Origin of the sequence: Achromobacter sp. JUb104 (genome assembly GCF_024806975.1) — a bacterium.
In the GTDB taxonomy this organism is placed as follows: domain Bacteria; phylum Pseudomonadota; class Gammaproteobacteria; order Burkholderiales; family Burkholderiaceae_B; genus Achromobacter; species Achromobacter spanius.
In genome coordinates, this window is the sequence record NZ_JANUEY010000001.1 from 113281 (window position 1) to 170951 (window position 57671).

Annotated in this window: 42 protein-coding genes and 1 pseudogene (2 of these 43 only partly in view); 21 read left to right on the forward strand and 22 right to left on the reverse strand. The window is 63.8% G+C overall.

The genetic code is table 11. The annotated features are described in order from the left end of the window. From M2361_RS00500 to M2361_RS00515, 4 genes are all read right to left on the reverse strand, one after another. On the reverse strand, positions 1-441 hold the 5' portion of the coding sequence (locus M2361_RS00500; protein ID WP_259245728.1) for a TRAP transporter large permease. Its footprint begins 819 nt before the window's first position; only the first 441 of its 1260 coding nucleotides appear in the window; it begins with the start codon at positions 439-441; its stop codon lies beyond the left edge, outside the window. A 30-nt stretch (positions 442-471) separates the two neighbouring features. Next, on the reverse strand, positions 472-987 hold the full coding sequence (locus M2361_RS00505; protein WP_259245729.1) for a TRAP transporter small permease: 516 nt from the start codon (positions 985-987) through the stop codon (positions 472-474). Between the two features lie 86 nt (positions 988-1073). Further along, positions 1074-2060: a TRAP transporter substrate-binding protein gene (locus M2361_RS00510; protein ID WP_259245730.1), complete on the reverse strand. Its 987-nt coding sequence runs from the start codon at positions 2058-2060 to the stop codon at positions 1074-1076. 46 nt (positions 2061-2106) lie between these two features. After that, entirely contained in the window at positions 2107-2856 is a 750-nt protein-coding gene (locus M2361_RS00515; RefSeq protein ID WP_259245731.1) for an SDR family NAD(P)-dependent oxidoreductase, read from the reverse strand. 180 nt (positions 2857-3036) lie between these two features. Here M2361_RS00515 and M2361_RS00520 point away from each other — a divergent pair, with 180 nt between their 5' ends. Together M2361_RS00520 and M2361_RS00525 are read left to right on the forward strand one after the other, a co-directional pair. Further along, positions 3037-3972 (forward strand): LysR substrate-binding domain-containing protein, encoded by a 936-nt coding sequence (locus tag M2361_RS00520; RefSeq protein WP_259245732.1) that lies wholly within the window; start codon positions 3037-3039, stop codon positions 3970-3972. Between the two features lie 486 nt (positions 3973-4458). Further along, positions 4459-5844, forward strand: a complete 1386-nt coding sequence (locus tag M2361_RS00525) for an amidohydrolase family protein (protein ID WP_259245733.1) — start codon at positions 4459-4461, stop codon at positions 5842-5844. Positions 5845-5939: 95 nt separating this feature from the next. Here the strand turns inward: M2361_RS00525 and M2361_RS00530 are convergent, their stop codons facing one another. The 7 genes from M2361_RS00530 to M2361_RS00560 form a co-directional block, all read right to left on the reverse strand. Beyond that, entirely contained in the window at positions 5940-6710 is a 771-nt protein-coding gene (locus M2361_RS00530) for an enoyl-CoA hydratase/isomerase family protein (RefSeq protein WP_259245734.1), read from the reverse strand. 10 nt (positions 6711-6720) lie between these two features. After that, entirely contained in the window at positions 6721-7869 is a 1149-nt protein-coding gene (locus tag M2361_RS00535; protein ID WP_259245735.1) for a hypothetical protein, read from the reverse strand. After that, the gene (locus M2361_RS00540) at positions 7866-9062 is read right to left on the reverse strand and encodes a CaiB/BaiF CoA-transferase family protein (RefSeq protein ID WP_259245736.1); all 1197 of its coding nucleotides are present in this window, start codon (positions 9060-9062) and stop codon (positions 7866-7868) included. The genes M2361_RS00535 and M2361_RS00540 overlap by 4 nt, the downstream gene beginning before the upstream one ends. Before the next feature lie 29 nt (positions 9063-9091). Next, entirely contained in the window at positions 9092-9853 is a 762-nt protein-coding gene (locus tag M2361_RS00545; RefSeq protein ID WP_259245737.1) for an SDR family NAD(P)-dependent oxidoreductase, read from the reverse strand. After that, complete coding sequence (locus M2361_RS00550) at positions 9850-11028, reverse strand: aldose 1-epimerase family protein (RefSeq protein ID WP_259245738.1); 1179 nt, start codon at positions 11026-11028, stop codon at positions 9850-9852. The genes M2361_RS00545 and M2361_RS00550 overlap by 4 nt, the downstream gene beginning before the upstream one ends. A gap of 124 nt (positions 11029-11152) precedes the next feature. Beyond that, positions 11153-12067 carry a sugar phosphate isomerase/epimerase gene (locus M2361_RS00555; RefSeq protein WP_105556026.1) on the reverse strand — a complete coding sequence of 305 codons (915 nt, stop codon included), beginning with the start codon at positions 12065-12067 and terminating at the stop codon, positions 11153-11155. Positions 12068-12097: 30 nt separating this feature from the next. Beyond that, positions 12098-13189, reverse strand: coding sequence for a Gfo/Idh/MocA family protein (locus M2361_RS00560; protein WP_259245739.1), 1092 nt, complete (start codon positions 13187-13189; stop codon positions 12098-12100). 226 nt (positions 13190-13415) lie between these two features. Between M2361_RS00560 and M2361_RS00565 the strand changes: the two genes are divergently transcribed. Next, positions 13416-14513 carry a LacI family DNA-binding transcriptional regulator gene (locus tag M2361_RS00565; protein WP_259245740.1) on the forward strand — a complete coding sequence of 366 codons (1098 nt, stop codon included), beginning with the start codon at positions 13416-13418 and terminating at the stop codon, positions 14511-14513. 39 nt (positions 14514-14552) lie between these two features. On the opposite strand, the gene M2361_RS00570 is transcribed toward M2361_RS00565, so the two are convergent. From M2361_RS00570 to M2361_RS00585, 4 genes are all read right to left on the reverse strand, one after another. Further along, the gene (locus M2361_RS00570; protein ID WP_259245741.1) at positions 14553-15866 is read right to left on the reverse strand and encodes a 3-hydroxyacyl-CoA dehydrogenase; all 1314 of its coding nucleotides are present in this window, start codon (positions 15864-15866) and stop codon (positions 14553-14555) included. A gap of 23 nt (positions 15867-15889) precedes the next feature. Then, on the reverse strand, positions 15890-17041 hold the full coding sequence (locus tag M2361_RS00575) for an acetyl-CoA acetyltransferase (RefSeq protein WP_259245742.1): 1152 nt from the start codon (positions 17039-17041) through the stop codon (positions 15890-15892). A 60-nt stretch (positions 17042-17101) separates the two neighbouring features. After that, positions 17102-17509, reverse strand: a complete 408-nt coding sequence (locus M2361_RS00580) for a Zn-ribbon domain-containing OB-fold protein (protein WP_259245743.1) — start codon at positions 17507-17509, stop codon at positions 17102-17104. Between the two features lie 220 nt (positions 17510-17729). Next, entirely contained in the window at positions 17730-18659 is a 930-nt protein-coding gene (locus M2361_RS00585) for a LysR family transcriptional regulator (protein ID WP_127185348.1), read from the reverse strand. Positions 18660-18931: 272 nt separating this feature from the next. Between M2361_RS00585 and M2361_RS00590 the strand changes: the two genes are divergently transcribed. Genes M2361_RS00590 through M2361_RS00600 form a run of 3 tightly spaced genes read left to right on the forward strand, consistent with a single transcriptional unit; the run spans position 18932 to position 25793 of the window. Then, positions 18932-22249, forward strand: a complete 3318-nt coding sequence (locus M2361_RS00590) for a carboxyl transferase domain-containing protein (RefSeq protein WP_259245744.1) — start codon at positions 18932-18934, stop codon at positions 22247-22249. Positions 22250-22282: 33 nt separating this feature from the next. After that, positions 22283-24730 (forward strand): CoA transferase, encoded by a 2448-nt coding sequence (locus M2361_RS00595; protein ID WP_259245745.1) that lies wholly within the window; start codon positions 22283-22285, stop codon positions 24728-24730. A 55-nt stretch (positions 24731-24785) separates the two neighbouring features. Beyond that, a complete protein-coding gene (locus M2361_RS00600) occupies positions 24786-25793 on the forward strand; it encodes a tripartite tricarboxylate transporter substrate binding protein (protein ID WP_259245746.1) in 1008 nt (335 codons plus the stop codon). 94 nt (positions 25794-25887) lie between these two features. On the opposite strand, the gene M2361_RS00605 is transcribed toward M2361_RS00600, so the two are convergent. Beyond that, positions 25888-27549: an arylsulfatase gene (locus M2361_RS00605; RefSeq protein WP_259245747.1), complete on the reverse strand. Its 1662-nt coding sequence runs from the start codon at positions 27547-27549 to the stop codon at positions 25888-25890. Between the two features lie 509 nt (positions 27550-28058). On the opposite strand from M2361_RS00605, the gene M2361_RS00610 reads away from it, so the two are divergent. Further along, complete coding sequence (locus M2361_RS00610) at positions 28059-28835, forward strand: outer membrane protein (RefSeq protein ID WP_259245748.1); 777 nt, start codon at positions 28059-28061, stop codon at positions 28833-28835. Between the two features lie 106 nt (positions 28836-28941). Continuing rightward, entirely contained in the window at positions 28942-30363 is a 1422-nt protein-coding gene (locus M2361_RS00615) for a DUF1254 domain-containing protein (protein ID WP_259245749.1), read from the forward strand. A gap of 28 nt (positions 30364-30391) precedes the next feature. Here the strand turns inward: M2361_RS00615 and M2361_RS00620 are convergent, their stop codons facing one another. The 3 genes from M2361_RS00620 to M2361_RS00630 all read right to left on the reverse strand — a co-directional run bounded on the left by M2361_RS00620 (position 30392) and on the right by M2361_RS00630 (position 33674). Then, complete coding sequence (locus M2361_RS00620; RefSeq protein WP_259245750.1) at positions 30392-31273, reverse strand: YihY/virulence factor BrkB family protein; 882 nt, start codon at positions 31271-31273, stop codon at positions 30392-30394. A gap of 395 nt (positions 31274-31668) precedes the next feature. Continuing rightward, a complete protein-coding gene (locus M2361_RS00625) occupies positions 31669-32640 on the reverse strand; it encodes a tripartite tricarboxylate transporter substrate binding protein (RefSeq protein ID WP_259245751.1) in 972 nt (323 codons plus the stop codon). An 89-nt stretch (positions 32641-32729) separates the two neighbouring features. Next, on the reverse strand, positions 32730-33674 hold the full coding sequence (locus tag M2361_RS00630) for an esterase (protein WP_259245752.1): 945 nt from the start codon (positions 33672-33674) through the stop codon (positions 32730-32732). An 86-nt stretch (positions 33675-33760) separates the two neighbouring features. Here M2361_RS00630 and M2361_RS00635 point away from each other — a divergent pair, with 86 nt between their 5' ends. Beyond that, positions 33761-34651 carry a LysR family transcriptional regulator gene (locus tag M2361_RS00635; protein WP_259245753.1) on the forward strand — a complete coding sequence of 297 codons (891 nt, stop codon included), beginning with the start codon at positions 33761-33763 and terminating at the stop codon, positions 34649-34651. Between the two features lie 51 nt (positions 34652-34702). On the opposite strand, the pseudogene M2361_RS00640 reads toward M2361_RS00635, so the two are convergent. Beyond that, a pseudogene (locus M2361_RS00640) lies at positions 34703-34866 on the reverse strand (IS3 family transposase); the annotation flags it as partial. Positions 34867-35126: 260 nt separating this feature from the next. On the opposite strand from M2361_RS00640, the gene M2361_RS00645 reads away from it, so the two are divergent. The 4 genes from M2361_RS00645 to M2361_RS00660 all read left to right on the forward strand — a co-directional run bounded on the left by M2361_RS00645 (position 35127) and on the right by M2361_RS00660 (position 38892). Next, positions 35127-35795, forward strand: coding sequence for a GntR family transcriptional regulator (locus tag M2361_RS00645; protein ID WP_259245754.1), 669 nt, complete (start codon positions 35127-35129; stop codon positions 35793-35795). 66 nt (positions 35796-35861) lie between these two features. Next, positions 35862-37238 (forward strand): aspartate aminotransferase family protein, encoded by a 1377-nt coding sequence (locus M2361_RS00650; protein WP_259245755.1) that lies wholly within the window; start codon positions 35862-35864, stop codon positions 37236-37238. A 109-nt stretch (positions 37239-37347) separates the two neighbouring features. Further along, positions 37348-38337, forward strand: coding sequence for a tripartite tricarboxylate transporter substrate binding protein (locus M2361_RS00655; RefSeq protein ID WP_259245756.1), 990 nt, complete (start codon positions 37348-37350; stop codon positions 38335-38337). 75 nt (positions 38338-38412) lie between these two features. Beyond that, complete coding sequence (locus M2361_RS00660; protein ID WP_259245757.1) at positions 38413-38892, forward strand: hypothetical protein; 480 nt, start codon at positions 38413-38415, stop codon at positions 38890-38892. Between the two features lie 223 nt (positions 38893-39115). Here M2361_RS00660 and M2361_RS00665 read toward each other — a convergent pair whose 3' ends face one another. After that, positions 39116-39526 (reverse strand): hypothetical protein, encoded by a 411-nt coding sequence (locus M2361_RS00665; protein ID WP_259245758.1) that lies wholly within the window; start codon positions 39524-39526, stop codon positions 39116-39118. 339 nt (positions 39527-39865) lie between these two features. Here M2361_RS00665 and M2361_RS00670 point away from each other — a divergent pair, with 339 nt between their 5' ends. The 4 genes from M2361_RS00670 (at position 39866) to M2361_RS00685 (ending at position 42818) form a co-directional block, all read left to right on the forward strand. Further along, positions 39866-40828, forward strand: coding sequence for a tripartite tricarboxylate transporter substrate binding protein (locus M2361_RS00670; RefSeq protein WP_259245759.1), 963 nt, complete (start codon positions 39866-39868; stop codon positions 40826-40828). A 126-nt stretch (positions 40829-40954) separates the two neighbouring features. Continuing rightward, positions 40955-41737 carry an aldolase gene (locus M2361_RS00675; protein ID WP_259245760.1) on the forward strand — a complete coding sequence of 261 codons (783 nt, stop codon included), beginning with the start codon at positions 40955-40957 and terminating at the stop codon, positions 41735-41737. Between the two features lie 146 nt (positions 41738-41883). After that, the gene (locus M2361_RS00680; RefSeq protein WP_100856886.1) at positions 41884-42438 is read left to right on the forward strand and encodes a helix-turn-helix domain-containing protein; all 555 of its coding nucleotides are present in this window, start codon (positions 41884-41886) and stop codon (positions 42436-42438) included. 14 nt (positions 42439-42452) lie between these two features. Then, entirely contained in the window at positions 42453-42818 is a 366-nt protein-coding gene (locus tag M2361_RS00685) for a cupin domain-containing protein (RefSeq protein ID WP_259245761.1), read from the forward strand. Positions 42819-42837: 19 nt separating this feature from the next. Here M2361_RS00685 and M2361_RS00690 read toward each other — a convergent pair whose 3' ends face one another. Continuing rightward, positions 42838-43206, reverse strand: a complete 369-nt coding sequence (locus M2361_RS00690; protein WP_259245762.1) for a hypothetical protein — start codon at positions 43204-43206, stop codon at positions 42838-42840. 228 nt (positions 43207-43434) lie between these two features. On the opposite strand from M2361_RS00690, the gene M2361_RS00695 reads away from it, so the two are divergent. The 4 genes from M2361_RS00695 to M2361_RS00710 all read left to right on the forward strand — a co-directional run. Further along, on the forward strand, positions 43435-44106 hold the full coding sequence (locus M2361_RS00695; protein ID WP_259245763.1) for an STN domain-containing protein: 672 nt from the start codon (positions 43435-43437) through the stop codon (positions 44104-44106). Then, positions 44096-44671 carry an RNA polymerase sigma factor gene (locus M2361_RS00700; RefSeq protein WP_259245764.1) on the forward strand — a complete coding sequence of 192 codons (576 nt, stop codon included), beginning with the start codon at positions 44096-44098 and terminating at the stop codon, positions 44669-44671. The genes M2361_RS00695 and M2361_RS00700 overlap by 11 nt, the downstream gene beginning before the upstream one ends. An 8-nt stretch (positions 44672-44679) precedes the next feature. Continuing rightward, complete coding sequence (locus tag M2361_RS00705; RefSeq protein ID WP_259245765.1) at positions 44680-45633, forward strand: DUF4880 domain-containing protein; 954 nt, start codon at positions 44680-44682, stop codon at positions 45631-45633. 158 nt (positions 45634-45791) lie between these two features. Next, positions 45792-57671: the 5' portion of a filamentous haemagglutinin family protein gene (locus M2361_RS00710; RefSeq protein ID WP_259245766.1), read on the forward strand. Its footprint extends 789 nt past the window's final position; only the first 11880 of its 12669 coding nucleotides appear in the window; the start codon lies at positions 45792-45794; its stop codon lies beyond the right edge, outside the window.

Genomic DNA, 57671 nt, shown 5'->3' on the forward strand with positions numbered 1-57671 from the left:
AATGTCGATCGTCGCCGCCGCGGCCAAGGTGGCGGCGGAGAACGCGGGTGGGTAGCCCAGGCGCTTGTGCCAGGGAATCAGCAACGAGCCGATGGCTGATGCATCGGCCACCGCGGAACCCGAGACGCCGCCGAATAGCGTGGATGAAAGCACGCCCACTTGCGCCGGGCCGCCATGGTAGCGGCCGATCAGGGTCGACAGCACCCCGACCAACGCGACGCCCAAGCGCCCGCCCATCATCAGCGATCCGGTGAGCATGAAGAAGGGAATGGCGATCAACGGGAAGCTCTGAACTTGAGACACCATCTGCTGAACAAGCAGATCAAGCGGGACGCGGTCAGAGGTGGCGGCCGCCGCCATGGCTGCCATCAGCAGCGCGTGAGCAATGGGCATTGCCAGTACGGCCGACCCAATAAATACGAGAAAGAGAAGTCCACTCATGGTTGGTTCCTTTGCGCTATTTTTGTGGGTCTACCAGTGCGCTTCAGGCACGGCGGCCTCTTCGTTTGGAGCGCGCTCTACCGGCTGGGACTGCCAGGCGTTCCAAGCTGACTTAAGGGCAAGTAGCGACAGCATCAGCATTCCACCCATGACGCAGCCATAGGTCACTGAGCCGGGAACTTGAAGAATGGGTGATTTTTCATCATGCACGATCCCCAACATCTGGTAAGTCGCCCAAGCAAGCGTGCCGTAAAGCGCGGCGACGGCCAGCCAGGTGCCAATCGCGGTCCATCGCCGTAGCGTTGCCGGTACGGCATCCATCAGGAAACTGGTGGTGATATGGGCGCCGTGCGCCGCGGCCAACACAACGCCAGACATCACCAGCCAAGGGAACAACAGCTCGGGCACTTCATTGGCCCATTGAAGGCTGCTACCCGTCGCGTAGCGCAAAACAGTGTTGATCACCAAGATGAAGAAGATGACGACCGTACTGAGCCACAGCATCAGACGGCACAGGCCGACGACGGCCCGTTCGATGAAAATCATTGCAAACTCCTTAGGCTGCGTGGGCCTTCAAGTCGGAAGGACCCACGCGGCGGCTGGGGGGAAGAAAGGCGAGCTCGCGTCAACAATCAGCGGGTCGCGGCAATCACCTTCTTCAGATACGGGCCGATGGGCGTGGCGAGCCATTTTTCGTCAACCGCAGCCGTGGCCGAGGCGAACTCGGCCTTGTTCACGGTGGTCACCTGCACACCCTTTGCCTTCAGCTCGTCGAGCAACTTGGCATCGGCGTCGGCCGAGAGTTTGCGTTGAAGCTGGGTTGCCTCGGCGGCGGCTTCTTGCAGCACCTTGCGGTCTGCCTCGGGCAGCCGGTCCCAACTGCGCTTGCTCATCAGGAAGGGCGTCATCTGGAACATGTGGCTCGTCAACGCCAAGTGCTTCTGCACCTCGTACAGTTTGCTGGCGTGGAAATTCACGAGGGGGTTCTCCTGCCCATCCACAACACCCTGCTGCAGCGCGACGTACAGTTCGGCGAATTTGATCTGCTGCGCTTGTGCGCCGAGCGCCTGCATGATGTCCACCAGGACCGCATCGGGCGGGGTGCGCATCTTCAGGCCTTTCATGTCCTCGACCTTCGCGATCGGGTGCTTGCTGTTGGTCATGTGGCGGATGCCGTTGTCCCAATAGCCAAGCACCACCATGCCCTTTTCGGCCGTCTTCTTCGCCAGTTCCTGGCCAAGCGGGCCGTCCAGAAGTTTGAAGGCCTGGTCCGGAGTCGAGAACATGAACGGCATGCCGAAAGCCGCGTATTCGGGAACCGCAACCGACACAGCCCCCTGCGAATTGGCGGTCATGTCCAGCGCGCCCGTACGGACCGCGGTCACCATTGCCGCGTCGTCGCCCAACTGGGCCGAGGGAGCAACCTGAACTTCGATCCGGCCGGCCGATTTGGCCTTTACGACCTCTGCGAATTTGACCGCCGCTTGATGACGGGGGTTGTCAGGCGCGGCGCCGTGCCCCAGGGTTAGCTTGGTGACCTGCGCCTGTGCGCTAAGCGGCACGGCAGCCGACAGGGCAAAGGCGATGAACAGGGCACGAGTCAGGCTCTTGGTTTGCATGGTTTTGTCTCCGATAGTGATAGTTATTGGTGTGGCATTAAAACGGTCAGTGGATCAACATTCCTCCGTTGACATCAAGGGTGATGCCGGTGCAGTAGGCGGAGAGCGGGCTGGCCAGGAATACGCAGGCACCGGCGATATCCTCGGCGCGGCCCAGACGGGCAAGCGGAATGGTCTCGGCGATCTCTGCCTTCTTCTCTTCGGTGAGCTTGCCTTTGATGATGTCGGTGCCAATCAGCCCAGGCGTGATGCAGTTGACGCGGATGTTCTCCGACCCGAATTCGCGTGCCATGGCGCGTGCAAGGCCAAGTACGCCTGCTTTGGCCGCGGAGTAGTGGGGGCCACCCAGGATGCCGCCGCCGCGCTGGGCCGACACCGACGAGATGCAGACGATGGATCCACTCTGTTGTTCGCGCATGGTGGGAAGCACCGCCTGCGACATATACAGCGTGCCGCGAAGGCTGACGTCCAGAATGCGGTCGTAATCCGCCCCGGTGATTTCCAACGTCTTGACGGGTTGAGTAATGCCGGCGTTGTTGACCAGCGTATCGATCCGGCCAAAAGTCTTGACCACGGTGGCCGCGGCGGCGTCGCATGAGGCTTTGTCCGTCACGTCAGCAACAAGGCCAAGGTGACGTTCACCCAACTGCGCGGCGGCGTGCGCTGGGTCCGCGCGTTCAAGATCCAGGATGACGACCGTGGCGCCCTGGGCTGCCATGAGGCGAGCGGTGGCGAAGCCTAGGCCATTGACGCCGGCGCCGCCGGTGATGATGGCGACTTGATCCTTGAGCAACATCTGGTTTGTCTCCTATGGGTTAACCAACGCAGGAGACGGATACGGCGAGTCTATATAGGCTTCTATGTAGCCTTTGTCTCCTGTTATAGGAGCGGATTCTAAGAGTCGGTCAAGATGATGACAAACGATAAAACATCAGCGTAAGATGAAGAATCGTCACTTTAAAACAGGGTTGTCCCCATGCCGGCCTTGCCGCCCATTGCGAACTTGCAAGCGTTCGAAGCCGTCGCGCGCCGCCGAAGTTTTGCGCTGGCGGCGGCAGAGCTGCATCTGACGCCGTCCGCGATCAGCCATCAGATTTCCAAGCTGGAAGCACAGTTGGACATACGCCTGTTTGAACGTAGCGCGCACGGTGTGCGCCTTAGCCCTGCTGGCGAGCACTACCTGATGCACGTGGGGGCCGCACTGAATGCCATCGCCACCGCCACCGACGATTTGCAGCACGGCATCCGAAATAGTCTGTACGTGCACTCGGCCCCCAGCATTGCCAGCCTTTGGCTCATGCCGCGATTGCAGCACTTTGCCCAGGCCCATCCCGATATCTCACTGAACTTGTCGGCCGCTCATACCCCCAGTGATTTTGCGCTGGGTCAAGCGGACATCGATATCCGCTACGGCATCCCGCAGTGGGGTGATTTGATGGTGGAGCCGCTATTCGAAGAGTCCATCGTTCCGCTGGCAAGTCCTGCGTTCATGACGGCGCACAAGCTCAAGCGGGTGGAACAGTTGCTGGAGGTGCCGCTCATCCAGAGCAATGTCAGTGTTGTTCAGTGGTCTGACTGGTTCGTCCGCTTTACGAAGGTGAAGGCGCCGGACCGCTTTTCGCTGCGCTTCGACCGCGCTCAGATGTCGCTTGACGCCGCCACGCAAGGCTTGGGAGTGGCGTTGGAAAGTGCAATGAACGCGGGCGGGCATCTGGCGGATGGCAAGCTCAAGGCGCCGTTCGGCATGGAAAAATCGATTCGCATAAAAGCACACTTCGCGGTGTACCCGGAACGCCATGCCAGGCGGCCAGCCGTCGAGGCCTTTCTGTCCTGGTTGCATAGCGAAGCAGCCAAGACGCGAGCGCTGAGCCAGCAGAAGGAGATTCTGGCGTTTTGGAGCGCGAATCCTTAGGGGTCCTTGGAAGCGCGTTTTCTTCGGCGTGGCTTGGCGGGGTGGCGAAAGCACCGGGGCGCGGATTGGGAAGGTAATTCGGGGAGATGTTGATCGTGCGAGTAGGTCGCCTGTCGTGCGGCGCTAACCACGGTGCCACCAACGGGGAAACTGCTGCGTCGCGTCATCAAGCAGAACCGGCGTTTCCTGGGGCGGCGTCAGCAGGCGGTACGGCCGACCGTTGCTTGCCGGGGCGATCCGGTTCAGGGATTCGTCCCAGTCGTGCGCGGCGATGCTGAACCGGCCCACATGCCAAGCACATTAAAAAATTGTGCGCATTAAGAGGCTCATCTATGCTGACCGGTAAGCCGCTGCGTTCGACCAGGTCGTAACAGTGAGTCTCCGCGATCCAGTACGGTGGCGCAGCCATCTTGCCGTGTTGAAAGCTCAGCGTCACTCTCATTTCCGCGTTGTTTCCGTCAAGTTCGCTTCCTCGAAGGAGCTCTTATGGACGTTAAACCCGCAGTTTTGCTGTGCGCCGCGACGCTGTTTTTCGCGTCCCATCCTGTCGCGCTGTCCCACGAGAATGTAGCGGCGCCCCCCGCGGCACTGGCCTCGCCCCGTCAGAACGACCGCCCTGTTCTCATCGAAAACGTGCGCATCTTTGATGGCATATCGCCGGATCTGTCCGAACCCAGCAATGTGCTGCTGCGCGGCTCCGTCATTGCGCAGATATCACGCCAAAAAATCAACGTGGACGGTGCTCAGGTCATCGACGCCGGCGGACGGACATTGATGCCTGGGTTGATCGATGCACACTGGCACAGCATGTTCGTCGGTGTGCCGGTAGCGGTGGCACTGACGCAAGACACCGGTTACTTGAACCTGGTGGCGGGTGTTGAAGCTGAAAAGACGCTAATGCGTGGATTCACGACCGTGCGTGATTTAGGCGGCGCAGTGTTCGGGCTAAAAACCGCGATTGATCAAGGCGTCATTCCGGGGCCGCGTATCTACCCCTCAGGCGCGATGATCAGCGTAACCAGCGGCCATGGCGACTTTCGCAGTACGAACGATCTGCCGCGTACGTTGGGGGCGCCTGCGTCGCGTCATGACATCGTGGGCGACAGCTCTATTGCCGACAGTCCGGACGAAGTGCGCCTGCGCACGCGCGAACAACTGATGCGCGGCGCCACGCAAATCAAGCTGACCGGAGGGGGAGGGGTGTCGTCACCACACAGTCCGCTTGATGTGGTGACGTTCACGGAAGCCGAGTTGAGCGCGGCAGTTGCCGCTGCAACGGACTGGGGCACTTATGTATCGGTACACGCGTACACGCCGGCGGCGATACAGCGCGCGCTCAAAGCGGGCGTTCTCAGCATCGAGCATGGTAGTTTGCTGGACGACGAAACCGCTGCCATGCTCGCCCGCTCGGGCGCTTGGCTAAGCACGCAGCCGTTTCCCGATGCACTCGCCGAGGTGTTTCCTCCTGGTTCCGACGAGCGGGAAAAAGCACTGGAGGTATTCGCTGGTACGGACCGCACCTACAAGCTGGCGATCAAGCATCAGTTGAAGACCGCGTTTGGTACCGACATTCTGTTTTCAAGCCAGTTGGCTGAGCAACAGGGGAAAATACTGGCGAGCCTTGGGCGCTGGTACACGCCCGCACAGGTGCTCAAGATGGCTACTAGCGGCAATGCGCAACTGCTTAAATTGTCTGGTGCACGCAATCCGTATCGCGGCGACCTGGGCGAGGTTCGAGAAGGTGCACTGGCAGACCTGATTTTGGTCGACGGCAATCCGCTACAGGACTTATCGCTGGTCGGTGATGCCGAGCGTAAATTTCTGCTGATCGTCAAGGACGGCGTGTTGGTCAAGAACGCGCTGGTGAAGTAGGGTCGGGAGGCAGTCAAGGGTCTGCCTCCCAACTCGTCGCGCAATGGCTTCAACTGGCGTATCGAAAGCGGGTGGGGGCGGCTCCCCCCCACCCGTCAGCGCCGCTCGAACTTCGGTGCGCGCTTTTCTTCAAATGCCTTCCGGCCTTCCTTGGCATCGGCGGTGGCGAAGCAGATCGCCTGTAGGTCGCGCTCGTATTCCACGGCTTTCTCAAGCGGCATCGACAGCGCGGCGCGCAGATTGACGCGTGCCGTCTCGGCTGCGATCGGCGCGCGCGACGCAATGGTGGAGGCAAGCGCTTGTGCGCGCTCGCGCAACTGCTCCTGCGGCACCACCTCGCTTACCAGGCCCCAGGCCAGCGCCTGCTCGGCGCGGATAGGGTCGCCGGTCAGCACCATCAGTGCGGCGTTGCTGGGGCCGACCGCATGGACAAGCTGCGCCGTCATGCCGCCGCCGCCGATCCAGCCCAGCTTGATCTCGGGCGCGCCCAGGCGCGCGTTGTCGGAGGCGATGCGGATATCGCAGGCCAACGCCATCTCCAGGCCGCCGCCGAAGGTATAGCCATTGATCGCCGCCACCGTGGGCTTCTTCAACATGCGCACGCAGTCGCAGTAGTCAAGCCGATTGCGGAAATCCCAGGGCGTGGCGTAGCGGTCAAGCTCGGTAATGTCCGAGCCGGCGCAGAAGGCCTTGGGGCCCGCGCCGGTCAGGATCACCGCGCGCACCTGCGAGTCGGTGTTGCATTGCTGCACCGCCGCGATCAGCAGGTCGGCCATCTCGGGCGTCATCGCGTTCAGCTTCTCGGGACGATTGAGTTCGATGATGGCGACATGGCCATCGATACTGAGATTGACGAGTGCGCTCACGTCGACATCCTTAGGTTGCGGTGTGCTTGGGGGCGGCGGCCAGGCTGGCCTGGAAACGCTGGGTCAGGCCGCGCGCCAATGAGTGGGAGGATGCGCGGGCGGCGACGCCATCACGCAGGAACTGCGAGGCCTCGGTCTGGAAGGCGATGTAGCCATCGTGCCGTGGCCGGATCGAGGCGGCTTCGAGCGTGCGGGCCGTGTTGGCATAGAAGTTGCCGCTGGCCGCATTCACGTTCGCATCGGCCCAACTGCCGCGATGGCTGGGCTGGCCTTCGTGCTGCGGGATGAAGCGGCTTTGGGTATCGGCTGCGAGCAACCACAGTAGATGTGCCCGCAAGTCCGGCCCCACGATGCAGCGCCGTGATATCGCAATGCCGGTGCCGCCAAGGATCGAGCCGGGCTTGCCCGCGTCGGCCTCGGGCGCGTCGCGGAACGTAAGCGGTTTTGCCACCGCCGAGGTGGCGTAGTTCACATACCCATAGACCAGCGGGCAGAGCGCGATGTCATCGCGCGAGCTCATGTGGCCGAGCAGCGCGATCGGGTTGTAAGCCAGGGCGTGCGCGGGCGTGAGCCGCGCCAATTCGCTGAGCACATCGCACGCGTCGGCGAGCGTCGCCTCGTTGTGCCAGGCGCCGTGCGGGCGCAGGTCGGTATCGGGCGCAATGGCGGCCGCGATCGACAGCAGCGACAAGAACGGGTGCGGACCGCCCCAACTGAGCGCGACCGCGCCGCTGCGTTGCGACAGCGTCAGCACCTCGCGCCAGGTGCGCGGCACGGGGCCGTCAAGCCGATCGGCGCGCGTGGCCATGACCTGCGTGGCGGCGTCCAGCGGCAGCGCCCATTGGCGATTGGCCATGCGATAGCTGTCGTACGACAGCCCGATGCTATCCCGCGCGATCCGCGCCAGCTCGTCGGGCGCGAACACGGTGTCGAGCGCTTGCAGGCAATCGTGCGCCAGGGCCTCGCCCAGATGCGGGTGATCCAGCACCACCAGGTCATAGCGGGCGCACAGTTCGGCGATGGGCGCCGATTCGAAGCCTTCAAGCGACTGCTTGTCCCAGTGCACCAGCGGCGTGAGTGCGGTGGCGGCGTGCAGGGCATTGAAGCCGCGCGGGTGGTCCCAGGTCAGGCCACGGTAGGGCAGGGCGCGCTCGCTCATTCCGAGGTTCCACGCAGCACCGCGCCCGAGGCCGCATGCGCGGCGATCTCGTCGGCGCTGAAGCCAAAATCGCGCAGCACTTCGTCGGTGTGTTGGCCGGTAAGCGGTGCGCCGCGCAGCACCTGGCTTGGCGTCTTGGAAAAGCGGATCGGAAAACCCGGTGTTTTGATCTTGCCTTCGGTCGGATGTTCATACTCGACGAAGGTGCCGTTGTGCGCGATCTGCGGATCGTCGACCAGATCGGCGTATCCGTAGACGGGGCTGCACCAGATGCCGGCGGCATCAAGCTTGGCGAACCAGTCGGCGGTCGAGGCCTTTGCGAGGGTGTCGCGCACCAGCGCATAGATCTCGTCGCGCTTTTCCCAACCGTCGCGCTCGTCGGTGTACTCCGCCAGGCGCGGTTCTTCGGTCACGCGCGCCAGCACTTTCATGTCGGGCATGGCAAGCGCCAGATAGCCGTCGGTCGTCGCGAAGGTGCCATAGGGGGCGCGGATGTACACGTGGGCATGCGGCTCGGCGCTGCGCACTTGCGGCTTGTGCCCCACGGTGTAGACCGAGAGCTCCTGCATCTGGATCGTGGTGATTGCATCCAGCATGTTGACCTCGACCTTCTGGCCTTCGCCGGTACGCTCGCGGTGCAGCAGCGCGGCCAGCACGCCTTCGAAGGCGCAATACGCGGTGACGGCGTCGACCACATACTGGCCCGCCGCGCGTGGCGCTTCGCCCGCACGGCCCGACGACAGCATGGCGCCCGACATCGCCTGCAACAGCAGGTCCTGACCGGGGCGCGTGGCATAGGGGCCGTCTTCGCCGAAGCCCGACATCGATACATAGATCAGGCGCGGGTTCAGCGCCGACAGGGTCTCGTAGTCCACACCCAGACGGCCGGCGACACCCGGACGGTAGTTCTGGATAAACACATCGGCCTGCGCCGCGAGTTTGTGGATGATCTCTTTGCCGCCGGCACTCTTCAGATCGATCGCAAGCGAGCGCTTGTTGCGGTTCAGCGAAAGAAAGGACACGTTGATCTTGTTGCCCGTGATGCCGCCGGCGGGCGCGTGCCGCTGCCATTCGCCGGTGGGCGGCTCGATCTTGATCACGTCGGCGCCCAGGTCGCCCAGGCGCTGCGCCGCGAAAGGCCCCGCCATGGCGATGGAGCAGTCCAGAACCTTGTAGCCAGAAAGAATACTCATGCTTCTACCTTTGCGTGCGCCGATGCGCCTCAATGCATGACCCAGCCGCCGTCAACTGCCAGCGTCTGTCCGGAAATGAAACCCGCCTCGTCCGAGGCAAGGAAAACGATGGCCGCGGCGATGTCGCCTGCGTGCCCACGGCGCTTCACCGACTGGCGTTCAAGCACCATGCGGTTGTAGCCCTCGGGATCGGGATGGATCTTCTCGGCGTCGGTGGGAAACGCACCCGGCGAGATGGCGTTGACCGTGATGCCCCACTTGCCGAATTCGCGGGCGAAGGCGCGCGTGGCGCCCACCATCGCGCCCTTGGATTGCACGTAGGGCAGCAGGTTTTCCCAGCCGCCGGACAGCGTGATCGACGAGATGTTGATCACGCGGCCCCATTGCTGCTCGCGCATGCCGGGCAGCGCCGCGCGGATGATCTGAATCGCCGCCTCCACGTTCACGCGGTGCACGCGCGCCAGCTCTGCGTCGCTGTATTCCTCGAACGGGCGCGAGGGGTAGATTGCCGCGTTGTTGATGATCACATCAATCGGACCCTCGGCGGTCAGTTGCTGAAGATGCGACTGCAACGCGCTGGCGTCGGCAAGATCGGCCTGCAGGACGTGAAGCTGGTCGGAAAACCGCGCCGGCACGGTGCTGCGCAAGCGATCGATATGCCCGGCGTGGTTGTCCAGCGCGATCACGCGGGCGCCCGCTTCCAGCAGCGCAAGCGTGGTGTCCACACCGAAGCCGCCCGCCGCGCCCGTGTACAAAACGCGGCGGCCTTGCAAAGAGAAGCGCGCGCTCATGTGCGCCCCGCGATGGGCGCAAAGCGCCCCGACAACGGCGGATAGTCGGCCTCGGGCTGCACCGCGATCGCGCGGATGCGGGCTTCGCATGCCGCGATATCGGCGGCCGAGCCCAGCACGCTGAACGTGGTGTCGTAGCGGCGCTCTTCGCCATGCTCAAGCCAGATGAGCTCGTTGCGCTCACGCGCCGCGCCCTGGCCCAGCACATGGTTGGTCGACGGCTCTATGCCCATCGCATACTGGCCCGATTGCAGGTTCTGCCATTGATACTGGCAAGGGAATTGATGCTTGAAGGTGCTGACCTGCATGCCCAGGCCCAGCTTGTCGTTCACCAGGGCCACCGGGACGCTGCCATCGGCGGCGGCGGCCATCTCGTGCTGCCACACCTGCTCATGAAAGCCCAACTGCGGCGCCGGCATGCGGCGGTAGCCCACGCCCTGCTCGCGGTAGGTTTGCTCGTGCGCGGCCCACACCACATCGCGGATCGGCGCCAGATAGCGCGAGTCGGCGTCCAGCACCGGATAGCCCAGGTTGATGTGATAGCAGAGCATGTGCGGCGTGCGGTAGAAGCCGCGATTCACCACGCGATCCGACAGTTTGATGTCGTTGGTGCCCACCTCGATCTCGATGCGGCGGTGCAGCTCCAGGTGTTCGCCAAACACGGTGCCCTGGCTGACGACTCCCTCCGCCCACAGCACGCAGCGATCGCCGTCCCAGCGTTCGCCGTAGCCGCTCAGGCGCGCCGGAATGGTGCCCACGCGGCCATGGATGGACTGCTTGGCGGTCTTGCGCGGGCCATACACATAGTTGTCGGCCGGCGCGTCGTACATGAACAGAATGTGGTCCAGTCCGCAGGTGATCATGAGGCCCGAGAACGAGCGCATCCAGCCCAATCCGCCTTCGCCTTCATAGTCATGCAGGCCGGGATGGCGATAGCCCGACGGCGACTGCCATCCCATGGCCAAGCCACGGTATTCGCAATCGGCGATGTCCATCGCGCGATCCACCAGCACCGTAAAACGCAGGCCCGTGCCGCTGCGGAACTCCAGCATGCGGATGCCGCGCTCCAGCCCGTCGTCCAGCGTCATCAGGCGTACGCCGGCAAACTGCGCAAGCTGCCCGGTGCGCGCCTCCACGTCGCGGCGCGTCATCCAGGTTCCGTAAATGTCAGGCATGAGTTCTCCCTGGCAAAGGCGCGGGTGCGCGTTTGCCGGTGTCGGTGTTCAGAATCTTGTTCGCGGGCGCGCCGCGGGCCTTATGCAATGTGCCTCGCGGTGCGTCTGTGTTGCGGCGGGCGGCCTACAGGCCGTTCGCGCGCAGCCGCTCGTCCAGGAAGGTCTTGGCGCGCGGCACGTCGTCTTCGGTCAGGTGCTCGATGATGATGGGAATGTTTGGGTGCTTCTTCGCCAGGCGCTGCAAGTACAGGTCGTAATTCAGCGCGCCCAGGCCCGGCGCCGGCAGCTCGATCTCGCCCACGCCACGGAAGGTATGGCTCTCGGCCGCGCCGTCGTCACCAATGTCGCTGTGCTTTTCCGACTTGTCATCGCCCGAACGCTTCACGTCCTTGGCATGCGCGATGCAGATCTTGTCGGAGAGCGCGTCGAACACCTGATTCAGCGTGCGGTCCATCTGGTCGATGTTGTGCGCTTCGAAGTAGTTCGTGGGATCCATCAAGAGGCCAAGACCAGGGTGATCCACTTCGGCGAACATGCGCAGCGTTTCCTCGACGGATCCCACCACGTTGTTCACGTAGGTCTCAAGCAGGAACACCGCGCCATGATCATAGGCATGTTGCGACAGCTCGGCGATCACCGCGCGGCACTGGTCCCAGCCTTCCTCGGTCTTGTTCCTGGGGTGATGCACCCAGTCGCTGTCGGTGGCGAACGTGCCGGTTTCCGAGATCACGTAAGGCGAACCCAACTGGCGCGCGTGCGTCAGGATCTCTTTGAGATAGCCGTTGCGGCGTTGGCGCTCGGCGGGATCGGGGTGAACGATATTGGTATAGGCCGAGATGCAGGACACCGGCAGGTTGTAGTGGCGGAAGGTGTCGCGGATCTGCGTGCATTTCTGCGCGGTCAACTGCCCCGGGCCGAGTTCCATGTCCTTGAAATGCAGGTCCAGCTGCACGGTGTTGAAGCCGTGCGAGCGGATCACCTTGGCGGTGCGCTCCAGCTCATAGGGGAAGTAGCCCGAGAAGATTCCGGTCTGGATCATGATGCTTGTCTCCGTCTGTTTTTTGTCTGGTTATTCAACAGCCGGCAGCCGTACTGTGCGGCCTTCGGCGATGGACGTATACGCGGCCTCGACCAGCGCCATCGTGCGTACGTTGTCGGTCACGCTCAACGCAGGCTCGGTGCCGCTGGCCAGCGCGTACTGCAACTGCTCCATCACGCCGATGAAGGCATGCGGAAACCACATCGTGTCCCACGTGGGGGTTACCCAACGCCCGTCAGTATGGCCCTGGGCCGCGCGAGAGGCGTAGCTCAGGGTCGACGGCTCGCCGGTGGGCCAGCCGATGGTGCCGCGCGCGACGCCCTCGGTGCCTTCCACGCGCCAGCGGATGTGCTGGTCGTCGGGGTATCCCTCGGCCCGTGGGCCCGACCACACATCTTCGAGCGACAGCGCAAGCAGGCCGTTGCCAAAGCGCAGCGTGGTGCTCACCAGCCCATCCTGATGCGCGAACTCGGTGCGCGGATCGGGGCGGGTGATGCTGGTGATCTCGGTGGGCTCGCCAAACAGATAACGCAGGGCATCAAGGTGATGCACGCTCATGTTCGAGAGCGTCAGCCGGTCATAGCCGCGCAAAAAGTCTTGCCAGTGCGGGATCGCGTGCATGTCGATCTGCGCGAACACCGGCGTGCCCAGCACGCCCTGGTCCAGCAGCTGCTTGAGCGTGCGCATCGATTGGTCGTAGCGCATGTTCTGGTTGACCGACAGGATCTTGCCGGCGGCACGAGCCTCGTCGCGCAAGGCACGAGCTTCGTCCAACGAGAGGGCAAGCGGCTTTTGCGCCAGCACGCCGCGCACGTGCGGGGCGCGCAAGGCGGCGCGAATCAGCGCGGGCTGCTGGTCGGGCGGATACGCGATGTCCACGATCTCGATTTGCGGATCGGCGATCAGGGCCAGGGGATTCTCATGCACAACCGGGATGCCATAGCGTTCGGCGACCTTGGCCGCTTTGCTGTGCGTACGCGACGCGATCGCCGCCACCGTGAAGCCGGCCTGCTGATAGGCCGCCAGATGGCACTCGGCCATGATCATGCCGGCGCCGATGCAGCCGATGCGAAAGCGCCGTTCCCGAATGGGCGGGTCGGGCACCAGGGTAGGGTGCGACATGTGCTCCTCCTGCCGGCTTGGTATGCACTGTCGACTGCCTGGCATCCTGCCGTGCGGTATTTGATGTTGTTGAGCCGCGATAATCACATCAAAACAATCAGGGGTAAAGATGGATGGCGCTCATAGGGCAGCAACGTTACCTTTTTGATCCAGAATGATTGCAAATGATGGGTTATGATCGCCTCGCTGCCATCGTCCTGATGGTGTCTTGAGAGCCTGGTACCGCATGCGCCCCACCATTTCCCTCATTGCCCGTGAAGCCGGCATGTCCACCGCCACCGTGGACCGGGTGCTGAACGACCGCGACGGCGTGCGCGGCAAGACGCGCGACCGCGTGCTGGCAATCGCCAATCGCCTCGGCTACTTCGTCCAGGGCGCCGATGCCGCCAGCCAGGATGTGCGGGTCGATTTCGTTTTGCCCGCCGGCACCAACAGCTTCATGACCGCGTTGGGCCGGCACCTACTGGAAGAAGCCGCCACCCGCCCCGATGTGCGGGCCCGCCTGCATCTGATCGAGGGATTCGACGCCAACAAGCTCGCGCAAAAGCTCTACGAGCTGCGCGAGCAGACGCAGGCCGTTGGCCTGGTCGGGCTGGACCATCCCCAAGTGCGTGATGCCATCATGGCGCTGCGCGACAGCGGCGTGCATGTAAGCACCCTGGTGTCGGACATTCCGATCTCGGCGCGCCTGGGTTACGTGGGCATCGACAACCGCGCCGCCGGCCGCCTGGCCGCGCTGTTGCTGGGCCGGTTTCTGCCACAGCACACCGAGCGCAAGGTTGCGGTGTTCGTGGGGTCACTGGCGTATCGCGGCCACGAAGAGCGCGAGATGGGTTTTCGCTCGCTGCTGAGCGAAGAGTTTCCGCACCTGCGCATCGCACACATTCTTGAGATCGGCGACGACCGCGACCGCGCCTTTGCCGTCACGCAGGATCTGCTGCGCAAAGATCCGCCGCACGCGATTTACAACATCGGCGCCGGCAACCAAGGCATCGCGCGGGCGCTGAAAGAGGCGCGGCCGGCTGAGGCGCGGCCAACAGAGGCGTGGCCAACAGAGGCGTGGCCAACAGAGGCGCGGCCAGACGAGGCTGGCTCAAGCAAGGCAGCCTCCGCCCCTCGCATTGTCTTCGTGGGCCACGACCTCACCGAAGCCACGCGCCGCCTGTTGCTTGATCGCACCATGGACGCCGTGATCGACCAGAACCCGCGCGTCGAGGCGCGCGAGATCGTCAAGCTGCTGGTGGCGGCCGTGAAGGGCGCGCCCGAACCCAGTTATCTGCCGCGGCTACAGGTCATCTTCCGGGAAAATATTCCGGAGCCGTGATGGCCTCGTGACGGCGCCCAAGGCCGCGTGTGCGCGGCTTCAGGCAGGGCCATCGAGAAAACCTCGCCCCTCCTGAGCGAGCTTGACGATGAGATTGGCCGGCTTCCAGTATTGGGAACCGTGCTCGGCTTCGTATTTGCGCAACCCCGCCAGGATGGCAGGCAGGCCGATCTGGTCCGCGTAGCACAGCGGGCCGCCCCGATAGGCGGGAAAGCCGTAACCTTTGAGCCAGACGACGTCGATGTCGGAGGCGCGTTCGACGATGTTCTCTTCCAGGATATAGGCGGCTTCGTTGATCATGGAGTACAGGCAGCGCTCCAGAATTTCCTGGTCGGAGATCTGCCGTGCTTGTCGGCCCGAGGCCGCGCGGTGTGCGGCGACCAGTGCTTCGGCAGCCGGTGATGGGGTGGCCTTGCGGTCATTGTCATAGTCGTAGAAGCCGCCCTGGGTCTTCTGGCCCAGCCGGCCCGCGGCGACCATGCGGTCCAGCATGTCGCACTCGCGCTCGCGCGGCGTCAGGTTCGGCAGGCGGCTCTGGCGATTGCGCCAGCCCACGTCCAAACCTGCCAGATCCGCCATGGCGAACGGCCCCATCGGCAGGCCGAAGTCGCGCAGGACACGGTCGATCTGAAAGGGCGAGGCGCCTTCCTGAAGCAGGAAATGACTTTCGCGCGTGCGCTTCGCCAACATGCGGTTGCCGACGAATCCGTCGCAGGACCGCACCAGCACGGCGACCTTGCCCAGGCGGCGGCCCACGTCCATGACGGTGGCGCACACGTTGTCAGAGGTGGCGGAGCCGCGCACGTTCTCCAGCAACTGCATGACGTTGGCAGGACTGAAAAAGTGCATCCCCACCACGTCCTGGGGTCGCTGAGTGGCGCTCGCGATAGTGTCGATGTCCAGGAAAGAGGTGTTTGAGGCCAGGATGGCGCCGGGCTTGCAGACCCGATCAAGCGTCTTGAAGATCTCGTGTTTGAGCCCGATTTCCTCGAACACCGCTTCAATGACCAGATCCACGTCGGCCAGATCCTCGAAGCGTGTGCTGCCCTGTATGCATGCGAGACGCTGCGCGACGTCGCCTGCGCTGAGCCGGCCGCGCCGCGCGGAGTTGGCGTAGTTTTCTTCGATGCGCGCCATGCCCTGGCTGAGGCGCTCGGCGTCTTTTTCCAGCAGCACCACGGGTATGCCGGCATTGGCGAAACACATTGCAATGCCGCCGCCCATGGTGCCGGCGCCTATCACCGCCGCCCGGTTGACGGACCTGGTCTTGGCCGCCAACGGCACCTTGTGCAATTGAGGCTCGGCCACGAAGGGATGGTAGGTGACGACTGGCGTGCTGGTGGTGCTGCTCATGATGGTGTCCGCGGTTGTAGCGTTTACAGGGTGGTGCGCGATCCGAGAATCGCCGTGACCTGGCTGGCCAACTGGCCGCCATTGCCGTGGGCCAGGGCCAGATCGACGCCGTCAACCTGTCTGGCGCCTGCGGTGCGGCGGATCTGGTGCACCGCCTCGATGGCCGCGAAGATGCCATACATGCCAGGGTGATTGCAGGACAGGCCGCCGCCGTTGGTGTTGACCGGCAGTGCGCCACCGGGCGCGGTCACGCCTGAGGCCACGAACGCGCCACCTTCGCCCTTGGCGCAGTAACCCAGGTCTTCAAGAAACAGAATCGGGTTGATGGTGAATGCGTCATAGAGCTGCAAGACGTCGATCTCTTGTGGCGCGACGCGCGCCATCTCGAAGGCGCGTTGGCCGGATTGCACGGCACCGGTGACCGTAAGGTCTTCCATGCTTGAAATCTGGCGATGCGTGGTGGCCTCGCCGACACCCAGAACATAGGCCGGCGTGTTGGAAAATTCCGGCACGCGCTCCGCGGCGACAAGAATCATCGCCCCGCCGCCGTCGGTCACCAGGCAGCAGTCCCGCAGCGTGAGCGGATCGGATATGGGCCGGGAATCCAGAACCTCGGCGATGCTCAGGGGGCCGCGTTCGTGCGCGGCAGGATTGCGCTGCGCCCACTGGCGCGCGGCGACTGCGACGCTGGCCAACTGCTCGCGCGTGGTTCCGTACTGGTGCATGTGGCGCGCGGTAGCCAAGGCGTAGCCGCTGATGGGGTTGCGCGGCGAATACATCGCCTCCCAGGGGGCGGGTTCGGTCAGGGTGGTGAGCTTGCCGCCCGCCGACAGTTGGTTCGACCCATAGCAAATGCAGGCCACCTTGCACAGCCCGGCTTGCAGGGCAAGCGTGGCCGACAACAGGTGGGCCAGAAATGAGGATCCGCCGATGTTGGTGCCATCCATGTAGGTCGGCTGGATGCCGAGATACTCCGCCACGGACAGGGCGGGCATGAAATGCGTCAGGGTGGACGTGAACAAGCCGTCGATCTGGTCCACGCCGATGCCCGCATCGGCCGCCGCCGCCTGAACGGCGATGCCAAGTTGATCCAACGCCGAGAACCCGGGGCTGTTCCAGCCAGGCGTGGTGCCGATCCCGACAATCGCCGAGGCCCCTCTTGTACTAGTAGCCATCAAATCGTTCCAATAATCATGGGTCGCGCGATAGTCCGCGCGCACAAACACCACACGCGGTCAGTCCGCGCGCACGAACACCACGCGCGGCACGCCAGAGGATTGGCGGCGCACTTCTGCACGGACTCGCATGCCGATCGTCACCGCCAGGGGCTCCATATCGACAACGGTGCTCATCAGGCGCGGTCCCTCTGCAAGGTCCACCAGGACGACGCAATAGTTCCCACCCCGTTCGGGGCGTTGGCGCACGACGGTGGTCGAATAGATGGTGCCGTCGCCACTGGCGGCTTCCCAGCGCAAGCGTCCGCCGCCATAAGGGGAGATGGCTCGAGGATAGAAAACGGCGCGGCCGGTTGTTTCGCAGCGCTGAATCATGAACTGCCCTTGTTCGAGCATGCGCTGGAAGTACTGCTCCGGGCCGACTGCCTCGTCGCCCGCTGTGTGTGTGCTGTTAGAGGAATTCTGCACATTCGCCTCCCAAGATTCTTTGGCCGCGGCCGGCCGGCAGGCGGACGGGGCATACACCCGTTGGTGCATGGCTTGTCTGCTGGCGATGCCACGACGCTTGAATGATGTTAGGGGGGCGAGTCGTCTCGGGACAATTAACTAATTTTGACGAGGGGCATAGCGATTGAGCATAGCTGGGCCGTGGCCCGTTGCGTGCCGGGTTCGCGCGCGGAGGTTGTATTCAATCAGCCAGCCAGCGTACGCCGACGTTCTCGAACTGTTTGATGTAGGGCTCGAGCAGGCGGATCAGCTCGGCATGCAGGACATTGACGAGGCGGGGGTTGCGGTTCAGCACGGCGGTGCCGATGATCACAGTGCGTTGCAGCGTGGGGCTGATGATGGGAGCGCCTTCGATGCGCTTTTCGGCCAGCATCGTCATGATGGGCATGGCTGGCAGGATGGTGTAGCCGACGCCGCGTAACACCAGATCGAGAATGACCGTAGTGCTGTCCGACTCGGCAACAAGATTCAGGTTGACGCCGAGGATGGTGCAGGCCCGGTCTATCACGTTGCGCAAGCTGCGCGCTTCCGGAACCACCATGGGCATTCTGGAGACGGCCTCGAGCGTCATCGGGGTGTCTTCGGACAATCCGGATCCCGGCATGCCGAAGACGTATATGGGTTCGGAATAAGCGGGCGAGGTCTGCAGAAGTTCGGATTGCAGATAGTCGCCCATGAGGCAGATATCAAGCTTGCCGCCCTCCAGGCCCTCTTGCAGGAAATCCGAGAAACCGGTGGCGATGCGCACGCGCAGATTTGGGTACTGCTGCTGCAACGCGATGACGAGCGGGCCGGCAAGGGCGGCCGCAAGGCTGGGCAGCATGCCGATGGACACCGTGCCAAGCAGCTCCGATTTTGCGGCGCCGATGTCGGCCCGGGCTTCATTGAGCCCCTTAAGGGAAACCCGCACCTGATCGACAAACCGGCGGCCTGGCACGGTCAGCACCATCCCGAGCCGGTTGCGCTCGAAAAGCGGCGTGCCCAGTTCGTCTTCCAGTTGTTTCAGTTGTCGGGACAGGGCGGGCTGCACAACGTGCAGCAGTTCCGCCGCCTTGGTGAGGCTGCCGGTTTCCGCGATCGCTAGAACCGTTCTTAACTGCCTGAGTTCCATTTCCGCCTGCTTTTATCGAGACACATGCCGAACGGCTATAGGGGTCAGAGAAAAATGTGAATTGTGCGGCTGTGGCACGACTCCTACCATCCTCACCAAGTTAACGACAACCGCCGGATCAAGCTGGGCTGCGATTGCGCGTATCCGTTTGCATGTTAGTGCTTTTCGGCGCCTGCCCGCAGGCGCGCCTCGTCTGGCAGGAACATGCAAGGGCTACGGGCAGCAGCTTAAGAACTTGAGCATAAGAGTCAGAGCAGAGACATAGGATCACCATGAAGAGAGTGTTGGTTGCCAATCGTGGCGAAATCGCCGTGCGAGTCATACGCGCCGTGCGCGACCTGGGGTTGGAGAGCGTCGCGGTGTATTCCCAGGACGATTCAAACTCAAGGCATCGAATTCTTGCGGATACCTCGGTTGCGCTGACCGGCTCCGGTCCGGCGGCTTATATCGATATCGACGCCATCATTGCCGTCGCCACGGCCGAGCATTGCGATGCTATCCATCCGGGGTATGGCTTCTTGAGTGAAAGGGCGGATTTCGCCCTGGCTTGCGATGCGGCGGGAATCACGTTCATCGGCCCGAACGCCGATCACCTGGCTCTGTTCGGAGACAAAGGCCGCGCCTTGCAACTGGCCCGCGAATGCGGCGTGCCCGTCATGCCCGCCACGCCGGGCGGTGCTTCACTTGCGGACGTCGAACAGTTCTTCGACGAGCAGGGCGGGGTCGGGATCGTTATCAAGGCGGTCGGCGGAGGCGGCGGACGCGGGATGCGCGTCGTCAAGTCCAAAGCCGATATCGCCGAGCTCTATGCCCGCTGCCGGTCGGAAGCCATGTCGGCCTTTGGTGTGGACGCGCTGTACGCGGAGCGTCTGGTCAATCGCGCGCGTCATATTGAAGTGCAGATTGCCGGCGATGGGGCGTCGGTGGTCGCGCTTGGCGATCGGGATTGCACGCTGCAGCGCCGCTTTCAGAAAGTGGTCGAGATCGCGCCCAGCCCGGTGCTAAGCGCGCCGCTGCGCGCCGCCATTCTTGCCGCGGCACAGAAAATGGCGGCCAGGGTGGAGTACCGCAGCCTGGGAACCTTTGAATTCCTGGTCGAAGAAAACGAGCACGGGGTGCAGACGGACTTTGTATTCATCGAAGCCAACCCCCGGCTACAGGTTGAACATACGATTACGGAGCAGGTCACGGGCGTGGATCTGGTGGCCTTGCAGATCGGGGTCGCGCAGGGAAAGCACCTGGCCGAACTGGGCGTGGACCCGAGCAACCCGCCGGGGCTGAACGGTTATGCCATTCAGGTCCGCATCAATGCAGAATCGACCGATGCCACGGGCATGGCGCGCCCGGCACACGGCAGGCTGGAGCGTTTCGAGCCGCCCGCCGGCCCTGAAGTGCGCGTCGACACCCATGCCTACGGCGGATACTCGCCCGCCCCGGCGTTCGACACGCTGCTGGCCAAGCTGATCGTGTTCAGCGGCAGTGACGATTTCTCGGGCGTGGTGCGGCGGTTGCGCCGCTGTCTGGCCGAGTTCCGGATTGCCGGCGTAGCCACGAACATCCATCTTTTGCAGGCGCTTGTGGCTCGGGAGGACTTCCTGTCGCAGCGCAACCATACGCGCTACATCGAGTCCATCCTTGGGGAACTGCTTGCAGCGGCCGAGCAGTACGCGCAAGCGCAGCAGGCCAAGGACTGCCTGATCGGGGATTCGGGGGGGCGCGGCGCTTCGGCGGCCAACTTGCCGCAGGCAGCGCAGGCCGCGGTGCCGGAAGGGCTCTCGGCATCGCGCGCGCCGTTGAGCGGCCGCCTGGTCGAGGTGTCCGTAAGCGCCGGCGCTCTCGTGCTCAAGGGCCAACCCATCGCCGTGATCGAAGCGATGAAAATGGAGTACAGCGTCGTCGCCGATTTCAATGGCAGGGTCGTCGAGGTGCCGGCCGCCAGTGGCGGCAATGTGCTCGAAGGCGAGATCCTGGTTTTGCTGGAACAGGAATCGGGTGGGGTCGACACCGAGGTCGTGACAGACGCGATCGATCTGGACGCCGTGCGCCCTGACCTGCAAGCCGTTCTCGACCGCCATGCGTCGCTTTACGATGACGCGCGCCCGCAGGCCGTGGCAAAGCGCCGTTCGCGAGGGCAGCGCACCGCACGGGAGAACGTGGACGATCTGTGCGATGAAGGCTCGTTCGTGGAGTTTGGCGCATTGGTCATTGCCGCGCAGGCCAGCCGCCGCAGCAAGGAAGACCTGATCGCCAACACGCCCGCGGACGGCATTGTCACCGGCATTGGCAACATCAACGGCGACGCATTCGGCTACGACGGGTCGCTGACCGCCGTCATGGCCTATGACGCGACGGTGCTGGCGGGCACGCAGGGCAAACGCAACCACATCAAGACCGACAGGCTGGTGGAACGTGCTCGCCGCGACGAAATGCCGATGGTGTTGTTCGCCGAAGGCGGAGGCGGCCGCCCGGGCGATGTGGATTTTCCGTTCGTATCCGGGCTGTATCAGCCGTCGTTCGCGGCGATGGCCGAACTCAGTGGCGAAGTGCCTTTGCTCGGCATTGTTTCGGGACGCTGTTTCGCGGGCAACGCCGCCTTTCTAGGGGTCTGCGATGTCATCATCGCGGACAAGAGCGCCAACATCGGCATGGCCGGCCCGGCGATGATCGAAGGCGGAGGGCTGGGCATCTTCCGGCCGGAGGACGTCGGCCCCGCGCCGGTGCAGTTCGCCAACGGCGTTATCGACATCCTGGTCGACAACGAGGCGCAGGCCGTCGTGGCGGCCAAGCACTATCTTTCCATGTTCCAGGGCCGCACCAAGGACTGGGTGGCGCCCGACCCGCGTCACCTCCGTCATGTGGTGCCGGAGAATCGCTTGCGTGTCTACGACAGCCGCAAGGTCATCGAAGGCATTGCCGACGTAGGCAGTGTATTGATGCTGCGCTCGGGGTTCGGCCTGGGAATGCACACCGCCCTGGCTCGCGTGGAAGGGCAGCCTGTAGGGATCATCGCCAACAATCCGCATCACCTGGGCGGCGCCATCGATGCCGATGCGGCCGACAAGGCGGCGCGCTTCATGAACCTTTGCGATATCCACGGTCTGCCCATCATTTCGTTGATCGATACGCCGGGATTCATGGTCGGGCCAGAGCAAGAGGCCAAGGCGCAAGTCCGGCATGTGTCGCGCATGTTCGTGGTTGCGGCCAAGCTGCGCGTCGCCATCTTGGCAATTGCCTTGCGCAAGGGCTACGGCCTGGGAGCCATGGCCATGGCCGGCGGGGGCTTTCGCTCGGCCAGTTGCGCGGTGTCGTGGCCAACGGGCGAATTCGGCCCCATGGGCCTGGAAGGGTCCATCCGGCTGGGCTTCAAGAAAGAGCTTGAGAACGTCCCCGAGGGGCCGGAGCGCCAGGCGCTTTACGACCAGTTGGTGGCTCGCGCTTACGAGCGCGGGCACGCCATCAACGTCGCGTCCACGACGGAGATCGACGCAGTCATCGATCCCGCGCAGACCCGCACGTGGATACGCCAAGGCATCGCGTCGGCACCTTTGCGCGCCGGCCGTGCCCGCCGCGCCTTTGTCGATACCTGGTGATCAAGGTGAAGTCTGTTGGAACAGGTTGCGACTATGCATACATCTGAAAGCCGGCTCGCCTTCTCCGGGTTGCGCGTGCTGGAAATCGGCTGCGGAGCGGCAGTGGCTTATGCCGGGAAGCTCTTTGCGGATTTTGGCGCCGAGGTCATCAAGCTGGAAGACGCCGACGGCGACACGTTGCGCCGCCTGCCGCCCCTTTTGAACGAGGCCAATGGTGAGCCCGCAAGCGCCTTGCATGCCTGGCTCAACACCAACAAGCGCAGCGTGGCCCTTCGTGGAAAGACAGGCGCGGAACCCGCGTGGCTGTCAGGGCTCGCCCGGACATGCGATGTGATTCTTGACGCCCGGGCGCTGGACGAAGGCTTGGAGGTGCTGAAGCGCCCCGCGTACGCGGGCGATGGGAATGACGGCCAGGGCAACGCGCCTATCGAGGTATGTCTGACCTGGTTCGGCGAGTCCGGGCCCTACAGTGGTTTCGCGGGCACCGAGGCCGTGTGCCGCGCCCTGGCCGGCGCGGTGTATTGCAGTGGCGCGAAGCAGGGCCCGCCCCATCTGCCGCACGACATTCAGACCGCCATTGCCGCTGGTGTCGCGGCATTCTCAAGCGCGACCGCTGCGTTGCTGGGACGATCCGACGGCAGCCGGCGTTATCTGCTGAGCATCCATGAGATTGCGTTTTCGCTGGTGGAGATGGAAGCCGGCATGGTGCAGGATGGCCGGCATCCCATGGCCCGGCTGGGTGTCAACCGGTTCTGCACAGCGCATCCCGCCGGCATCTACGAGACAAAGCAGGGCTGGATTGGGCTGTTCGCCCATACCGGCCCGCAGTGGGCAGCGCTGTGCGCTGCCATCGGCCACCCGGACCTGGCCGCGGACCCGCGTTTTGCGAGCGGGCCGACCCGTATGGTCCATGCGGACGAAATCGATGCGTTCCTGATTCCCAGCCTGCGCGCCAGGACAGCCGAGGATTGGTTCGATGTGCTGCGCAAGCAGAAATTTCCCGCGGTAATCGTGCCGACCATGGCAGAACTGCTTCAACAAGGCGTGCATCGCGAACGCGGCGCTTTTGTTCCCGTCAAGGCGGGGGCGGCCGAATTCGAGGGGCCGGTCGTTCCGCTGCCCATGGGCGATGCGGGGCCCTTGCCGGGCGGTAAGGCCGCGCTTCTGGATGCTGACGGCCCCCGCTACCGTGAAGCGCAGCGTCTGACGCCGGCCGCCGGCTTGGCCAGGGCTGCGCCGGACGCGCCGCCCTTGCGAAAAATCCGGGTGGTGGATCTGACGATGGGGTGGGCCGGGCCATTGGCGGCAAGGACGCTGGCGGACTTTGGCGCGGAAGTCATCAAGGTTGAAAGCACGGGCTATCCGGACTGGTGGCGGGGCACGCATTACACCGATGAGTTCTATCAGGAAAAGCTGTACGAAAAGAACTCGAACTTTGCGCTGATGAACCGCAACAAGTTGGGCATCACGCTTGATCTGACCCGTGCGGAAGGGCGTGCGGTCCTGTTCGATCTGGTGGCCAAGGCCGATATCGTCATCGAGAACTACTCGACCGAGGTATTGCCCAAACTCGGGCTGGACTATGCCGTGCTGTCCCAGGTCAATCCGCACTTGGTCATGGTATCCATGCCGGCATTCGGGTCGGGCAATGAGTGGAGCACGATCAGGGCCTACGGCGGCACGCTGGAGCAGGCTAGCGGCCTGCCGCAACACACTGGTTTCCCGCAGGACCCTCCCGCGCTGACCTCCTACGCTTATGGTGATCCGGTGGGGGGCTTCAACGGGGGGGCGGCGGCGTTGCTGGCGCTGTTCGTGCAGCAACGCTCGGGCAAGGGGCGCCACGTCAACCTGTCTCAGGTGGAATGCATGCTGCCCATGACAGCGCCGTTCCTTATTGAGCAGTCCGTGCACGGCACGACCACGCCCCGCAGCGGCAATGCGCATCCTCTCCATGCCCCGCAGGGGATATACCAGTGCGCGGGCGATGACGCCTGGGTGGTGGTGAGCATCACGAGCGATGCGCAATGGCAGGCATTGCTGACGGTCATGCAGGCGGCTGATCTTGCCCTGGACCCTGCTCTGGATAAGGCGGCGGGCCGACGGGCCCGGCACGAAGAGATAGACCGCAGGATCAACGCATGGGCGCGCGCGCGCTCCGCTCAAAGCGCCATGGCCGAATTGCAGCAGGCCGGTATCAGCGCAGGAGAGGTCAAGCCGATCTGGACGGTACTCGATGACCCGCATCTCAGGGCCCGCGAGTTTTTCAAGGCGACTTCCCGCCCGTATATCGGCGAGTTTCTGGCGACTACTCCCTGGTTCAGGGAGCCGGGCGCGACGGTCGCGGCGGTGCGTCCGGCGCCTACGCTAGGGCAGCACAACAGCGATGTGTTTTCGCGCGTGCTGGGCATGAGCGCGGATCAGCAACAGACACTGGAACGAGACGGAATCATAGGAAACACCGCAACCAGGAAGGCGGCCTGACAAGCCGCGCAAGCACGATGCAATACACAAGATCTAACTTTCGTGGAGACAAACAATGACTACATCCAATTCCCGCCGTAACTTCCTCATCACTTCCGCGCACCTTGCCGTGGCTTCGGCATTGGGGTTGGGGTCACCTGCCGCGTTCGCGCAGGACAACGCATGGCCCACTAAAGCCATCAAGATCATCGTGCCGTTCCCGGCCGGTTCGATCACGGACACGATGGCTCGCCTGCTGTCGGATTCTTTGTCCAAGACGCTCAAGCAGCCTGTCATCGTGGAGAACAAGGGCGGCGCCAATGGATCGATCGGGGCGGCCGAGGTGGCCCGTTCGGCGCCGGATGGCTACACGCTGCTGGCCACCAACAGCAGCAGCATCACGGTCAACCCCCTGATCTACAAGAACTCCCAGTACAAGACCAAGGATTTCGCTCCCATCGCCCTGGTTCTGGACGCGCCGTTCATTCTGAACGTCAACCCCGAATGGGCCAAGAAGCACTCCATCAAGTCGGTCAAGGATCTGGTTGAGTACGCCAGGAAGAATCCGGGCGAGCTCACCTATGGCTCGGGAGGCCAAGGCAACCTGGCCCATCTGGCGTTTGCGCAACTGAGCAATGACACGCAGTTCAAGGCAACCCATATCCCCTACAAGTCGGCCTCGCAAGCCAGCATGGCGGTCATGGCGGGCGAGGTGAACACGTCTTTCGATACGCTGGCCAGCGCACCGCAAGTGGCGGCCGGCAAGTTGAAAGCCCTGGCCGTCACGCAGAAGCAACGGATTTCCCAAATGCCGGATATCCCCACGATGGCCGAGGCAGGCTATCCGAACATCGATGTCACTTTCTGGCTGGGCCTGTTCGCCCCGGCAGGCACGCCTGCCCAGATCGTCGACACCTTGTACGAGCAGTCCAAGCGCGCGATGGAGCAACCTGCCGCCAAGACCTCACTTAGTGCGCAGGGTAGCGTCGTCATGAGCAATCCGAAGGAGTTGTCCACGCGCATCGGGCGTGAGGTCGATCAGCTTTCTCATGTCGTCAAGCGGGAGAAAATCGTCATCGATTGAAGCCAGGCCGGGGAGGCGTCTTGCCGGCGGCGAAGTCCGCGGTCACCGATATCAAACAGAAAAAATGGGGCTGACATACTGGCCTTTGACCGCGTTAGTTCCCCGAAGGCATTGGCAGATTGAAGCCTTCCTTGGCCAAGCCGTCCCGGATGTGCTGGAACCGTTCGTACTGCGATAGCGTAATTGGCCCGTCATAGCCTTCGCTTTGCGTTTTGCGTGGCGGATACTTTACATACGTCTTCATGAGGTCCGCGGCCGCGGCGTTCATCGATACTATTGTCCAGGTCCTTTCAGTAACGTTACTCATGAAAATGTCGTACCGTTCCTGCGGGTCCGCCCACAAGTCAAATACTTGCGGCACGCCCGCGACGTACGACTCAGCCCCCTTCCAGCCCAGATTGGTGTCCACGGCCAGCCCGCCCGTTTTCGCGCCGTTGTCGCCTCGAAGATTGAATACCGCCTTGTAGTTGCCAACGCGAATGGCACCAGGAGACAACTCGTTTTCCGTGAAATAGAACCACGACTTCCGTTCAGACTTGCCAGTGCCGAACAGCACCGGCGACATGTCGTAGCTATCGAACGTAATGGGTTTTTCCGCCCGGTCATTAACGGGCAGTTTGATTCCTGCCACCGACGCGAAGGTTGCCATCAGGTCAAGGCCGCCCAAGATGCTGTGGTCCGTCGACGCGGGCGCAATCTTGCCCGGCATCCAGGCGATGGCGGGAACACGATTGCCACCTTCGCGAACCGTGCCCTTGGTACCACGGAAGGGGGTGTAGCCCGCATCGGGGTAGACGTCCTGCCAAGCGCCGTTGTCCGTGGTGTAGAAGACCAATGTGTTCTTGTCCAGGCCCAGCTCCCGAACTTTGTCCATGATCCGCCCGATCCGCGCATCCAGCTCCACCACCGAATCTGCATACTTGCTCTTGGACATCGACTTACCCTTGTAGTCGGGGTCCGGCATATTTGGCTGGTGGACCTTCATGAAATTGATGTTCATGAAGAACGGCTGCTCGGATTTAGCGTTGCGGTCCAGATACTCGAGCGAGGCCTTTTCCACGTAGCGGTCGAAGAAGGGGATACCAACCACGCCTTCCTTGCCGTTCACGACGGGCGTATCGACGTACTGACCATTGATCTTGAATTCCTCGCGCGCCGTTTCGCCCGCGTTACCTGACAGGGCTCCGCGTGTCACCTTCTGGAACATCGCGCGGAGTTCAGGATCCATATCCGGGAACCAAGTTGGATCCGCATAGGTATAGGCATTGAGATGGTATAAGCCGGCGTATTTCATCTCGTCGTAGCCTTGGGCGTTTGGCAACGAGTAGTCCGCTTCGCCCAGGTGCCATTTTCCGCTGAAGAATGTCTTGTAGCCGCCCGTCTTCAGTACTGACGCTAACGTCCATTCCTCTTTAGGCAAGCCCCCGCCTTGGCCTTGGAACGCGACCGTCGTCATGCCGCTGCGATTTGGGATGCGGCCGGTTTGCATGGCAGCGCGCCCTGGCGTGCAACTGGGCTGCGCATAGAACGAGAAGAAGGTCATCCCCTCTTTCGCAAGCCGGTCGATATTGGGGGTGGGCATTCCACGTCCGACACCGCCACCGTACGGGCCGAGGTCTCCGTAGCCCGTGTCGTCCGATACGATCAGAATGATGTTTGGTTTGCGCGGTTCCTGCGCTATCGAGGGTGTAGAGAAAACCGCTGTGGCCATAAAAAGTGCAGCAGCACTCGATGAAAATGCTCGTTTGGTCGTCATCTTCAACTCTCCGCTGAAAGATAATCAAATCGACCGCACGAAGCGTCAAACCGCGCGGCGCACATGGGCATACGGGTTTACTTTGGCATACGTACTGGAGTTCAAAGGCTGGCACTATCGCGCCCTTGAGTCGGACTTATTCTCACCTTCTTTAAAGCGCTGTCAATTGGTATATGCCGCTGGAAATGCGGATAGGGCGAGCCATTTGATAAGTCCGCACCGGCGTAATCGCACTACACCTTGGGCGTACGATTTGCTTCGATATCGCGGCGGAAAATCGCGAGGGTTGCCACAGACGCATGAGCAAAAAAATCTGAAGTGGCACCGTTATATTCGAAGTAATCTACCGCGAGAGTCAGCCCAAATGTGCCGGCAGGTCTCGCATACCTGATCGATACCGTGAATCCCGCGATTAGCTTTGGTTTCGGCCCTGTACTGATGTCGTTTCGATAGGGCCCCTTGGGGGCTGCCTGAGTTATTCACTGGCTCTTGCGGGCCGAGGCGGGACGATGATAAAGCACATATTTGGATGTCTGGCTGGCGGCCTGCTCTACGCCGGATCCGGTGTTTGCGCCGAACAGGTTGCTACGCCAGCGCCCGACATACGGCATGCGAGCGAATGGGAGTTTTCAGTCACGCCCTATGTCTGGGCGCCGGCGCTGTCTGGAAAGGTGTCTCACCGAGGTTTGCCGGTTATCGATGTAGACACGAGCTTTGATCAGATTTTCGATAACCTGGATTTTGCGGCCATGCTGGCAGGCGACGCCCGTAAGGGCCGGTACAGCCTTTTTGGCGATCTAATTTATGCAAAGGTCGGAGCACAGGGAGACACGCCCCGCGAGGTTGTGGCGACCAGTGCGGACGTACACAGCAAGACGTTCACGGGTCTGTTGGGCGCGGGATATTCGGTTCTTGATCAGTCGCCCCACAGCCTTGATGTCGTAGCGGGCCTGCGTGTTTGGTCGGTAGACACCGACATCACGCTGAAGGGCGCTCGCCTGAATGGCAGGAAAAGCAGCGATGGCGCCACATGGGTGGATGCCGTGGTAGGAGTGCGGGGAAGCTACGTTTTCACTCCAAAGCTATATGCGACGGGGTGGGGGCTGGTAGGCGCGGGCGGCGCAAATGCGGATTGGGATGTTGGACTCGGCGTTGGATACAACATCAGCAAGAGCTTCTCTGCGACTGTCGGCTACCGTGCCTTGGGCGTGGATTACAGTGCCGGCGGCTTCAAGTTTGATGCTGTGCTTCACGGCCCAATGGCCGGCTTGACTATCCGTTTTTAAAGGCTGCGTCTCAGACCTCCTCCGTGCCATGTGACTAGCCGCATGAAGTCACGAAGCGTTGGTGAGCCGATCCACCGATTAAATTCAATAAATGGAATAGAGCCTCATGGACATCAAACTACCGAAAGCACTTGGTCACGGGATGCTGGTGATTGCGTCCTTAACATCCTTCTATGCCTGCGCGGAAATCAGCCCCTCTGAAACGCGGGCAATCGCGGAGGAAGGGTACATCTACGGTCTTCCTCTTGTGATGAACTACGCGATCATGTACGAGTACGCCGTCGACAAGAACTCGAGCCAGTACAAGGCACCCTTCAACCAGATTCGCAGCCTGCACCATGTCGCCAACTATAAGGACACGGCCGTCATCTCGCCGAACAGCGACACGCCGTATTCCATGATGTTCATGGACTTGCGCAGCGAGCCGATTGTGTTATCGGTGCCGGCGGTGACAAAGCCTCGGTACTACACGGTTCAGCTTATTGACGGCAACACCTACAATTTCGGCTACATCGGAAGCCGTTCCACTGGGGATGAGGCCGGCGATTACATGATCGCCGGCCCCCACTGGAAGGGCGCGATTCCACCGGGTGTAAGAAAGGTATTTCGTTCCGGAACTGAACTTCCATTCGCGGTCTTTCGAACCCAACTGTTCAACCCGGCCGACATGCCCAACGTCATAGCTATTCAATCGGGCTACAAGGCACAGCCGCTTTCTGCGTATCTTAAACAGCCCGCACCTCCTGCCGCGCCAGCGATCGACTTTCCTAAAATCAATACCGATCTGGCAAAGGCCGACTTTTTCACGTACCTGGGTTTCGCCTTGCAACACGGCCCGGCCGAACCGGACGAAGTGGCAATCCGTGCGAAGCTTGCTCTTCTTGGCATTGGCCCGGACAAGAAGTTCAGCTTCGAAAAACTGTCCGCTGAACAAAAGAGCGCCGTCGCTCAGGGCATACGGGATGGGCACGCCAAGGTCGAAAATGCTATCAAGGGTCTGGGCACGAAAGTCAACGGCTGGAACATCGTGGGGGCTGGCGGCGACAGTGCCTTCTACCACGGAGACTGGCTGAAGCGAGCGGCTGTGGCGCAGGCGGGCATATATGCCAACGATGCCGAGGAAGCCACGTATCCCCTGACCACGACCTTGCCCAATGGCGAGCCGCTCGACAGCAGTAAACACAACTACACGATCACCTTTGACGCCGGACAGCTCCCGCCGGTCAACGCTTTCTGGTCGGTGACAATGTACGACGGCAAGACGCAGTTATTAATCGAAAACTCGATTGATCGTTATCTCATTAACTCGCCCATGCTCTCCAGCATGACGAAAAATGCGGATGGTTCGCTGACGCTCTACCTTCAGAAAGCGTCTCCCGGCGCGGACAAGGAGAACAACTGGCTGCCCGCACCGAACGATCTCATGTACTTGGTAATGCGCCTCTACTGGCCTAAGACAGACTCGCCTTCCATCCTGCCTCCCGGGAAAGGAACTTGGAGTCCACCACAAATCGTCAAGGTGATGTGACCCACTAAGAACAACCGGTGAGCTAGGTTCACGTATCGCTTCTGGTAGGCGCGGCAGGGCCACGTTCTCGGCGGGATCCGTGCGCTTCGGCATAAACGCGGGTAAATTCGGCGCCCAGCAGAAACACCTGGGCTGCGTAATAAACCCAGATCAGAACGATCACCAGGGATCCCGCCGCAGCGTACGACGAGGCGACGGACGCCTTGGCCATGTACAGGCCAATCAGAAACTTTCCGATTTCGAACATGACGGCGGTGACGAACGCCCCTGCCCAAACGTCTCGCCACGCGACTGAGACTTGAGGCATAAACCGGTAGATCATCCCAAAAAGCAGGGTGAGTATGCCCAACGTGATTGCCTCGTTGATCGCTTGGAGAAGCACCTCCCAGCCTGGGATGCCGCCGCCCAGCCAACTGCCCAATGCTGCCAGCACGGTGCTGACGACAAGCGAGACAAGCAATAAAAACGCCAATGTCAAAATCAGGCCAAAGGAAAGCAGACGCGCGCGGATCAGGGCCCAGATGCCGGACTGCTTCTTCGCGTTGACCTTCCAGATGCGGTCCAGCGCGCTTTGCAATTCCGCAAATACTGTCGTCGCCCCGACCACCAAGATCACGACGCTAATGACCGTGGCCGCAATGCCCTGCGCGGGCTCTTGCGCACCCAACACGACACTTTCTACCGCCTTCCCACCCTCTGCGCCGACCAAGGCGCTGACTTGGTCTAACAACTGTCCCTGCGCGGCTTCGCGGCCCCAAAAGAACCCTGCGATTCCGATCACGATAATGAGAAGTGGCGCCAGCGAGAAAACCGTGTAGAACGCGATGGCGGCACCCATGCTGGGCGCGTAGTCGTCCAGCCAGTTCGTCACCGTTTGCTTGACTAACGCATAGAACCGTTTGATAGCCATTTTCCGCACTCCCAGCGTCTAGAGGGACTCAGCAAGTGGCGTGCCACCCTTGTATCGAGCGCCGCTTGGCAGGAATACCCCCAGGGTATGAGAAGCAGGGAATAGAGTTCGCCTTTATTGACGGATGACATTCCAACCGCGTAGCCGTCTGCGGGTTGGACCAATGGTTACGCGATCATCTGCCGGCGCCGGATCAAGGTCAGCGGAACTTACATCAGCGCTGACAACTAGTTGTCAGCCGCGGGACGACTTGATGCATTGGAGACGAGCACTGCGTGTCACGATGACGTGGAATGAACGAGATAACCGTGAGCTGCTCGAGAATAGCGGCGCTAGGTCCGGGGCGCACCACTATTCCTGATTCGCCGCTCGCTGATTCGGCCGGCCTTGCTGCCCTATTGACGCGCGATGCCGGCGTTGGCGATTGCCTGTTCCCATTGCCGGTCGCTTTCCGCGACGAAGCGTCCAAATTCTGCCGGGGTCGCGTTGGCGCTGACCTTCACGCCCAGATCCCGCAAGCGCGCCTGCACGTCGGGTTGCGCCAGGACGCGACCAAAGGCCTGGTTCAGCGTGGCGACGATTGGCTCGGGCGTGCCAGCCGGCGCGAAGATGCCGGTCCAGAAATAGAAGTCCATGCCCTTAAGGGCGGCTGTCTCGCCCGCCGCTGCCATATCGGGGTTGCCGATGTCGCGCTCGCGGCTCATCACTCCTACCGGCGTCACCCGGCCGCTCTTGATCAGTTCCAGCAACGCGGGCAGGCCGGACACCGCTAGGTCCACGGAGCCGCCGATGACGTCGGTGGCAATTTTCGACGCGCTGGCGTAGGGAATGAAGGTGATGTCGGTGCCGGTCATTTTCTTGAGACTTTCCATCGCGATGCTTGGCAGCGAGCCGACGCCGGTGGCGCCGTAGGCCAATCGGCCAGGCTCGGCGCGGGCACGCCGGATCAGGTCGTCGAACGAGCGGATGCCCAGCTCGGGATTGGCCACCACGGCAAGACCACTGGTGCCCAGCGGCGCCACCGCCTGCAGATCGCGGTAGGTGTACTTGGCAGAGGCCTGCACGCGCGGCGCGATGACCACGTCCGACACGATTCCCATCAGCACGGTGTAGCCGTCCGGCTTAGCGTTGACGGCGCGCGTGACGCCGATAATGCCACCAGCGCCAGCGATGTTTTCGATCACGATCGGTTGCCCGAGTTCCTGCCCCAGCTTGGGCGCGACCAGGCGGGCGAAGGCGTCGACCGAGCCGCCGGGGGCATAGCCCACGATCAGCTTGATCGGTTGGATGGGATAGTTTTGCGCGATGGCGGGCAAGGCGCCTGCCGCCAGTGCCAATGCCAGGGTGGTCAGGATTCGACGTTTCATGTTTGTCTCCGTGGGTTGTCGTTATAAGGGTGATGGGCTGGGATCGTCCTGGTGCGGGCGGGCCTCGATGGCGGCTCCCAGCGCCGGATTCACGCCGCCAGCCAGCTTCTAACGCGCTCGAATACGTCGTCGCTGTTGCGGTCCATCATGGGCAGATGCGAATTGCCACGCACGCCTTCGGCAGGCAGGTCGATCACGGTGACCGGGGTGGTCAGGCGGATGCTGTCCAGGTATGCGTCGGCCTGCCGCCGGTAGTTGATCCAGTGGGAGCCGGAGGCTTCAATGAAATCACCCCACACATGTAGGTGGCGTGGCAGTGGGCCGGTCGGGCCGGGCGCGGGCATGCCGCCCGGCTCCACGCCCACGACGGACTGCACCAGCCTGGGGCGGCGCCGCGCGATCTCGGCGGCGAAACCAGCGCCTTGGCTGTGCGCCACAAGGTGGCACGGACCGACCCGGTCGACTAGCGCTTCATAGGCGGCCAGGATCATGGTTTCGTGGCCAGGCCAACGCGGTACCCACTGCTTGGCGAAGACGTCAAAGCTGTCACAGGGAAATCGTTGTCCAGAAAATGATTCGCGCGGTGCCGGCGCGGGATCGTAGCGCGGGCCGATGCGAAAGGTAAGCCAGGCTTCGCGCTTCGTGCGAAACACTGGCGCTTCGCCATAGACCTCGGGATAGCGGGCCCAGGACGAGCGGCCGCGTTCCACCGCGTCGCTGACCAGCACGTCATAGCCCGCTTGCAGGAAGCGTGTCAGCCAGCCCGGCCGTCCGTCCGGCGTGTCTTCCCACGTGCAGCCGGTCATGCCGCCGCCGTGCCACAGCAGCACCGGGTGCGGGTACCGAGGCCGTGCCAGGCGGAAGGCCTGCACATACATCTGGCCGTAGACTTGTTCGCCGTTGGGGTCGACTGCTCGTGGGTGGCCATTGAGCACCATGCTGCGATGCTCGACGGGCAGTCCCGTCACGGTGGCCGTGGTGCCCCCCACAAAAAAGGAACTCACCGATTTGAGGCAGATATCTTCGCAATGCATAAAACGATCCGGATTCAGTGTCGGGCGTAGCTTGCGATTCGGCCTATAGTTACGTCAATCGAATAAAACTCAACGATTATTGATCTATGGGAATTAATTACGACATCGAGGACTTGCGGGCGTTCTGCACCCTGGTGCGCGTCGGGCAGTACACGGCGGCGGCGTCCCAGTTGTGCATCACCACGTCCGCCTTGAGCCGGCGCGTGGCCAAACTGGAAGACCGCATCGGTGGCAGGTTGTTCGAACGAACCACGCGCCGCGTGGTGGTGACGCCGATAGGTCGCACGTTGTACGAGCGCGTATTGCCGGCGGTCAGCCGGCTGGACGCCTGCATGACGGAAGCGGCGCGCGCAGCGCGCGGGCAAGGCGGCAATCTGGCCGTGGGCACCGTGGCGTCGGTGGGCTATTCCGTCTTTCCGAAGGCCCTACCCGCCTTCTACGCCGCACATCCTCACACCTACCTCTCGATTCGGGACGCCAACGCCACGGTGGTCGCCAAGCTGGTGGAAGATGGCGAGGTCGAATTCGGGGTGACGACGGTGGTGTCGTTCCCGCAATCCCTCGTGATCGAGAAAGCCGCAGCCTATGGCTACAACCTGGTATTTACGAAACTTTCCCCCTTTCGGCCGCGGCACCGCAAGCTGACGTGGACGCAGGTGTCGATGCTGCCCGTGGTGGGCCTGCATCCCTTGAGTTCGACGCGGTTGCAGATCGACAGCGTGTTACACGCCAGCGGCATAGCCTTGCCCTGGAAGATCGAGGTCGACCAATTGGCCACGATGATCGGTCTGGTACAGACGGGGGATTTCGTGGCGGTGATGCCCGGCTTGTTCGATGCGGCAGGGTACGGCTTGCAGTCTGTGCCGGTGGGCGAGCCGGACATCATCCGGGATATCTACTTGGTGCGGCGGCACGACGTGAGCCTGTCGCCCGCGGCGCAGTCCTTGCTAGCGTTAGTCCGGGACCGGTTGGCTTGACGTCCTTCGTGTCGCCGTGGCAGGCGTCCCGGGCCCGCTGAAGGCAGGGAAATCTGGGGTGCGGCCACGGCTGCCGAGCGAGGGTTCGATGCCGGTCTCGGCCAGCCGCTCGCTATAGCGGATGCTCACGTATTGCGATCCCTATCGAAGTGATGGGTCAGAGAACCGTCATTGGCGGCCTGGCGGGCGTATCACGTCTGCTCCAACGCATCGAGCCGGTCGCTGATCAATTTCGCGATTTGGCCCAGTGTCGTGCACGGCCCGATCATGGCGATGCAGTCCTACAGCCCTGGCTCGCACATGGGCATGCGAACGGCCCCGCTCGTCCTTTCCCGCACCCGTACTGTTTGGCGTAGTAGCCACGCTGCGGTGCGAGGAAACCCCTATTGTCGCCAGCCCCGGCGGTTTCTAGAATTTATTCAATAATACGTGTATCCACTCTGACAATTGAAACATTTAATTTCCTTGCTGAATTATGGCTATTGAATACGTGCCGGGACATGCCTTATCGGCGGACGAAGAGGCTTACCATTTCGTCCTTCAACAGATTCGGACTTGCGGCTTTCGACCGGGCGAGCGTCTCGTCCCGGAAGAAATCGCCGCGACGATAGGCACCAGTCGGATGCCGGTCCGCGAGGCCTTCAAGCGGCTCGCGAATGAGGGGCTGGTGACGCTGCGGCCGAACCGAGGTGCAGTCGTCCGAGGGCTGTCCATTCCCGAAATGGAGGAGGTCTTCAACATGCGCGCGGTGCTCGAGGGATTAGCCGCACGTACGGCCCTCAAGCGTGTTGGCCCTCAGCAACTGAAAAGCCTGGAACACATGATAGATGTGATGGAGCAGAACGACCACGATCTGCCTCGCTGGGTAACCGCGCACCGGGAGTTTCACGAGTATCTTTGCGGGCTTAGCGCCAGCCCTCGGTTGCAGCAGCAAATTGCCTCGTTGCACGCAGTCGTGGAGCCTCACATGCGCCTATGGTTGCAGCACGCAGCGAAGCCGATGACCTCCCGCGAAGATCACATGGCTATCCTGACCGCGTTCAGAACAGGTGCGCCGGACGTTATCGAAGCCGTCCTACGCGAACATATCTCCGCAACAGTGCCTGCCTTGAAAGCGGTGATGGCTATCGAAAACCATCGCTGACGCCAAGCAGTCGTCGGCCCCGGGGCCGGCCTTCACTGGAATCCTTAGCAACCCCAGGTGTGAAACATGAAAAGCCAACAAGTGGCGCTATCCGGCGCTGATGTGAAGAACTCGCTGCATCCATACACGAACCTGAGCCTGCACGAACGGGTCGGCCCCATGGTGATCACTAGGGGTGAGGGCGTATACGTCTACGACGACACCGGAAAACGTTATTTGGAAGCGCTCGGTGGGTTGTTTTGTGCTTCCCTCGGTTTTAGCGAGTCCAGGCTGGCGGATGCAGCTGACCGTCAAATGCGCACGCTGCCTTTCTATCATGCGTTTGGACACAAAGCCAATGAACCGGCTGTCCGCCTCGCGGAAAAACTGATCGCGCTGTCGCCCACGCCCATGTCGAAAGTATTCTTCGCCAATTCCGGGTCGGAGGCCAATGACACGGCTGTCAAGTTGATCTGGTACTACAACAATGCCATCGGTCGCCCGAAGAAGAAGAAAATAATCTCTCGTGCTCGCGCCTATCATGGAGTCACGGTAGCGTCCGCGAGCCTCACCGGGCTGGCCAATAATCATCGCGACTTCGACCTGCCGATCTTGAATATCCTGCACACGGATTGCCCGCATCACTACCGCTATGCCTTGCCGGGAGAGTCGGAAGAGGCCTTCGCAACGCGATGCGCACACTCGTTGGAGAGACTTATTGAATCGGAGGGCCCCGATACGGTGGCCGCTTTCTTTGCCGAACCCGTCATGGCATCGGGCGGCGTCATCGTTCCTCCCGCGACATACTTCGAGAAGGTCCAGCATGTTTTGCGTAAGCACGATGTCATGTTGGTGGCCGATGAGGTAATTACGGGATTTGGTCGAACCGGCAATCTGTTCGGTGCTCAGACCTATGGTATGCAGCCTGACATGATCAGCTTGGCCAAACAGCTATCCGCTGGCTATCTTCCGATTTCGGCGCTGTTGATCAGCGACAAGATTTACCGTGCGCTGACTGTTCAGAGCGAGAAAATCGGTACTTTCAGCCACGGTTTCACCTACAGCGGCCATCCGGTGGCGGCGGCCGTCGCCCTGGAGACGTTGAGGATTTACGAGGACGACGGCATCGTCGAACACGTGCGCAAGGTCATGCCGCGCTTCCAGCAACGGCTTGCAGAGATGGGCGAACACCCATTGGTGGGCGAAGCGCGCGGAGTGGGCTTGCTTGGCGCCGTGGAGCTTGTTGCCGATAAATCCACCAAGATGCCTTTTCCAACTGAACAGGCTGTGGCGGCGCGCGTCGGCGAATTCGCCAAGCAGCGGGGCGTGATAACCCGCGCGCTAGGTGACACCGTCAACTTTTGCCCTCCTTTGATCATCACGGAATCTCAAATTGACGAGATGTTCGACAAAGTTGAATTGGCCATGGACGACACGATGTCCTGGCTAGCCTCCGTGGCCTGAACCCACAGTTTCGTCCCGCTTGCACGGGGGGCATACATGACTGTCCTGCCGCCTAGCTCGTCGTCGAGCTATGGCCTCGTATTGTCGAAAATTACACAAGGGGTATTAAATGAAGAACCGTGCAATCCAGTTTCTGAGACACGCCCTGATCGGCGGGATGGTCACGCTTGCCTTGGCTGCGCACTCCGCGCATGCTGCAGTGTCGGAACGCGCTGTCCAGCTGATCGTTCCCTTCCCCGCCGGCGGCGCGACTGATTTTATCGCACGTGCCCTGGCAGAACAGCTCTCGAAAAGGCTGGCCACTGCCTTCATCGTCGAGAACCGTCCTGGCGCAGCATCGATAATCGGGACGGAGTTTGTCGCCAGGGCCCCTGCCGATGGGTACACGCTGCTGCTCGCTACATCGTCCTCCATGGTCACGAACAGATTCCTGTTCAAAAAGCTCCGCTATGACCCGGATGCCTTTGAGCCAATCTCGCTGCTTTGCGTCACACCGTTGGTGCTAGTGTCCAATTTGGACCTGCCGTCTACGAACGTCCCTCAGCTAATTGACTATTCTAAAGAGCATCCAGGCACGATCAGCTATGCGTCGTTCGGCACGGGTACGCAGTCCCATCTAGCCTTGGCCAAGCTCAGCCGCGACGCGGGCGTAGACATGGAGCATGTTCCGTACAAGGGCGCCACCGAGGCTTTACCCGCGGTGATAGGGGGGCACGTCCAGCTTTACGTGGACACGATAATCAGCAGTCTGCCCTATATACAAAGCCATAAGGTTCGAGCCCTCGGCGTGACGACGGCCAAACGCACAGCGATACTGCCGGATGTGCCCACTATCGCGGAACAAGGTTATCCTGGCTTCGATCTGGCTCCCTGGTACGGACTGGTCGCCCCTCCTGGAACCCCGGCCCCTATCGTAGAAAAGTTGCGCAAGGCGATGACCGAAGTGATGTCGGCACCGGAATTCCGCAATCAGTTGGCGCAGGCGGGCGCGGAGATTCCTGAAGGTGACAACGGCCCGGAAGGGTTTAGGCTCCGGGTGAAAGCGGATATATCCTCAACGCAGGCGTTGTTGGCGGCGGCGGGCGTCACGGCCCAGTAGTTGCGGTGCTGACCAGTACTTGAAAATGAAGTGTCAGACTGCAATCGCATAGATACCCCATCCCAGGAAACCGACATGACATCGCAGCCACAACGCTTCCTGGATCATCTCGCCGCTCATGGCTGGACGGTGCTGCGGACCACGCCCACCTCGACGCCAGCGGCCGCGCCGGGCGAGGCGTGCGGCTATGGCGCTTTCTTGGCGACATTCACCGAATTGCACAATGCGAACCAGACGCGCTGGTTCCTGAGCGCAGCCGACCATGACTGCACGGCGGACAGCGCCTTTCCCTGGCACACCCTGCGCGATATCAGCCTGGAGGCCGCGCTGGACGACGCCGGCCGTCAGGCGGTCCTGGATTTCTGGCAACAGCACACGCCGATCTACATGAGCGTTGCCGGCGATTACGAATTCCTGGCGATAGAACGCGACTCGGGCCGCATCGTGCATGGCATCGAGCCGGAATTCGAGGACACCCGCGACGTCGCCCCGAACCTCGCGGCCCTGTTCGAAGACATGATTGCGGGCCGCGCCACGGCGGCGCTACTGGCGTAACGTCGTATGCAACAGCCCACGCAGCCCCATATGCCGCCCGATGTGAAGGCGTATACCCACGACGATATTCCTGCTCAGGAAACTTGGTTGGACTGTGCAACCGCCGACGGTGGCCGGCAGCGCGTGGTGTTGCTTGCGGCCGATCCACAGGCGGCGGCGCCGTTGCTGGCGACCCAGGCCGTCGCTTTCCGCCGACGTCTTCCGACCCTCAGCAGTCATTCGATCAGAGGCTCATCGAAAGGAAGAGACGCTTCCCTTGGCTCGTCGCTTCCCGAGCAAACTTAGTCAAAGCTTCAACAACCGGCTCGATGGCCGGACCATCGGCGCCCATGTGCACCATTTCGTCGTGTTTGGCCCAGACAGCCGATATGCCTGGAATGGCTTCTGACTGCGCGGTTGAAAGCCTGCGCACAAAGTCCTCTGGGAACTCGAAGACCCATCGCTCTTGCGTGTGCGCACGAAGGTGCTTTTCGCCTTCAAATTCTGTCGCGGTCGTTCCGCCGAGCGCGGACCATAGTCCGGCCAGCACCATGTTGTCCAAAGCTTTGAACTTCAAGATTGGCCAGTTGGCCGACTGGCCAGAGAGAATCGCGGGGATGTCTTCAGTCGAGGCAACCAGGATATCTGTAAGCATGTTCGGTGAACCCTAATTTGTTCGGATGGTAGTGCCATCGCATTCGACCCGGAGTGCGATGTGCGCGCACGCTGACTGTGCCTGAATGGCGTCTATGTTTAGAGGGCAAGATAGCATCCGGCAAGCGACGGGCGCTATTCGCGCGACACGAGGGGGGCAGATGCCCACCCAATGGCTGGTGTTGCCCACCAAAGCCTAAAGGCAAACTTCAACAAAAACGGCGAACTTTATTCCCGCCGCTCAGGGTATCCCCCAATCACATTTTCCTTGCGGAAACTCAATCCCCTATAGGACACTTTGTGTCATTAGAGCCGACACGGCGCAATCAAGGGGAATGGAATGAAGGTTTTTCGCAGGATAGCCGCGCTGACGATAGCGCTGGGTCTGACGGGCGGCGCGCAGGCCGCGTATCCGGAGCGCACCATCCGGTTGATCGTGCCGTTTGGCGCGGGTGGCATTACCGATATCGTCGCGCGGCAGGTGGGCAAGGGCATGGGCGATGTCCTGGGGCAAACGCTCGTCATCGAAAACCGACCCGGCGCGGGTGGTGTAATCGCTGCTCAGGTAGCAGCCACGGCGGCGCCTGACGGTTACACGATCTTCATGGGAACCGTGGGCACGCAGGTGGTGAACCCGTTGATCTACAGCAAGCTCAGCTACGACGCGAACGCCTTTGCGCCGGTGGGCATGGTGTCCGGGTCGCCGTTTGTGCTGGCGGTGCGGGCGGGGGTGCCCGCCTCCACGTTCGACGCCTTCGTGACCTACGCAAAGGCCAATCCCGGGCGCCTGAACTTCGGATCGGCGGGCAACGCCAGTTCGCCGCATCTGGGTCTGGAGCTGTTGAAGCTGACGGCCGGCGTGGACATTGTGCATGTGCCGTTCAAGAGCGGTAGCGAAGCGGTCAACGCCGCGGTGGGCGAGCAGGTGGATGTGGTGATGGACGCCAGTTCGGTCATCATGCCGCATGTGGCCTCGGGCAAGCTGCACGCGCTGGCAGTGGCTTCGGGCGAGCGTTTGGCGGCGGCGCCGGCCGTGCCCGCCAGCGCTGAAGTGGGCGACGCGGCCTTGCAGATCAGTTCCTGGAATGCGTTTTATGCCCCGGCGGGTACGCCGCCCGACGTGTTGGCCGCCTTGAACGCCGCCCTGCAAAAGACGCTGGCGTCCTCGCAACTAAAAGACCGTTTGGCGTCGCAGGGCACGCAGTTGTATACCGGGTCGGCAGACGAATACCAGCGCTTCATCACGGCCGAGAAGTCAAAATGGGCTGACATTGTGAAGCGCGCCGATATCAAGATGGATTGATGGCATGCATCCCGGGCTGCGATTTGGGCAGCAGCCCGGCATGCCATTCAGCAAGAAGCTGAGCAAGCCATTCAGCAACAAATTCAGGACTTACGCCGTTGTTGAACACGGCATCACGGAGACATGATGAACGATACGATGCACCTGGGAAAAGACGAACTGATCGCGCGGGCGCAAGCCGAGATGCAGCGCCAGTTCGACACGCCGCAATGGAGCCTGCGTGAACGGCTGGCGCTGACCTGCCGCATTCTGTTCGATGGCGGGCACGACTCGGGCCTGGCCGGGCAGATCACCGCGCGCACGCAGGAACCGGGCCGCTATTACACGCAACGCCTGGGCCTGGGCTTTGACGAGATCACGGCTAGCAATCTGTTGGTGGTGGACGAGGACCTGCGCGTGCAAGAGGGCGGCGGTATGCCCAACCCGGCCAACCGTTTTCATTCGTGGATTTACCGCGCGCGGCCCGATGTGAACTGCATCATCCATACGCACCCGCTGCACGTGGCGTCGTTGTCGATGCTGGAGGTGCCGCTGGAGGTGTCGCACATGGACAACTGCACGCTGTACGACGATGTGGCGTTCTTGAAGGACTGGCCAGGCGTGCCGGTGGGCAATGAAGAAGGCGAGATCATCTCGGCCGCGCTGGGCGACAAGCGCGCTATTTTGCTGTCGCATCACGGCATGTTGATTGCGGCGGGCTCGGTGGAAGAGGCTTGCGTGCTGGCCTTGCAGTTCGAACGCGCCGCTCGCATGCAACTGTTGGCGATGTCCGCCGGCAAGATCCAACCCATTCCGCCCGCGCTGGGCCGTGAGGCGCATGACTGGATCCTGACGCCCAAGCGCTCGCAGGTGGGCTTTTCTTATTACGCGCGCCGCGCGCTGCGTTCGCATCCGGACGTGCTGGCGTAAACCACAGGGGCAGGGGGGAAGAAGGCCGATCAGGCGTAGGGCGTCCAGGTGAAGCGCGGGAAGGCAAGCACCGTGCAGGCGCGGGGCGCTCGACGGCGGCGCCGGTTTCGGGCATGCTTACCGGTCGGATTTTCGCCCTCCCGCCCATGATCGATCTGCCCCACCGCCTACGCACCCTGCGCCGTCAGCAAGCTCTGTCCCTGGAACAGCTTGCGCAGCGCACCGGGCTGACCAAAAGCTATCTGTCCAAACTTGAGCGCGGCTTGAGCGAACCGTCGATTTCGACGGTGCTGCGCCTGGCCGAAGCCTATGGCGTGGGCGTGTCGCAACTGGTGGGCGCGGATGACGCCGCGCAGGACGAAGTGGTCAGCGTGGTGCGCGTGGCTGACCGCGAGGCCCTGCAACGCGGGGGGCTGGGCTCGCAATACCATTACGAGTCGCTGGCCGGACGCCGCAAAGTCAAGGCGATGGAGCCCTTCGTGGTGCATCCGCCGCGCGAATTTCCCGACGCCACCGCCGTGTTTCCGCACCCGGGCGAAGAATTCCTGCTGGTGCTCAAGGGCGCCATCGAGGTCCATGTGGGCGAACGTCAGTTGCGCCTGGAGACCGGCGATTCCCTCTACTTTGATTCCGAACTGCCGCACCGCATGCGCACGGTCAGCCGCGCCATGGCTGAAGTGTTGGTGGTGGCGGCGCATTGAACCCAAGGCAAGCCATGACACACGACCCCTCGCGGCTAGTCCGCATTGATGCCGGCCCGATGAAGAACCCGGTGCCGGGCAAGCCCCGCCGCCCGATCTCGGGCGACACGGCTTTTCTGTCGCAGACCTTCTTCGAGGGCAACGACGGCAAGGCCGAAGCCGGTGTGTGGGAAAGCACCGCGGGCGTGTTCCAGGCCAACACCACCGGCTACATCGAGTTCGGCACCATCATCGACGGCGCTGCCCGGCTGGTCGACCCGGACGGCACGGTGCATGAACTGACGGTGGGCCAGGCTTTCGTCATGCCCGAAGGCTATACGGGCCGCTGGGAAGTGGACCAGTTCGTGAAGAAGATCTACTTCATCAGCCGCACGGCGTGAAGGCAAGCCGCGATGGCGGCTATTGCGGCGGGCGTTGCGGGTACGCCGACGTGCCGAAGGTATTGCCCATGCGGTTGCCGATGGTGGCCGGCGTGGGCAGGCCCATCTGATTGGGCGGACGCTGTGTGATGGCCTCGGATTCCAATTGCGGCGCGGGCCTGGCCGTGGCGGCCGGCGCCATCTTCTGGTTCAGGCAGTCGTAGGACAAGGCCCGATACCCGTTGACCTCGGTGTCGATGCAAGCGCCGTCGGCGGCGCCTGCCGGTTTGGCGGACGGCTTGGCGGCGGGCGAGACTTGGGTGTCGTGGGCCGACACGGGCGCATGCATCAGCATGGCGGCCAACAACAATGAAAGCAGCCGGCCAAGGGCCCAGGGCACCGTGCGCATGCGCGCTCCTTGAAGACGCCCGGCCGGATACCGCCGGAGCAATCCAGGAAGTATAGGGATGGCAACAAGCCCGTAGGTGACCGTTGCGTGGCGGCGGCGCGGCTCGCGCGCATGTTGTGTCACGAATGCGTCATTCAGCGCCTCTAGCATGGCGGCTTTTGTCAGGGCGGACATTTCGGTGTCCTCTGTTGCGGCCATGTCAGGCACTTTCCCTTTGCGGTCACGTTCATGAGCGGCGCCTTCAAGGGGCGCGGCGGAGTGCTGCGCGCCTGTCTGGCCTGCGGCCTGTTGGCGCTGGCGCAGGCTGGCCTGGCCGCGCCGCCCGCCCCATCCATTCGATTCGAGATCGCGGCGCAGCCGCTGGCGCAGGCGCTTGTTGAATACAGCCTGGCCAGCGGCCTGACGGTGTTGGTGGACAGCACGTTGACCGCTGGCCGGCAGGCCCCGGCGGTGGTGGGCGTCTACACACCCAGCGAGGCATTGCGCAAGCTGTTGGCAGGTTCCCCCTTATCCATCCGCTATGCCAGCGCGCAGTCGTTCACGTTGGTTTCCAAGGACGATGACGCAGCGTCCGCCTCTGGCCGGCGCTTGCGCGACACGCCCTACGCCGCCGTCGTGCAAACCGCGCTGAAGCGCGCCTTGTGCAAGGCGGCCGGCACGCAGCCGGGCAGTTATCGCGCGTTGGTGCAATTGTGGTTCGACAAAGCCTGGCGCGTCAGCCGCGTCGGGTGGGTGGCAAGCACCGGCCAGGCCAGTCTGGATGGTCGCCTGGAAGCGGCGTTGCGCGGTGTGGTGATCGGCCCCATGCCGGCGGGCACGCCGCAACCGCTGACGGTGTTGTTGCAGCCGCGCAGCGCGGCGGAGTGCGACAAAGAGCAGGGGGGCGGCAGTGCGGGATAACAAGCCGGAAAACTCGTTGCGAGCCTTGTTTCTGGAGCGCTACAACGACTTTCGCAGTCAGCTCAAGCGTCGCTTGGGTTCGGATGACCTGGCGCATGACGCGATGCAGGAAGCGTTCTTGAAGGTCAATGACCTGCCAGCCAGTTCGTCGATTCAGCAGCCCGCGGCCTATCTGTTTCGGGTGGCGTTGAACATCGCGGAAGATCAGCGGCGGCGTGACTCCCGGCTGCTGACCGGGGTTGAGATCAGCGAACTGATCCACCTGGCGGACGAGGCCGCGGACCCGGCGCGCATTGCGCAAGGCCGCGACCAGATCGACGCCTTTCAGCGCGCGCTGCGCCAATTGCCCGAGCGCACGCAGCAGATGGTGCTGGCCGCGCGCGTACACGATCTGCCGCATGCCGAGATCGCACGGCGCTACGGCGTGTCGGAACGCATCGTATCCAAAGAACTCAAGCGCGCGCTGGAACATTGCGCGCGCGAACTGCTCGTGGCGGGTAGTGGAAAGGGTGGGTCGGCCCCGATCTCCCGTGCCGCGTGCCGGGACGAAGAACCATGGCGCTGACGATGAGCATGCCCGGAAGGAACAGGAACAAAGAGGACGCCGCCACCCGCGAGGCGCGGGACTGGCTGTTGGCGCTGACCTCGGGCCGCGCCACCGAGCACGACGCGCAAGCGTTTCGCGAGTGGCTGCGCGCCGACAGCCGGCATCAGGCGGCCTTTGCCCAGCAGAAGCAGTTATGGGAAGGCCTGGGGCCGGCCATCCAGGAGGTGGCGGCGCAGGGCGCGCGCAGCCGTGCGCGCAAAGCGGCTTTCACGGGCCGTCGTGCATTCCTGGGCGGCGCGCTGGCTGCGTCGGCGGCCTATCTGGCATTCAAGCCGCCGCTGGGCCTGTGGCCTGGCGTGGATACCTTGGGCGCTGATTACCGCACGGCGGCGGGCGAACAACGCCGTGTGTCGCTGGGCAATGCGCTGGACGTGGACATGAACACGCTGACGCGCATCAACGTCGAACACGACGCCGGCGGCCCGGTTATTGAATTGGCCGATGGTGAAGCGGAAATTCGCAGCGGCGCGACGGCCGCCGTCGTGGTGGCCGGCAAGGGCCGGATCACCGCGCGGGACGCTACCTTCAACCTGCGTTACATCGACGGCCAGGCGCGGCTTTGCTGCCTGTCCGGGTCGCTGCGCCTGGTGCATGCGCAAGGCGTGTTCGACGTGGCGGCCAATCGTGAGTTGCGCTACGACGATACGCGGGTGATGCCGCCCGTCCAGGTGGACCCCGCCGTGGTGACCGCGTGGCGCCAGGGCTGGCTGGTGTTCAACCAGCAGCCGCTGGCGCAGGTGGTTGAAGAATTGAACCGTTACCGGCGCGGTCGCCTGGTGCTGATGAATGAGCAACTGGGCAAGCGATTGGTGCAAGCGCGCTTTTCATTGGCGCAGGTGGCCGATGCCGAACGCCTGATCCGCGATGCGTATGGCGCGCGTGTGACACATCTTCCCGCCGGCGTCGTCCTGTTGTCATAAGCACGAGGCGGCCTGCCGCTCGATGAATTATTTATGACAGGGTTCTGGTCTGCATTTTTCAATCCGTCTGTCTTGTTCTAGGTGACGAACACGCGCGATTGGAACAAGGGAAGGCGATCATGCAGGCACGGATGTCGGGGTTGGGTGGCAAGCGAAACATGGGGACCGTGCCGGCGCGCGTGCGCCCGAACTGGCGTCCGACGCCATTGTCCCAGGCCGTGACGGCGTTGCTGATCGCGGGTAGCGCCAGCGGGGCGGCCCAGGCGCAGCGGGCGTTCAGCCCGGGCTGGTTCGCCGACAAGAACGCGGTGCAATCGACGGCGCAGCGCACGGGCCGCATGCCCGACGGCAGCTTGGCCGGCATCGGCAACAGCGCGCGTCAACAGGCGCAATCGCGCCAGCAGTTGCAGCGGTCGCTGGACAACCTGAACCGCACGGCGGCCGCCGTCGCGGCGCAGCAAGCCGCCCAGGCGGCGGCGCGCGCGGCCGCGGCAGCCGCTAATGGCGGCGACGCGCCGGACGGGCTGGTCGAAGGCGGGCTGTGGGCAGCGACGGGCGAGCAGGCCAAATGGGAAGGCGCGAAGGCTGCCAAGCCCAGCGTCGAGAACGGCCGCCAAGTCGTCACCATTGAACAGACGCAGTCGCGGGCGATCTTGAACTGGGACACGTTCAACGTCGGCCGCAACACCACGGTGCAGTTCAAGCAGGGCGCGGACGACGCAGTGCTGAACCGGGTGGTGGGCGCGTCAGCCAAGCCTAGCCAGATTCAGGGCGCGATCAAGGCCGACGGCACCGTGATGGTGGTGAACCAGAACGGGGTCATCTTCAGCGGCACCAGTCAGGTGAATGCGCGCAACCTGGTGGCCGCCGCCGCCACGATCACCGACGCGCAATTCCGCGACAAGGGCTTGTACGCCGACAACGGCGCGCAGCCTACGTTCCAGGACGCGCTGGGCAAGGTGGACGTGCAAGCGGGCGCAATGATCCGGACCGCCGCGCCCGCCACGTCCACTACCAGCGGCGGCTATGTGCTGTTGTTGGGCAAGGAAACCGCCAACGCGGGCGCCATCGACACGCCCTCGGGCCAGGCCGTGCTGGCCGCCGGCGACAATTTCGTGATCAAGCGTGGCCAGGGCACGTCGGGCAACCTCAGTTCCACCACCAAGGGTAATGAGGTCAGCGTTGCCGGCACGCCCGGCCGCGTGGTGAATACGGGCTTGATCCAGGCGTCACTGGGGGATGTGACGTTGACCGGCGGCGACGTGGTGCAGGGCGGCGTGGCGCTGTCCAGCACTTCGGTCGATACGCGCGGCACGGTGCACCTGAACGCCACGGGCGAAGGCGGCAAGATCACCCTGGCGGAAGCGGGCACGACGGCCATTCTGCTGGACCGCAGCGGCGCGCTGGCGCTGGACAGCCAGCGCGACGGCCTGCGGGCGCCGGTCATCGCCGCGTCGGATTCGGCCTGGGCGCCGGGCGGTAGCGACCGGCGCGAGTTGTCGCGCGTGGAGATCAACAGTTCGGGCACGGTGGATTTCGCGTCGGGCTCCATCACCTTGGCGACGGGCGGGCAGATTGCCGTGCAGGCCGCGCAGCGCAGCCTGCTGCGTGACGGCGCGGTGCTGGACGTGGCGGGCGCGGTGGGCGTGCCCGTGGCCATGGAGAACAACAGCGTCAAGATCAACGTACAGGGCAATGAGCAGCGCGACGCGCCGGTCAACCGCGACAGCGGCAAGCTGAACAACAGCGACATCTGGGTGGATGCGCGCGAACTGGTCCTGGTGCCGGCTGGCACCAACGGCTACGCCACCGACCGCTGGTACACGGCCGGCGGCCTGCTGGAAGTCAGCGGCTATCTGGGCACTCAGGGCCACGCGGTGAACGAGTGGATGGCGCAGGGCGGCAATGTCGAGTTCACGGGCGGCGAAGTGGTCACGCGCGCCGGGTCGCAGATCAACGTGTCGGGCGGCACGCTGGACGTGCAGGACGGCATGGTCCAACAGAGCTGGCTGCGCGGCGTGGACGGACGGCTGTACGAGGTGTCGCGCGCGCCGGGCGATCTGGCGTACACGGGCTTGTACAAGGGCTACGAAGCGAAGTCCGAACGCTGGGGCCAGACCCGCTATTTCTACAACCCCCTGCTGGCACCGAAGGAACGTTTTGAAACTGGCTACACGGTTGGGCGTGACGCGGGCCGACTGCTTGTCGGCACGAAGAGCGCCGTGCTGGAAGGCGACCTGATCGGGCAGACCTATCAGGGCGAGCGCCAGAACGCGGCGCCGCAGCCGGCGCTGGACGGCTATCAGCAATCGCAACGCGCGGCGGCGCGCGGTGCGCAGTTGGTGGTGGGCACGTACACGCCGTACTACAACAAGGCCACCGGCTCGATGTCGTACGCGCTGGGGAATTCCGAAAACACCATTCAGCAGGTGTTGCTGTCCGACCGGGTGGACGCCATTGCGGATGGCCTGGACCTGAGCAACGCGTTGCCTGAAGCGCGAGCCGGCATCCTGCATCTGGACACCACGCGTTTGAATGCGTCCAACCTGGGCGCCATCAAGATCGCCGCGAACGACATCGCCGTGCAATCCGATCTTGGCGTGGCGGCGGGGGGCGATATCACCTTGTTCGCGGACAAGGTATCCGTGGATGCCACGTTGACGGCACGCGCCGGCAGCATCCGCCTGGGCAATGTGCTGAACCAGGCTACGCCCGCGGGCATGGCCGATACCGCCACCGGGGCCGGGGCTGACGGCGCAACGCCCACGCTGGCACTGAGCGCGCGCGGGCGGCTGGATACCCGGGGGCAATGGAGCAACCTGGCCATGTCGCCCGAGCAGATCGGCGCCATGCCTTATTTGAACGGCGGCACGGTCGCGCTACGCAGCAGTGGCGACATCCTGCTGGACGCCGGCAGCGTCATCGACGTGAGTTCGGGCGCGGTGTTGGGCAAGAATGGGCGGGTGACGGGGGGCAAGGGCGGCAATACCACCGTGGAGCTGGTGGCCGGCGGCACGCAAGAGGGCCGACTAAGCCTGGGCGCCGAACTGCGCGGCTATGGCGTGGAGGGTGGCGGCACCCTGGCCGTGACGGGAGACAAGATCGTGCTGGGCGGCATGCCCGCCGACGAGCGCGTGCTGACGCTGGGCGCGCCGTTCTTCCAGCAAGGCTATTCGCGCTACGAGCTCACGGGCGCCAATGGCGTGGCGGTGGCCGACGGCGCGCGTATCGATGTGTCGATGCCGGTGTACCGCCCGGTCGACGGCGCGGCCGGCCTGCCGACGGGCGCGGACCCCTCGTCGGTGCTGCAAACGTGGCTACCGCCCGTCTATCAGCATGACGTGGCCGCCGGAACGGTAACGCAGCGCCAGGGCGCCAGCCTGTCGCTGCAAAGCGGCCGCAACCTTGTCGCGACCAGCGCGAATGTGGACGCCGCGCTGATCGTCGGGCAAGGCGCGCAACTGAACGTGGACCCCGGGCAGTCGATTCAAATGCGCGGGGTGGGGCAGATTACCGTGCTGGGCGCCTTGACGGCGGCGGGCGGCAAGATCGATATCCGCCAACTGCGCGTGGGTGACGTGGATGTGGCCGAGTCCCTGGACGTCGTGCAAGGCGAGGTCCACGACCGTTCCATCTGGATCGGCGAGCAGGCCGTGCTGAACGTGGCCGGCCGCTCGGAAACGGGCGTGGATGCGCAGGGCCGCCGCTACGGCTTGGCGGACGCGGGCGGCGTCATCGTGCTGGGCGGCGAGATCGACCATGACCGCGCGACGGCAACTTCATCCGACCTGTATGTCATCGTGCGTCCCGGCGCGGTGTTGGACGCCTCCGGCGCCAGCACGACCGTGGATGTGAATGGTGTAGGCCCGGCGCGGCTGGACCGCGACGGCGGGCGAATCTCGCTCAGTTCCTATAACGGGCTGCATCTGGACGGTACGTTCATCGCACGCGCGGGCGGCGCGAGCGCGGCGGGCGGCACGCTGGATGTTGCGCTTGAGACGCCGCTGTACCGCACCTGGGGCGAGGGCCTGGCGGGCGAGGCCGTGCAGGTGCCGCGCGAAATGGTGCTGGCTTCGGGCGCGGGCAAACCGCTTGCCGCGAGCCTGATGCCGGGCGAAGCCGACGAGGGCTTGCGTTACGGCCAGACGCGTCTGGATCCGTCGCGCCTGTTGTCTGGCGGAGGCTTCGATCACCTGGGGCTGTTGTCCAACGGCCTGATGTCGTTCGACGGTGACGTCAACGTGTCGGTGGGGCAAAGCCTGCGCCTGTACGCCGGCGCGTTTTCACTGGCGCCGCAGGGGGATGCGCTTGCCGCCGAGCAAGCCTACGTACCGGCCCAGGTCAACCTCGCGGCCTCCACGGTGCGGCTGTCGGGTCCGGGAAAATACGCCGCGTCCAACGGCATCATCCGGCCGCGCGTCCTGTTCGGCGACGCGCAGGATGTGGGCGAGGGCACGTTCACGGTGCGCGCGGGCCGCTTGCTGGAAGTGGGCAACAGCCTGTCCTTCGGCACGCAAGGCACGATCAACCGCAGCGTGGGTGGCGTGCTGTCGGTGGCGCGTAGCGGCTTTGACCGGGTGACGCTGGACAGCGCGGGCGACCTGCGCTTTCTGGCCCAAAACGACAACGAGCCGCGCACGCGCCTGTGGACGCGCGGCGACCTGGACCTGATCGCCGCGCAGATCTATCCGGGCACGGGCGTTGAGGCCGAGGTGCTGGCGGGCTATACGCGGCGGCCAGACGGTACGCAGATGTTCGACCCGGACCGCAGCTTGCGGATTGCGCGCCATGAAGGCACGACGGGCGCCTTGCCCGCGATGCCCTATTCGGCATTCGGCGCATTGCGTTTGGCGGCGGCAACCGTGGAACAGGGCGGCGTGTTGCGCGCACCGCTGGGCGCGATCACGCTGGGCGACCTGAGCGAGCGGATGGACACGCAGCGCCTGAGCTTGTTGCCGGGCAGCGTTACCTCGGTCAGCGGTGCCGGCCTGGTCATGCCTTATGGCGGCACGACGGATGGCGTGTCGTACAAGTTCAACGGCGCGGATGTGTCCTTGGTCGGGGTGGGCGGCGCGTCAGGCTTGGATGGCGGCGCCATGCTGCGCACCGGCATCACCTTGGGGTTCCGCGACGTGGACGCGCAGCCGGGGTCCGTATTGGATCTGTCCGGGGGCGGCGAACTGACGGGCGCGGGTTTTGTGTCGGGCCGAGGCGGCTCCACCGATGCGCGCTATGCCCCGTTGGTCCGCATGAATCCCGATGGCGGCTTCACCCTGCCGGGTCTGGCCGACAACCCCGTCTACGCCATCGTGCCCGGCGCGCAGCCGGTGGTGGCGCCGGTGGGCGGCGAGGCGGGGGCCTCCACGCCCGGCGTTGGCCAGCAGATCACGCTGGGCGCGGGTGTGCCTGGCCTGCCGGCCGGCACCTACACCTTGATGCCGTCCACCTATGCCTTGCTGCCCGGCGCGTTCCGGGTCGAAATCAACGGCGGGGCCAAGGCGGGCGCGGCGCTTGCGCCGATGCAGATGCGCAATCAATCCTGGGCGGCCAGCGGCACCTTGTCGACCGCGGGCACCAACGTGGTGAACAGCCTGGCCAGCGCGGTGGTCCTGACGCCGGGCAAGGTGCTGCGCACGCTGTCGCAGTACAACGAAATGAGCTACGCCAGCTTTGTCGCGGCCGATGCCGTGACGCGCGGTGTGCCGCGTGCGATGCTGCCGGCCGACGCCCGCACCTTGCGGCTGGCGATCCATCCGGGTTCCACGGACGGGCAGGCGCTGAGTGTTGAAGGGCTGGCGAATTTCACGGCCGCGAAGGGCGGCTTCGGCGGCGCCGTGGCGCTCAATGGCGGCAGCTCGACGGTAGAGATCCTGGCGGCGGGCCAGGCCCCCACGGCGGAGTTCGCGGGCACGTCGGTGCAGGCGGATGCCTTGAACGCGCTGGGCGCCAGCCGTTTGGTCGTCGGCGCGCTGCCGGTAGTGTGGTACGGGCCGGGCGGCCGCTTCTATACCTTCCAGGCGTCGGCCAACCAGGTGGTGCTGCGCGCGGGCGCGCAATTGACGGGGCCGGAAGTGCTGATCTCGTCGAGCACGATCGAGCTTGAAGCCGGCGCGGGCATATCCACGCTGGGCGCTGGCGCGCCGTCGGTGGATTCCACCAACGGCTATGCCTTCCAGCCACGCACCGCCAGTTTGCTTGCGGTGTCCAATGGCCGTCTGGATGTGCTGGCGCCGGACGCGCTGGGCTCGGGCGCCATCCGCATCGGCACCTGCGCGGCGCAGCCCTGCCAGGGCGTGACCCGCCTGTATTCCGAGGGCACCATCGCCGCCGCCACCAATGGCGTATTCGATCTGGGCGAACAAGTTCGCTACGGCACCCGCAACCTGGCCTTGGCCGTGGGCGCGGTGAATGTCGGCACGACCGAGGCGCTGACGCAAGCCGCCGCGCGCGGCGTCTTGCCCAACGGCCTGACGCTGAACCAGGACATCCTGGGCCGCCTGCTGCGCGGTGACACCAGCGTGGGCGCACCGGCGCTGGAAACCCTGACGCTGACCGCGCGCGATGCTCTTAACTTCTACGGCACGGTGGCGCTGGACACGCGCGACCCGCTGACCGGCAAATACAGCCTGGCCACGCTGGCGCTGGGCACGCCGGCCATCTACGGCTACGGCGACGCGGGCGACGAGGCCAGCATCCGCACGCAGAATCTGGTTTGGAATGGCGCAACCCAAGCGCCGGGCGCGGTGGCGGCGGGTGGGGCCGGCACGGGCCAGGGCACGCTGCGCATCGATGCCGAATGGATCGAATTCGGTTATGGGCAAGGCGCGCAACCCAACGGGCTGGAAGACAACGCCAGGCTGGCGTTGGGCTTTTCCAACGTCAACCTGAATGCCAGCGACCGCATCACGGCCAACCACCGAGGCAGCTTGTCGGTGTACGAATCTCAGGGCGCGTTCGACAGCGCCACGGGCCGCTACGCCTATGTGGGCGGCAACCTCAACTTGAACACGCCCTTGCTGACCGGCGGGGCGGGTTCCGTCAACCGCATGACGGCGGGCGGCGATGTGCGGGTGACGGGCGCACCGGGTCTGCCGGCGCAGCAAGCCGCGGCGGTGCAGGACCTGGGCGCGGAAATCAGCCTGGCCGGGGCGAACGTGCAGGTCGATGGCCGGATAGTGCTGCCCAGCGGCAAGCTGACATTGGAAGGCCGCGACAGCGTGTTGCTGACGTCGGCCTCGCAGTTGGATGTGTCGGGCCGGGCCATCGCCTTCAACGACGTGCTGCGCTATAGCTGGGGCGGCGACGTGATTCTGGCCAGCAGCCAGGGCAGCATCCGGCAGGAAGGCGGGGCGCTGATCGATCTGTCGGCGCAGCAGAACAATGCGGGCAGCCTGCGGGCCGACGCGCTGTCGGCCTCGGCCGGCGTGGTGGACCTGCAAGGCCGCATCCTGGGCACAAGTTCGGGCGTCTACGATGCCGGCGGCACGGCCGTGCCTTACCGCGCGGGCAGCATCGATATCAGCGCGCAGCGTCTGGGCGCGCCGGGCGCCTTGAACGCGGATTTCGACGCGCTGAATCAGCGCCTGAACGACGGCGGCGTGACCGGCGCGCGCAGTTTCCAGATCAAGCAAGGCAGCCTGACGCTGGGCGATACGCTGCGCGCCAACGACATCAACTTGTCGATCGACGGCGGCAGCCTGACCGTGGCCGGCCTGGTGGACGCCAGCGGCGAGCGCGTGGGCCGGATCCGCTTGGCCGCGCGCGATGGCCTGACCCTGGCGTCGAACGCGGTGCTGGACGCGCACGGCACCGTGCTGCGCGTGGACAGCTACGGCAAGATCATCGACGCGCCCAACCGCGCCGTGGTGCAACTGAATTCGGGTCGCGGCGTGCTGACCTTGGCCAGCGGCGCGCGCATGGATTTGCGCCACGGCACGGCGGCCACGCCGGGAACGGGCGCGGGGCAGCACGACGGCGTGTCGCGCGGCACCCTGGACCTGTTTGCGCCGCGCATAGACGCCGCCGGCAACGCGGCCAACAACGGCAGCGGGGTGGCGGGTTCCGCCGCCACGTATGGCGACATCGCCATCGAGGCGCGCGGCCCGGTCGCGATAGAAGGCGCCAAGGCCATCTCGCTGATCGCCACCCAACGCTATGACGACGCCCGGGAAGGCGTTGCCGCCGATCGCACGAGCGGTCGCGAACATCAAATCATTGACCAGGCCTATCTGGACACGCTGCACGGCGACAGCACGACGTTCATCGGCCACGCGCTGGCCAACGGCAATCTCTTGAACACCAAGCTGGCCGGCTTGAACAACGCCACCTACCGCGATGTCTTCCATCTGCGGCCTGGCGTGGAAATCGTCAGCAAGACGGGCGATGGCGATCTGGTCGTGCAAGGCGACCTGGACCTGTCGCGCTATCGCTACGCCAGCCTGAATCCGCACTCGGCCATGACTTCCGTCTATGGCTCGGGCGAGGCGGGCGCGCTGACGCTGCGCGCCAAGGGCAACCTGGACGTCTACGGCAGCATCAACGACGGCTTCGCGCCGCCTGCGGCCACGCCGGATGACGAGAACGGCTGGATCCTGACGCCGGGCGCACAAGCGTTTGGCGGCGATGTGGTGTTGCCGCGTGGAGGCGTGGAACTGGCCGAAGGCACGGAGTTTCCGGGCGGCAAGACGCTGAACTACGCCTTGCCCCTGCAAGCCACCACGCTGGCCGCGGGCACCCGCCTGCCGGTCGAGGCCGCGCTGAACCAGGAGTTGACCCTGGCCGCCGGCGTGGTGCTGTCGGGCGACGTGCGCGATGCCTCCGGGCAGTTGTTGTACGCCGCCGGCAGCATTCTTGAACAAGCGGTGAACTTGCCCGTCGGCACGCGCTTGGGCGCGGGCACGATGCTCACGGCCGGCACGGCGCTTCAGTCGTTCACGTGGCCGGCCAACGTGGCCCTGCCCAATCTCTACACAACGCAAGGCTATGAGCCCAACGTGTTGTTGATGGCGGGCACCATCACGCTCAAGCAGGGCGCGTTGATCCCGTCGCAGACCAAGCTGGTGTTCCCGGAAGGGGTCGACTATGTGGAACTGCGCCCGGGCACGGCGGCGGATCAGCGGCGCAACTGGGCGGTGGCCCAGATGCTGCCGGCCGGCAGCCAGTCGTGGTCGATGCAGTTGGTGGCGGGCGCGGACCTGGACGCGGCGGATCCGCTGCGCGTCGTACGCGGGCCGGACGCGGGCAAGCTGACGCTGGCCGATACCCACTACAACGCCAGCCTGGTCAAGGGCGCAAGCCTGGTCTGGGGGCCCGAAGCCGGCCCGTCCGGCTTTGAACCCGGAACGCCGGTGCCGGACGACCTGCTCTGGCTGTGCGACGCGATCGAAGGGCTGTGCATGCCGCCTCCGCGCTTTGTCTGGGGGCCGGACAACTGGTTCGGGTATCCGGCGGGAACGCCGGTGTCCGAGGCTGAAATCGATCTCTGCTCGCTATCGGCTGAGCAGTGCATCGAGAACAAATCATCGACGTCGGTGGTGACGCATACGCAGAACTTCAGCGTGTTGCGCACGGGTACGGGCGACCTGGACCTGGCGGCGGGCGGCGACTTCAGCCTGATGTCGGCCTATGGCGTCTACACGGCCGGCACGCAAGCGGCCAACGTGGACGCGGCCTACCAATTGCCCCGTGGCCGCTACGAGACCACGGTGCTGGGCGACGATCACTCGACCACGTATGAACCCTTCGTGTCGGCCGGCGCGGGGTATCAGGCGTGGTACCCGGAAGCAGGCGGCAACCTCAGCCTGTACACGGGCGGGGCCTTGCGCGGCGATGTGTGGGGCAAGACCACGGGCGGCAATTTCGAGGCGCGCGTCATAGATCCCAGCGTGGGCATCGGCAACTGGTTGTGGCGCCAAGGTACCGGCAGCGCCAATGGCGGCGACACGCCTACCGCCTGGTGGATCAACTTCGGCAGCTATACGCGCGCGCCTTCGGTGTTCAAGGACAACACGCCGCTGTTGGTGGGCTTCACCGGCTTCGGGGCATTGGGCGGCGGCAACGTCAGCCTGCGCGTGGACGGTGACGCGGGCAACATCGAGTCGCGCGGGTCCATCAACAATCCGCGCAGCCAGGGCCTGATCGTGGCCGTGGGCAGCACCGGCCGCATTGCGGCCGACGGCGGCATGACGTTGACGGGGGGCGGCGATATCGACATCCGTGTCGGAGGCGGCTTGAACCCGACGCAAAGCGCGCGCGGTCTGGTGTCCTCGATCGTGGGGCCAACCCCCTATTACGGAGAACCCGCGCTGGACTTGCAGGGCGCGCTGATCAACCTGCGCGGCCATGCCCAATTGGCGGGCGGCGCGGTGGGCGGGCTGGATCTGCAATACGGCAACGAAGCCCGCGAGCAAGACGTGAAGGAAAGCCGTGGCTACGACCCCTACGTGTCCACGACGGCCAGCGCCACGGGCGGCCTGGTGCTGATTCCGGGAGACGCGGTGATCCGCCTGGATACGCGCGGCGACCTGGTCGTCGGCGGGGCCAGCGATCCGGGCCGCGTTGCCTTGCCCAACAGCACGCCTTATCGCATGCCAGACGGCACCATGCGCACGGGCGGCGGCTATAGCTGGTTCTCGATGTGGACGGAGAACACGGCCATTGAGCTGTCCAGCGCGGGCGGCAACCTGACGCCCAGCCGGCAGACGTCGCATAGCGCGCAGGGTCTGGCGGTGCAGCCGGGGCGTAATACCTCGCCGTCCGACGGGCGCTATCTGTACCCGTCGATTCTGCGCGCCACGGCCTATGACGGCAGTATTTATGCGGGCGTGTCGGCGGGATACCTGAACAACGAAGCAACGGGCCTGCCGTATTCGCTGACGCTGGCGCCGGGTGCGCGCGGGCAACTGGAAATGCTGGCGGGAGATTCCATCTACGCGGGCGGCTACGCCATCAACCGCTCGGGGGCGGACCCGGCCAGCGTCGCCAATGTGTTGGCGCCGGCCTTTGCTGGTTACTTGTCCGAGGCCAATACGAATGTGGTCTTGAGCAACCAGGGGGCCAATGGCCTGGCCGGCGACCGGTACACCCATTTCCCCTTGTTCTACTTCAACGCGCTGACCGCCAGCACGGCGGGTTCCAATGACGTGACGCGCTTTTATGCCCGCGATGGCGACATCGTCGGGCTGCGCACGGGCGAGGCGCTGTCCATCACGCAGGGCCCGAACCTGGGCCAAACCTGGTATGAGGCATCCGGCCCCGTCTGGATGCTGGCTGGCCGCGACATCGTGGCCTCGGGCACGAACACGGGGACGTCGACCGACGTGCCCTCCACCAATGGCATGAACTTTGGCGCAAGCGGGACATCCGTGACCTCGACCGGCAACCTGTTCCTGCATCGCGACGCGCTGGATGTATCGCGGGTGTCGGCGGGTCGCGACATCCTGTACAGCTCGTTCCAGGTGGCGGGCCCCGGCGCACTGGAAGTGTCGGCCGGCCGTCATGTGCTAATGGCGGACAAGGCTTCCATCACAAGCCTGGGCGCGGTGATGCCGGGCGACCACCGTGCTGGCGCGTCGATCGCCGTGCAAGCGGGCGTGGGCGCCAAGGGGCCGGACTACGCGGCGTTCCTGGCGCGGTATCTGGACCCGGCCCAGGCGGCCGACCCCAGCCGTCCGCTGGTGGACCAGGGCTTGGCCTTCAAGACCTACGAAGCCGAACTGCTGCTGTGGATGACGCAACGCTATGGCTTTGCCGGCAGCACGGACGACGCGCGCGCGGCCTTTGCCGCCTTGCCCGCCGAACAGCAACGGATCTTCGCGCGGCAGGTTTATTTTGCCGAGCTGCGTTCCGGCGGACGGGAATACAACGACCTGGCCAGCCCGCGCAACGGCAGCTATCTGCGTGGCCGCCAGGCAATCGCCGCGCTGTTCCCGGAAACCGCGCCTGGCGCCTACGAGGGTGACCTCACGCTGTATGGCGCGGCGGGCATTCGCAGCACCTTCGGCGGCGACATCCAGTTGCTGACGCCGGGCGGGCAGCAG

What these genes read in the sequence shown, in the direction of transcription:
- M2361_RS00505 (WP_259245729.1), bottom strand. Translation starts at nt 987, where the DNA reads ATGATTTTCATCGAACGGGCCGTCGTCGGCCTGTGCCGTCTGATGCTG.
- M2361_RS00510 (WP_259245730.1), bottom strand. Translation starts at nt 2,060, where the DNA reads ATGCAAACCAAGAGCCTGACTCGTGCCCTGTTCATCGCCTTTGCCCTG.
- M2361_RS00515 (WP_259245731.1), bottom strand. Translation starts at nt 2,856, where the DNA reads ATGTTGCTCAAGGATCAAGTCGCCATCATCACCGGCGGCGCCGGCGTC.
- M2361_RS00520 (WP_259245732.1), top strand. Translation starts at nt 3,037, where the DNA reads ATGCCGGCCTTGCCGCCCATTGCGAACTTGCAAGCGTTCGAAGCCGTC.
- M2361_RS00525 (WP_259245733.1), top strand. Translation starts at nt 4,459, where the DNA reads ATGGACGTTAAACCCGCAGTTTTGCTGTGCGCCGCGACGCTGTTTTTC.
- M2361_RS00535 (WP_259245735.1), bottom strand. Translation starts at nt 7,869, where the DNA reads ATGAGCGAGCGCGCCCTGCCCTACCGTGGCCTGACCTGGGACCACCCG.
- M2361_RS00540 (WP_259245736.1), bottom strand. Translation starts at nt 9,062, where the DNA reads ATGAGTATTCTTTCTGGCTACAAGGTTCTGGACTGCTCCATCGCCATG.
- M2361_RS00545 (WP_259245737.1), bottom strand. Translation starts at nt 9,853, where the DNA reads ATGAGCGCGCGCTTCTCTTTGCAAGGCCGCCGCGTTTTGTACACGGGC.
- M2361_RS00550 (WP_259245738.1), bottom strand. Translation starts at nt 11,028, where the DNA reads ATGCCTGACATTTACGGAACCTGGATGACGCGCCGCGACGTGGAGGCG.
- M2361_RS00555 (WP_105556026.1), bottom strand. Translation starts at nt 12,067, where the DNA reads ATGATCCAGACCGGAATCTTCTCGGGCTACTTCCCCTATGAGCTGGAG.
- M2361_RS00560 (WP_259245739.1), bottom strand. Translation starts at nt 13,189, where the DNA reads ATGTCGCACCCTACCCTGGTGCCCGACCCGCCCATTCGGGAACGGCGC.
- M2361_RS00565 (WP_259245740.1), top strand. Translation starts at nt 13,416, where the DNA reads ATGCGCCCCACCATTTCCCTCATTGCCCGTGAAGCCGGCATGTCCACC.
- M2361_RS00570 (WP_259245741.1), bottom strand. Translation starts at nt 15,866, where the DNA reads ATGAGCAGCACCACCAGCACGCCAGTCGTCACCTACCATCCCTTCGTG.
- M2361_RS00575 (WP_259245742.1), bottom strand. Translation starts at nt 17,041, where the DNA reads ATGGCTACTAGTACAAGAGGGGCCTCGGCGATTGTCGGGATCGGCACC.
- M2361_RS00585 (WP_127185348.1), bottom strand. Translation starts at nt 18,659, where the DNA reads ATGGAACTCAGGCAGTTAAGAACGGTTCTAGCGATCGCGGAAACCGGC.
- M2361_RS00590 (WP_259245744.1), top strand. Translation starts at nt 18,932, where the DNA reads ATGAAGAGAGTGTTGGTTGCCAATCGTGGCGAAATCGCCGTGCGAGTC.
- M2361_RS00595 (WP_259245745.1), top strand. Translation starts at nt 22,283, where the DNA reads ATGCATACATCTGAAAGCCGGCTCGCCTTCTCCGGGTTGCGCGTGCTG.
- M2361_RS00600 (WP_259245746.1), top strand. Translation starts at nt 24,786, where the DNA reads ATGACTACATCCAATTCCCGCCGTAACTTCCTCATCACTTCCGCGCAC.
- M2361_RS00605 (WP_259245747.1), bottom strand. Translation starts at nt 27,549, where the DNA reads ATGACGACCAAACGAGCATTTTCATCGAGTGCTGCTGCACTTTTTATG.
- M2361_RS00610 (WP_259245748.1), top strand. Translation starts at nt 28,059, where the DNA reads ATGATAAAGCACATATTTGGATGTCTGGCTGGCGGCCTGCTCTACGCC.
- M2361_RS00615 (WP_259245749.1), top strand. Translation starts at nt 28,942, where the DNA reads ATGGACATCAAACTACCGAAAGCACTTGGTCACGGGATGCTGGTGATT.
- M2361_RS00620 (WP_259245750.1), bottom strand. Translation starts at nt 31,273, where the DNA reads ATGGCTATCAAACGGTTCTATGCGTTAGTCAAGCAAACGGTGACGAAC.
- M2361_RS00625 (WP_259245751.1), bottom strand. Translation starts at nt 32,640, where the DNA reads ATGAAACGTCGAATCCTGACCACCCTGGCATTGGCACTGGCGGCAGGC.
- M2361_RS00630 (WP_259245752.1), bottom strand. Translation starts at nt 33,674, where the DNA reads ATGCATTGCGAAGATATCTGCCTCAAATCGGTGAGTTCCTTTTTTGTG.
- M2361_RS00635 (WP_259245753.1), top strand. Translation starts at nt 33,761, where the DNA reads ATGGGAATTAATTACGACATCGAGGACTTGCGGGCGTTCTGCACCCTG.
- M2361_RS00645 (WP_259245754.1), top strand. Translation starts at nt 35,127, where the DNA reads ATGGCTATTGAATACGTGCCGGGACATGCCTTATCGGCGGACGAAGAG.
- M2361_RS00650 (WP_259245755.1), top strand. Translation starts at nt 35,862, where the DNA reads ATGAAAAGCCAACAAGTGGCGCTATCCGGCGCTGATGTGAAGAACTCG.
- M2361_RS00655 (WP_259245756.1), top strand. Translation starts at nt 37,348, where the DNA reads ATGAAGAACCGTGCAATCCAGTTTCTGAGACACGCCCTGATCGGCGGG.
- M2361_RS00660 (WP_259245757.1), top strand. Translation starts at nt 38,413, where the DNA reads ATGACATCGCAGCCACAACGCTTCCTGGATCATCTCGCCGCTCATGGC.
- M2361_RS00665 (WP_259245758.1), bottom strand. Translation starts at nt 39,526, where the DNA reads ATGCTTACAGATATCCTGGTTGCCTCGACTGAAGACATCCCCGCGATT.
- M2361_RS00670 (WP_259245759.1), top strand. Translation starts at nt 39,866, where the DNA reads ATGAAGGTTTTTCGCAGGATAGCCGCGCTGACGATAGCGCTGGGTCTG.
- M2361_RS00675 (WP_259245760.1), top strand. Translation starts at nt 40,955, where the DNA reads ATGAACGATACGATGCACCTGGGAAAAGACGAACTGATCGCGCGGGCG.
- M2361_RS00680 (WP_100856886.1), top strand. Translation starts at nt 41,884, where the DNA reads ATGATCGATCTGCCCCACCGCCTACGCACCCTGCGCCGTCAGCAAGCT.
- M2361_RS00685 (WP_259245761.1), top strand. Translation starts at nt 42,453, where the DNA reads ATGACACACGACCCCTCGCGGCTAGTCCGCATTGATGCCGGCCCGATG.
- M2361_RS00690 (WP_259245762.1), bottom strand. Translation starts at nt 43,206, where the DNA reads ATGCGCACGGTGCCCTGGGCCCTTGGCCGGCTGCTTTCATTGTTGTTG.
- M2361_RS00695 (WP_259245763.1), top strand. Translation starts at nt 43,435, where the DNA reads ATGAGCGGCGCCTTCAAGGGGCGCGGCGGAGTGCTGCGCGCCTGTCTG.
- M2361_RS00705 (WP_259245765.1), top strand. Translation starts at nt 44,680, where the DNA reads ATGCCCGGAAGGAACAGGAACAAAGAGGACGCCGCCACCCGCGAGGCG.